At 59.8% G+C, this 43,568-nt stretch carries 34 protein-coding genes and 2 pseudogenes; 21 read left to right on the top strand and 15 right to left on the bottom strand.

Features of this window, described 5'->3' with window-relative positions; genetic code table 11:
- From CWO91_RS04705 to CWO91_RS04695, 3 genes are all read left to right on the top strand, one after another.
- A partial coding sequence (locus CWO91_RS04705) for a DEAD/DEAH box helicase (protein ID WP_130212436.1) occupies positions 1 to 2,585 on the top strand: 2,585 nt, incomplete at its 5' end.
- Positions 2,586 to 2,596: 11 nt separating this feature from the next.
- Positions 2,597 to 4,171, top strand: coding sequence for an LA2681 family HEPN domain-containing protein (locus tag CWO91_RS04700; protein WP_130212435.1), 1,575 nt, complete (start codon positions 2,597 to 2,599; stop codon positions 4,169 to 4,171).
- Positions 4,159 to 4,569 (top strand): GNAT family N-acetyltransferase, encoded by a 411-nt coding sequence (locus CWO91_RS04695; protein WP_130212434.1) that lies wholly within the window; start codon positions 4,159 to 4,161, stop codon positions 4,567 to 4,569. The genes CWO91_RS04700 and CWO91_RS04695 overlap by 13 nt, the downstream gene beginning before the upstream one ends.
- Positions 4,570 to 4,600: 31 nt before the next feature.
- On the opposite strand, the gene CWO91_RS04690 is transcribed toward CWO91_RS04695, so the two are convergent.
- From CWO91_RS04690 to CWO91_RS04675, 4 genes are all read right to left on the bottom strand, one after another.
- Entirely contained in the window at positions 4,601 to 5,539 is a 939-nt protein-coding gene (locus tag CWO91_RS04690) for a hypothetical protein (RefSeq protein WP_130212433.1), read from the bottom strand.
- A 302-nt stretch (positions 5,540 to 5,841) separates the two neighbouring features.
- On the bottom strand, positions 5,842 to 6,747 hold the full coding sequence (locus CWO91_RS04685; protein WP_130212432.1) for a DUF4238 domain-containing protein: 906 nt from the start codon (positions 6,745 to 6,747) through the stop codon (positions 5,842 to 5,844).
- Entirely contained in the window at positions 6,744 to 7,565 is an 822-nt protein-coding gene (locus tag CWO91_RS04680; protein WP_130212431.1) for an HNH endonuclease, read from the bottom strand. The genes CWO91_RS04685 and CWO91_RS04680 overlap by 4 nt, the downstream gene beginning before the upstream one ends.
- Before the next feature lie 218 nt (positions 7,566 to 7,783).
- Positions 7,784 to 12,610 (bottom strand): hypothetical protein, encoded by a 4,827-nt coding sequence (locus CWO91_RS04675; protein WP_130212430.1) that lies wholly within the window; start codon positions 12,608 to 12,610, stop codon positions 7,784 to 7,786.
- A 131-nt stretch (positions 12,611 to 12,741) separates the two neighbouring features.
- Here CWO91_RS04675 and CWO91_RS04670 point away from each other — a divergent pair, with 131 nt between their 5' ends.
- Complete coding sequence (locus CWO91_RS04670) at positions 12,742 to 13,893, top strand: DUF2971 domain-containing protein (protein WP_245471121.1); 1,152 nt, start codon at positions 12,742 to 12,744, stop codon at positions 13,891 to 13,893.
- Positions 13,894 to 14,024: 131 nt separating this feature from the next.
- On the opposite strand, the gene CWO91_RS04665 is transcribed toward CWO91_RS04670, so the two are convergent.
- Positions 14,025 to 15,479: a UvrD-helicase domain-containing protein gene (locus CWO91_RS04665; RefSeq protein ID WP_130212429.1), complete on the bottom strand. Its 1,455-nt coding sequence runs from the start codon at positions 15,477 to 15,479 to the stop codon at positions 14,025 to 14,027.
- Positions 15,469 to 17,199, bottom strand: coding sequence for an ATP-dependent nuclease (locus tag CWO91_RS04660; RefSeq protein WP_130212428.1), 1,731 nt, complete (start codon positions 17,197 to 17,199; stop codon positions 15,469 to 15,471). The genes CWO91_RS04665 and CWO91_RS04660 overlap by 11 nt, the downstream gene beginning before the upstream one ends.
- Positions 17,200 to 17,495: 296 nt before the next feature.
- Between CWO91_RS04660 and CWO91_RS04655 the strand changes: the two genes are divergently transcribed.
- On the top strand, positions 17,496 to 18,818 hold the full coding sequence (locus CWO91_RS04655) for a DUF5623 domain-containing protein (RefSeq protein WP_245471120.1): 1,323 nt from the start codon (positions 17,496 to 17,498) through the stop codon (positions 18,816 to 18,818).
- Positions 18,819 to 18,993: 175 nt separating this feature from the next.
- On the opposite strand, the gene CWO91_RS04650 is transcribed toward CWO91_RS04655, so the two are convergent.
- Entirely contained in the window at positions 18,994 to 19,887 is an 894-nt protein-coding gene (locus CWO91_RS04650) for a 3'-5' exonuclease (RefSeq protein ID WP_165405223.1), read from the bottom strand.
- 291 nt (positions 19,888 to 20,178) lie between these two features.
- On the opposite strand from CWO91_RS04650, the gene CWO91_RS04645 reads away from it, so the two are divergent.
- Complete coding sequence (locus tag CWO91_RS04645) at positions 20,179 to 20,361, top strand: hypothetical protein (RefSeq protein ID WP_130212426.1); 183 nt, start codon at positions 20,179 to 20,181, stop codon at positions 20,359 to 20,361.
- A gap of 529 nt (positions 20,362 to 20,890) precedes the next feature.
- Here the strand turns inward: CWO91_RS04645 and CWO91_RS04640 are convergent.
- The 5 genes and pseudogenes from CWO91_RS04640 to CWO91_RS04620 all read right to left on the bottom strand — a co-directional run bounded on the left by CWO91_RS04640 (position 20,891) and on the right by CWO91_RS04620 (position 25,414).
- A complete protein-coding gene (locus tag CWO91_RS04640; protein WP_130212425.1) occupies positions 20,891 to 21,979 on the bottom strand; it encodes a hypothetical protein in 1,089 nt (362 codons plus the stop codon).
- Positions 21,980 to 22,079: 100 nt separating this feature from the next.
- Positions 22,080 to 23,567, bottom strand: coding sequence for an amidohydrolase family protein (locus CWO91_RS04635; protein ID WP_130212424.1), 1,488 nt, complete (start codon positions 23,565 to 23,567; stop codon positions 22,080 to 22,082).
- A 227-nt stretch (positions 23,568 to 23,794) separates the two neighbouring features.
- Complete coding sequence (locus CWO91_RS04630; RefSeq protein WP_130212423.1) at positions 23,795 to 24,520, bottom strand: SOS response-associated peptidase; 726 nt, start codon at positions 24,518 to 24,520, stop codon at positions 23,795 to 23,797.
- Positions 24,521 to 24,523: 3 nt separating this feature from the next.
- Positions 24,524 to 24,973 (bottom strand): hypothetical protein, encoded by a 450-nt coding sequence (locus CWO91_RS04625; protein ID WP_130212422.1) that lies wholly within the window; start codon positions 24,971 to 24,973, stop codon positions 24,524 to 24,526.
- Positions 24,974 to 25,019: 46 nt separating this feature from the next.
- A pseudogene (locus CWO91_RS04620) lies at positions 25,020 to 25,414 on the bottom strand (hypothetical protein).
- A 145-nt stretch (positions 25,415 to 25,559) separates the two neighbouring features.
- Here CWO91_RS04620 and CWO91_RS04615 point away from each other — a divergent pair.
- From CWO91_RS04615 to CWO91_RS04605, 3 genes are all read left to right on the top strand, one after another.
- Positions 25,560 to 26,477 (top strand): Ku protein, encoded by a 918-nt coding sequence (locus CWO91_RS04615; RefSeq protein ID WP_130212421.1) that lies wholly within the window; start codon positions 25,560 to 25,562, stop codon positions 26,475 to 26,477.
- Between the two features lie 283 nt (positions 26,478 to 26,760).
- Positions 26,761 to 27,264 (top strand): NUDIX domain-containing protein, encoded by a 504-nt coding sequence (locus CWO91_RS04610; protein ID WP_130212420.1) that lies wholly within the window; start codon positions 26,761 to 26,763, stop codon positions 27,262 to 27,264.
- Positions 27,261 to 27,725 (top strand): metallophosphoesterase family protein, encoded by a 465-nt coding sequence (locus CWO91_RS04605; protein ID WP_130212419.1) that lies wholly within the window; start codon positions 27,261 to 27,263, stop codon positions 27,723 to 27,725. Before CWO91_RS04610 ends, CWO91_RS04605 begins: the two co-directional genes overlap by 4 nt.
- Positions 27,726 to 27,802: 77 nt before the next feature.
- On the opposite strand, the gene ligD is transcribed toward CWO91_RS04605, so the two are convergent.
- Complete coding sequence (gene ligD / locus CWO91_RS04600) at positions 27,803 to 28,750, bottom strand: non-homologous end-joining DNA ligase (RefSeq protein ID WP_130212418.1); 948 nt, start codon at positions 28,748 to 28,750, stop codon at positions 27,803 to 27,805.
- Positions 28,751 to 28,994: 244 nt separating this feature from the next.
- On the opposite strand from ligD, the gene CWO91_RS04590 reads away from it, so the two are divergent.
- Complete coding sequence (locus CWO91_RS04590; protein ID WP_130212416.1) at positions 28,995 to 29,183, top strand: DUF3606 domain-containing protein; 189 nt, start codon at positions 28,995 to 28,997, stop codon at positions 29,181 to 29,183.
- 23 nt (positions 29,184 to 29,206) lie between these two features.
- Here the strand turns inward: CWO91_RS04590 and CWO91_RS04585 are convergent, their stop codons facing one another.
- Positions 29,207 to 29,485, bottom strand: a complete 279-nt coding sequence (locus CWO91_RS04585) for a hypothetical protein (RefSeq protein WP_130212415.1) — start codon at positions 29,483 to 29,485, stop codon at positions 29,207 to 29,209.
- Positions 29,486 to 29,621: 136 nt separating this feature from the next.
- On the opposite strand from CWO91_RS04585, the gene CWO91_RS04580 reads away from it, so the two are divergent.
- The 8 genes and pseudogenes from CWO91_RS04580 (at position 29,622) to CWO91_RS04530 (ending at position 41,322) form a co-directional block, all read left to right on the top strand.
- Positions 29,622 to 29,951, top strand: coding sequence for a hypothetical protein (locus CWO91_RS04580; protein WP_130212414.1), 330 nt, complete (start codon positions 29,622 to 29,624; stop codon positions 29,949 to 29,951).
- A 918-nt stretch (positions 29,952 to 30,869) separates the two neighbouring features.
- On the top strand, positions 30,870 to 31,832 hold the full coding sequence (locus tag CWO91_RS04575) for an ArdC family protein (protein WP_130212413.1): 963 nt from the start codon (positions 30,870 to 30,872) through the stop codon (positions 31,830 to 31,832).
- A gap of 124 nt (positions 31,833 to 31,956) precedes the next feature.
- Positions 31,957 to 33,003, top strand: a pseudogene (locus CWO91_RS04570) (ParB/RepB/Spo0J family partition protein); the annotation flags it as partial.
- A 170-nt stretch (positions 33,004 to 33,173) separates the two neighbouring features.
- A complete protein-coding gene (locus CWO91_RS04565; RefSeq protein WP_130212412.1) occupies positions 33,174 to 37,496 on the top strand; it encodes a strawberry notch-like NTP hydrolase domain-containing protein in 4,323 nt (1,440 codons plus the stop codon).
- The gene (locus CWO91_RS04560) at positions 37,496 to 38,545 is read left to right on the top strand and encodes a DUF7146 domain-containing protein (protein WP_018317675.1); all 1,050 of its coding nucleotides are present in this window, start codon (positions 37,496 to 37,498) and stop codon (positions 38,543 to 38,545) included. The genes CWO91_RS04565 and CWO91_RS04560 overlap by 1 nt, the downstream gene beginning before the upstream one ends.
- A 350-nt stretch (positions 38,546 to 38,895) precedes the next feature.
- The gene (locus tag CWO91_RS04555; RefSeq protein WP_130212411.1) at positions 38,896 to 39,819 is read left to right on the top strand and encodes a DUF2493 domain-containing protein; all 924 of its coding nucleotides are present in this window, start codon (positions 38,896 to 38,898) and stop codon (positions 39,817 to 39,819) included.
- A 141-nt stretch (positions 39,820 to 39,960) separates the two neighbouring features.
- Positions 39,961 to 40,395: a hypothetical protein gene (locus CWO91_RS04550; protein ID WP_245471119.1), complete on the top strand. Its 435-nt coding sequence runs from the start codon at positions 39,961 to 39,963 to the stop codon at positions 40,393 to 40,395.
- Positions 40,396 to 41,001: 606 nt separating this feature from the next.
- The gene (locus CWO91_RS04530; protein WP_018317677.1) at positions 41,002 to 41,322 is read left to right on the top strand and encodes a DUF736 domain-containing protein; all 321 of its coding nucleotides are present in this window, start codon (positions 41,002 to 41,004) and stop codon (positions 41,320 to 41,322) included.
- Positions 41,323 to 41,521: 199 nt separating this feature from the next.
- Here CWO91_RS04530 and CWO91_RS04525 read toward each other — a convergent pair whose 3' ends face one another.
- Positions 41,522 to 41,767: a helix-turn-helix domain-containing protein gene (locus CWO91_RS04525; protein WP_245283191.1), complete on the bottom strand. Its 246-nt coding sequence runs from the start codon at positions 41,765 to 41,767 to the stop codon at positions 41,522 to 41,524.
- Between the two features lie 175 nt (positions 41,768 to 41,942).
- Here CWO91_RS04525 and CWO91_RS04520 point away from each other — a divergent pair, with 175 nt between their 5' ends.
- Genes CWO91_RS04520 through CWO91_RS04510 form a run of 3 tightly spaced genes read left to right on the top strand, consistent with a single transcriptional unit; the run spans position 41,943 to position 43,546 of the window.
- Positions 41,943 to 42,302 carry a DUF2285 domain-containing protein gene (locus CWO91_RS04520; protein ID WP_283810927.1) on the top strand — a complete coding sequence of 120 codons (360 nt, stop codon included), beginning with the start codon at positions 41,943 to 41,945 and terminating at the stop codon, positions 42,300 to 42,302.
- A gap of 58 nt (positions 42,303 to 42,360) precedes the next feature.
- Positions 42,361 to 42,642, top strand: a complete 282-nt coding sequence (locus CWO91_RS04515) for a helix-turn-helix transcriptional regulator (RefSeq protein WP_007594540.1) — start codon at positions 42,361 to 42,363, stop codon at positions 42,640 to 42,642.
- Positions 42,643 to 42,664: 22 nt separating this feature from the next.
- Positions 42,665 to 43,546 (top strand): replication initiator protein A, encoded by an 882-nt coding sequence (locus CWO91_RS04510; protein ID WP_026201893.1) that lies wholly within the window; start codon positions 42,665 to 42,667, stop codon positions 43,544 to 43,546.
- Positions 43,547 to 43,568 lie beyond the last annotated feature (22 nt).

Genomic DNA, 43,568 nt, shown 5'->3' with positions numbered 1-43,568 from the left:
TTGATGCCGCGGTAAAAGCCGTAAACGAGGGCAACGATCTGGTCGTCTCCCTTCCGACGAGCGCGGGAAAAACGCGCATCGCCGAGCTCTGTATTCTCCGCTGTCTGGCTGCCGAGAAGCGCGTTGTGTTTGTGACACCGCTTCGCGCCCTATCGGCTCAGACCGAAAATACTCTCCATCGCACCTTCGGACCATTGGGCAAGACCATCTCAACGCTCTATGGAAGCATTGGCACGAGCGATTTTGAGACGGATGCGCTCGGCTCGCGAAACATCGTGGTGGCCACACCGGAGAAGCTTGACTTTGCCTTGCGAAATCAGCCGTCGCTCCTCGACGACGTCGGCCTCGTCATTCTCGACGAAGGTCATATGATAGGACTGGGCGAGCGCGAGGTGCGTTACGAGGTTCAAATCCAGCGACTCTTGAAGCGTCCCGACGCTGGCAATCGACGTATCGTTTGCCTATCCGCCATCTTGCCTGAAGGCGACCAGCTTGGCGATTTTGTCGCTTGGCTCAGCAACGATGACGATCAAAGCCTCATCAAGAGCGCGTGGCGGCCGACACGGCTGCGATTTGGCGAAATTATATGGTCGGCAAATCGCGCCCGTATGAATATCCATGTCGGCAATGAGAATCCTTTTGTTCCCGGCTTTTTCTCATCGAAAGCTCCGACACAAGGACAGCGGCGAAAACTGTTTCCGTCCGATCACCGGGAACTGGTTCTAGCCACCACGTGGCGGCTTACGGATGATGGACAAACCGTCCTGATTTACTGCCCCGAACGCAGGTCGGTTGAGCCCTACGCATCGGCGATAGTAAAGCTGAACGGGTACGGTCTGTTACCCTCGCTGCTGGGTCCGAATGAGGCAAGCATTGCTGTTGCTCTCGCTATTGGTGCCGAATGGTTAGGCGAGGACCACGATATCCTGACATGCCTCAAACTTGGTGTCGCAATCCATCACGGCGCACTTCCGACGCCGTTCCGGAAAGAAGTTGAAAAGCTTCTGCGTGACGGCATTCTCAGGGTTACGGTATCATCGCCGACGCTTGCGCAAGGCCTTAATCTCTCTGCCACAACGATTGTGATGCACGGCATCATCCGGAACAGGCAGCCTATCGAAGCCTCCGAGTTCCGCAACGTCATCGGGCGAGCCGGAAGGGCTTTCGTCGATGTGGACGGGCTGGTCCTCTTTCCATTTTTCGAGCCGAACGCACAACGATCCGCACAATGGGAAACGCTAAAGGCGGGCGACCAGGGCCGCGAGATGGAAAGCGGCCTGCTCCGCCTAATCATATCTCTCGTACAACGCATGTACTCAAGTCTAGGTGGCGACCTTGCCCAGTTGCTCGAATACATCCTCAACAACGCTCAGGTCTGGGATTTTCCCGCCGTTGCTGGCGAGTCCGCTGAGCGCAGGGACGCAGCGCTACGCGACTGGCAACAGTATCTAACAACGCTTGATACAGCCATCTTGAGTCTCATCGGCCAAAACGAAGTGCCCGATGACGAGGTCCCCGCCGAGCTCGACGCTATCTTAAGCTCATCATTGTGGGAACGGCGGCTCACTCGACGACCCCAAGAGAGTCAGCATATTTTTAAGAGCGCTCTATTAAGCCGCTCCAAGTTCCTTTGGCAAAACTCCACATCGACCCAGCGCCGCGCCTATTTCTTGGCGGGCGTGGGATATGAGACCGGCAAAAAGCTGGACGAAATTGCTCCAAACGCCAATGAGCTATCATTGCAAGCGAACGGGGCGGTTCTCACGGGTGACAATGAGCAGGCCATAACGGCGATTACGGCACTTGCAGAACTGCTTTTCGAGATTTTGCCGTTCAACCCCAATGTGCAGCCGGCTAATTGGCGCGACATTCTCCGCGCATGGCTCCTGGGCGAGCCTATCGCGGCGTTGGCGGAAAATGACGAGGATGTCCTACGCTTTGTCGAGGATGCCTTGATCTACCGATTGCCGTGGGGGATGGAGGCCATTCGTGTTCGTGCCCTTGCTTGCGGCGACCAGTTCGAGGACGGAACGGATCTTGATGACTATGAACTCAGCCTTGCAGTGCCAGCGATTGAGACGGGCACGCTGAATAGGTCGGCAGCCATTCTGATGCAGGCCGGATTTACCTCTCGCCTTGCAGCGATAAAGGCCATCTCCGATACTGACGCTGATTTCGATACATCTGAGGGTCTTAGAGAGTGGCTTCGGTCAGACGAAGTGGCTGCTCTTTCAGCGGATGTCGAATGGCCAACCGAGACCAGCCATGCTATTTGGATGAGCTTTCTATCGAGTTACGTTCCGCCAGACCGCACCGAATGGAGATCGTGGACCTATTCGGATAGCGCAAACTGGGTGGATATCAACAATCGCCCTCCAGCCGGAAGCGCTGTTCGCATCGTGAATGCCCAGGACGGCGGTACATTTCAAATACTGTCCCCAGACCATGAACTATTGGGGTCGCTGGCCAGCCCTCTTCATGCCGAAAGGAAGGGTCTGCTGCGCGCCTCTGTAAATGGAGATCGCACGAGGATTGAGATGTCGTATGTCGGTCCAGCCGACCTCGTACCCAGCCAGTTGGGATAGGACTTTCAGATATGTCCTCGGCGACGGACTTCGAGAAAATCTTCGAACGGCTCATGAAGCTGGACAATCTTGCCCGTTACGCAGATGCCAGGGCCATGGAGGCGCTCGGTTCTCTCATTGATCTGTCTTCGGATTTGGGCCGGGGTGATGGGCTTGATAAGGCGCTGGCGTGGTGCGACGAGCTGGAACAGCGGCCGCTGAAAGGCACGGATATTCCAACCCTCGATTACTTCCGCGCCAATGCATGGCACGCACGGCAACGCACGAAACATCGGGACCCCAATATCTCCTGGAGTTGGGGTCAGCCCGAAGCGCTTGAGCAGATACGGTTCCTGCGGAGGGCCACTCGCCATCCGGACTTCGAGAATCTCGACGCGGTGCGCCGGGCCCAGATCTTCACGAACCTCGCCAATCTCCTGAACTCGCTGGGGCGCTTTGTCGAAGCTGTCCCCATGTGGAGCCGCGCTCTTTCGGTCAATCCCCGATTTGGAATGGCGCTTGGAAATCGCGGTCTTGGCCTATCTGAATATGGAAGACGCCTCTATGACGACGGCCATACGGATGTCTTCCTGCTCTTTGCACATAAAGACCTCATTGCTGCACTTTCTCCAGACGCAGATTATGCCGGCTATCCTGACGACGACGCCAAGGCGGCCTGTGCGCATAGACAAAAACACATCGAACGCCTTATCGATTGCGCAGCCGTCGAGAAGTCCTTGCACATGGATGGCTATTCTTTGGGCGACAGCCCTGAGGAGCAGAACTATCGCCGATGGGTGCTGGACAACGGACTATTCCTAAACCCGCTCAACGATCTTGGACGGCATTCAATCAGCGCCAACGACATATTCGGCCTTCCAAGCTTCACAACAAAGATAGACGAGCCGCCAACGCTCATCGGCCTCTTCAATCAAATGAAGCAGGAATACATATCCGCCCGGTGGATGCTCTATGAAGGCGTGGAGGTTGACACGCCGCATTTCGCGGATCGAGGCGTGACGCTTCCCAACACGCTTGACTATCCGAGCTACTCCATTGCCGTTGAGAAAGTGAAGGCGGCCTTCCGCATCGCTTATTCGCTGTTCGACAAAATCGCGTTCTTCCTCAACGACTATGCAAAACTCCGCGTCAGTCCAAGGCAGATCTATTTCAAGACAATCTGGTACGACAATCAGGATTGGAAGCGCGGCATCCGCAAAGAGTTTCTGAACTCCCGGAATTGGCCGCTGCGTGGGCTCTACTGGCTTTCCAGGGACCTCTTCGATGCGGAGCTGCAAGCGACTGCCGAACCCGACGCGCAAGAGCTTTACATTATTCGGAATTGCCTCGAACACAGCTACCTCAAGGTCCATGAAATCTTGCTGCCGCGCACAGGTCCATCGGAATTGTTTTTCGATAGACTCGCATTCTCCGTGCAACGGGAGGACTTTTTCAGGAGAACTCTTCGGGTGCTAAAATTGGCGCGCGCCGCGCTCATTTATCTTTCATTGGGCATGCATCATGAGGAATTGCAGCGCCCGCCATCCAAGAACGGGCTTGTTGCCCCCATGGTGCTAGGCCTTTGGGAGGATGAGTGGAAATTCTAGCAATTACGCTCGTCGCAATCGGTGATGACGTTTCTTGCAATGACGCAGAAATTCGCAAGCGCATTGCCACCAGCAAACGAGGAAAGCGCACCACTCAGTATATCGCCTATCGGGACGGTTCCGAGATCGGCTTCGTCGCGCTCGACGATATTGCGGAGCTTGGCTGTCTTGTCCTTTACGAACTATTCGTTCCCGCCAGTCTCCGCGGCTCTGGCCTCGGCGCGCAGCTACTCGATAAGGTCGAGGCTATTGCCCGCACGGAAGGTTACGAGCGCGTGACACTTTATCCACGTCCGCTCGAGCCCGGATTCCCCGAGGAGCGCCTCATCGCGTGGTACCGACGTCACGGGTACACTACCCGGTCTGACTCCCAAACCGATTTGGAGAAGACGATATAGACTGGCTGACGAGCGGAAGCGTGCTCCCCGCTCAGCCTCCTGTGATTTTCCCTGCGCTGAAATCGAAATTTATCGGACACCAGCTTTTGTGGTGCTCATCACTGACAGCCAGGTAGATCTCCGACAGTGCCCATTCCGGCACAGCCACAATCTGAAAAAACGCTCCTGTTTCAATACCCCCATCGATGCCCGCCGCAGAACCGAACTGCGCCGTTATCATGACAAAGCAGGCGCTCACTGCGGCAAAGCAATGCGCCAACGTTGCTCTCTCAAAGCTGTTTTCTCGATCATGCTTTACCGCGTTGTACGCGTAGTACCACTCCAGATCCTGACTAGGCCTGCCGGTGTAGCCCCAGCCGCCAAATGGACGAACAGGTGAAAGCCAGGGGAAATTGGAGAATGATACCTCGTATTGGTCGAGCTTCATGGCGGATCGCAGATTCACGTAGTCGCGGGTATCATATCGGTCTCTTAGAGATCCGTTAGCGGAGAGAACGCCGCGCCAATGCATCTCTACCTCGGTGCACGCGAGAATCAGAAGATTTCTGATATCGTGCCCGTATGTTTTCAGCGTTCCCTCGCTTGGATGAACGGTTTGGCAAATCCGATCAAGCTGCCGGGTAAGTGCTTTCATTTGCCCGCGCGCGGTTGCGATGAAGGCGAAATCGCGCTCAACACCGGGATTGAAGCCGATAGGAGCGCTTGACCATTCATTCGTTGGCCGCGCCATCCGAGGGAAAAACTCTCCCGGCTTCAAGGGGCTCTTGTGAAATGGGCTTTGGCCATCTGTCGCAAACCAACTCGTGGCCTGACGCTTGATAGCATCCAATATCGGTTCGCCCGGCTGGGCCTTGAAGTATGTTCCAGCGCCGTTTTCGGGATTAGTTACGCCCAGGCACGTCGCCGACACATCATCAATTCTCCAAACCTGCAACGGCATCGCGTCGCTTGCACGTACATAGTAGCTCATAATGCACTTATCTCGTCAGAAAACATGGAGAACGGACCGGCACAACTCTTGTTCGCTCGCAGGTCTGGCGCTTGCCGGTGGGCGTGCAATCGTATGAAGGATACGACGTTTTATTTTTTCCAAGCAAGCGATTGGTTGCTGATGCGCCTGAAACTCCGCTCTTGTGCGGCTCGAGCCGCACGGGCTCGGCTTTGCAAGGGACAAACCTCTCCCTCGCGGCGCTTGCGCATAAGCGCCCGGTCGGACGGTTTAGGCACGAAAGATCGGGGGCGATGGACGGGACGGCCCCATTCTGGCATCATTCAGGCGGTACTATTTCTGCGGAATACTATTTTTCGTGGACTGTCCTTAAGGGTTTGGAAGTGAGCCCAAGCCATCTCCTCGGACAGGCCGTCCCGATCGGTAATCAAATGGCGGGTGGAGCTGCTGTGGCCGAACTGACCGACGAAATACCGACTTATCCCCCGTGATACGTTCGGCTCGGCCTCGAAGTTGGCGAAAGCATCATCAAAATCACCGAGGACAAGGCTAACCATCGTCGTCGGCGTCAAAGTCAAGATGTACTGAAAGGGCGTCATTCCGGGGAACGGCAGCCAAAGCCTCGGGTCTGATGGCGCGGGGATCACTAATACCGGCGTGCTCGATGAGCGAAGCCGAATCTTCGACCGCATAATCATGATCCCTGATCCACGAAAGTTCTGTTCCGTCCACTCCAGTGACGACGCCATATAGGTGAAGAACTCTTTCGCCAATTCGGGGGCGGATCGCATCTCCGAATACTGGATGCGCTCTTGGTCCGAGAAGGGAATAGGGCTGGCTGGCGACGCCGCAAATTTCGCGAGCTCCATATTGGTTGCATGATAGTGGGGAGTCCGCGCTTCCAAGTGCCGGATGAGCGCGTAGAGAATCGCTTTGTCGGATCTATCCAGCGCCTCGGTTCGCCCGCTTGCAATCTTTGCCCAGGTATCGCTTCGAGATATCGGCGTTTCGATGCGGCTGTTGATCCTGCTCTCAACCGATACCGGTATCTTTCCCTGCATGAAGACGTAGAGGTCACGCTCAAATCCGAGACTCTCGATTGAGCGCTCCGCCCAGACCGCAAACTCTCCGTTCTTCGCGACGGTCGTTATTTTCCGCTTCTCGGGGTCCGTTGCGAAATTGCGGAGGAAGAATTGCGGAACGTAATGGTGATCGCGAGGCTCGTTCATCTGGCTCGTCGTCCTATTGCGACAAAATAGGTTGGCGTCTCCAAAAGAGCGAGCAAACGAATGCGAACTGCGATGACGTCCTGGGACGGACCTTGGTCAGGGATTAGCGCCAACTCGTGAAGTCCTGCGCCCACCGGCTCAGTACCCGGGATCCCTCCGATATATTGCACACTATTTGATGTTTCTTCTCTCAGAATAAGCGGCAGAAGAAATGGTTGAAACGCTCCGACACCCATCTCTGCAACAGCAAACGCGTGCGCGATTTTCGCTAGCATTCGGAAAAATGGTGGCGCGATAAAATGGGCCTGCGGCTCGATGTAGGCGACGCCCAAGTGGCGAGTGAGCCTCTCCAGATGAGGCATGATCCCATCCTGAAAGGACGCAGCCCTAATCCAAAGCGTCTTCACTTTGGCGCCACGCTCCCCTTCTGTGACATCGCCCGTCAACTCATCCGGCATGGCTAGATTGGGAAACAGGATGAGAAACGGATAGATCTCCTGATCCACATCAATGAATGAAAAGTCGGAATCTGGAGTGAGCTTAACCTTCAGGGGAAGCTTCTCGGGCCTTTGCTTCTTACGACGTGTGGGCAGCGAGTAATACATTCGCAGCGGTCCAAGCATGGTGCGAAGCACAACCCCCTCGAATGTGGCCGTGATGGCTGCACAAGGTCGGCAACTCGCTTTTGGCAATAACCAGCGGCCGCCGAGTCCTAATGGAATAATATGCTCGTCCGTAAGAGCATCTTCGCAACCGCAGTAGATACAACGGTTCGCCGGTGGATACTTCCGGTCAGAATGGAGCGGCAATTGAAACATCAGCCATCTTAGCTGACGCCACCTGATTCGCACTCATGTAGCACTGGGCCGCTTACCTACAGCGGCTCGAAGGGGCTGCGCAAAAACCTACTCCGGCTGTGTGCGCGCCCTGCACCACGGTGCTGATCCACGCCCTTGTCCGGCGCGTGGACGAGGCGGGCTGACCTTTCTAAGACAAGCGCGACCACTTGCCAGCTTCGAAGCATGCTGCACCCCGCCTAACGGTGGGGCTTCCGCTTCGCTTTTTTTGCCTTCTTTGGCACTAGCCGCGCCGCTCTCTTTGCGCGCTTCGGCTTCACCTTGGCCTTGGCCTTTGACTTGGCCTTAGGCTTCTTGGCTGTTGCCGTGCGCGCTGGTCGTGAAGCGCCGCTCTTCCTGGTTGAGCCCTTCTTCTTCCCCCCCGATGCGGATGACGGCTTTTTCGCGCGAGCTGGTGGCACGGGCATGCCGGGCTCATCATAGAACCTTTCGAGCTGCTCATGTCTTGGCTGTTCGCGTTCCACAAAATCGTTGCGATGGAATTTGCCATCGGCCAGCCAATAGATGGACGTAAAGCTCTTTGAGCCGCCCCAGCCCTCGCGGTGCTTTCTTCCGCCGTGCGCTTCCTTCTCCCCGGCGATAATCCAGATGGCTTCAAGCCCTTCACGTGCGAGGAACGACAGAAACGCGTCACGGTCCACCAGAGCGGCGCCAGGTCCCGCTTCGTGCGTTGACGGATCGAAAAAGAGTATCGTACCCCCATCATCCGAATAGGAAAGGTCCCGCCCGTTTGAAAGGTGCAGCTCAAGCCCGGCAATCAGCCCCGGTGCAGGCACGCTGAAGCTGAAGGATTCCTCGATTGAATAGTCGTGACCACTGCGCTCCGCGAGATAGTCTGTAACCATAAGCTGAATATCAACGACCAATCCGTTCCAATCTTCAGGGCTCATCCACGCGGACAAATCGTGATACAGCGGATGCCAGGGGTATTCGCCAATATAGCCGTCAGACGACTTGTCCAGTTCAGGCAGATCGGAATGCCTTCTAAATAGCTTGCCGGATAATTCCTGTACAACCTTGTTGCGGTCTGCGGCTCGCACCAGAAAGCAGCGAATCTCAAATGCCGTTTGCCGGTCGAGCATCCGCTCACCTTCTCGCATGACCCAGCAGTTCCAGCGCTCGAACTCATCGACGACGAGCCATGTCCGGCCCGTCTTCGGATCCGTCACGCTTAGCAACGATGCGTCATTGACCATATCGTCCGGCGTATCGAGCCACGCGAGACGCGCCTCAGGCGACATTGCGCGGAGGTTCACCTGAGCCGGCATCCACCATGTCCGGTCGCTCTGCCGGGCTTCCTTCGGGCTCTTTGTGACAAAAAGGGAGGGATCGATATCACGCCGGCTCACCTGCCATGGCCCCTGAAAGATACGCAGCTCGTCGTCGCGACTCGATCCAACGAAGCAAAAGTTATCGCCTAAACGAGCTAGCAACTCGTGAAAGGCTATCCATTGATACTTTTTCCCAATGCGCTCGATCCGATGATTCGTCCTGTCTCTGTTCCCGTAATTTCGGTCAAATTCTCCGAACAGTTCCGGTGTCCAGCCGAAATCGTGGGCACGCTTGCAAACCCAACGCCGCGCCCGCATCCGTTCAAAGGATGGTGGCCAGACGTAGTAACGCTTTGCGCCGCGCAAATCGTTGCGAACAACATGGCGAGCCCGGCTATTGTACTCCAGCCATTCGGCCTCACCCAAAGTGGCCCGCAACCGCGCTTCCGCTTCATCGACGGCTTGCTCGAACCGGCTCACATCCTCTTCTTCAAAATCTCCGTTGTCTTCGACTTCATCTTTTTCCTGCCCTGAGTCATCGACGGTCAGGAACTTGAACCTGAAAGGAGCTATGGGTCCCTGATTGGCCCGCCACGCATCGCAGGCTACGATGAGTTCGCTGAGACGCGCTTCCGCATTCGGGATCCGGCCAACCACATCGCTGACCCAATTGCGATAGATTTGCTCCTGGCTCTGCTCAATGAGGGTGATTGGAAACGCGCTAAATTTTCCGACCGGGCCGTCAACAACATAGCGTGCGAAATCTCCGTCGTTCACGCTGGAGTTCACGATATCATCGCGAAAGCTCTTTCCTGGGGCGTATTCCTGCACATAGGTCGCAATGACGGCATCCGGCACATCCTCAATGCCCGATGGGCTGCGATACGGAGGCCGGGCCCGTGTTAGATCGACGCCTGCCGGCAATACGCCCCTCATATAGGCAAGCTCGATAATTCCGCGTGCGTGGTCACGAATAAGGACGTGGACAAGCGCTTCATCGCGATCGAACACGCAACGGTACGCCGCTTCCGCCAGCTCACCCAACCCATCCTTCACCATTCCCTGCAAGGCGGCCCCATAGGCGGCAGCCATGACACGGTCGAGGATGTAGGGATCATCGATATTCTGAAAACGACGAATGAGGCTCACCGCCATTGTCAGCCGCGTGGCCAGCAACGCCGCCAGCGCCTTCGTAGCCCGGTCCCGGATAAGACGGTGGCTTGTCGTAAACAGCCAGCTCAACGCGATGGCGGCAAGTTCGGCGCGTGTCTCTTCGATTACTTCAAAGCCGTTCTGGAGAGTCCAGCTAATCAAGGTCTCGATGGGGCTGTCCTCTTCGTCGCCCTCCTGAGCAACATATATCGACCAAATCTTGTCCCGCTGCGGCATAGCTCGCTTGACAAGCCTTCCGTGCAAATATTCAGCATTAAACGCATTGTCCGGCTCGCTCGCGACGGCAAGCAGCGTGCGCATGGCCTCGTTACGGCCCGAGGAGCGCGAAGCATCCTTCAACAAATCAAGGGTTCGCTGCGTGAATGCACGCTGCTCGCGCCAAAGCACACTGCCAACAAACACGCGCAGCAGGAGCGGCTTGTTCCGCGGCCTTGGCATGGCGTCCGGGAGTTCGAGCCCGCAGCGCTCCGGCAACTGGACCGCCATCGCTTCCAGAACGCCCGCATGCTGATAAGCGTTCTCGTTTTCGAGGTAGGCCGCCAACGGCGTCCCCGGCAAAAACGAATCCTTCGGCACCGATACATCAAGATGCTTGTCAAGAAGCTGGCGCGCAATGCGATGGTCGCTATACCGCTCGAACGAAAAGCGCACGATGGGGACGATAGCCCCACCATCTCCCGTCACGGGTTCATCCGCCAAGACTCCTTCGCTGACCAGCCTGGCGAGCAGACTTCGTTCAAACACGCCATGCGCCGGAGCGATGGCCTCCATGAGCGCATCGGCCTTATCGTATTCGAGGTAGCCGCGTTCCCCCTCATCGAAAGCGGCCGCAAGCGTCTCCAGCGCTTTGGCGACCCTGCCAAGCTTATGGTCGAGCCCGAGCTGCCGCTCGACGGATTTTGCAACGGCTTCCGAGTAGAAGCCGAAGATCTCCGTTACCCCGCGCATGCCGCGTGGAAATTCCTGAATCTGTTCCTTTTCTAGATAGTCACAACAGGTCTTGAGAAAGAGCGGGTTCTCAAATTCCGGGATAAGGTTCGGTGCCGCCATGCGCACAATGCCGCGCTTATCAAGATAGTAGCGGGCGGCCTCTGCCGCACGGCCGGCAAATCCCACATGCTCGACTTGAGTCAAATCGGGCCCAGGGCCCGCCGGCAGGATGTACGGCAAATAAGTCGAGCGGCACGACAAGGCGAGGGCGACGCGCGGGAAATCCTCGATGGTCTTGAGAAACGCGGCCAGCCGGTGTGACCAGATGGCGATTCCATGCCGCTCGTTGATGGCGTCGACAAAAATGACGGCCCGGGCACCTGCCGCCTGCGCTGCGGCGTCGAGGGCGCCGAGGAATTTCTCTACAGAGATTTGCAGATCAAGCTGCTTGATGATTTGCGCCCACGGGTCGTCATCAATCAGCGTGCCGCCGAGAATAAGAAGCGACGGGCGGCCATTCGCGACCTGATGATCGACGGCATCCCCGAACAGATGTGATTTGCCGATGCCGGCCGGCCCTGTCACCAACGCCCGTCGGCCGTTCACCAGGCGCCAGCTATCACCGGCCACCCCGTCGATGATGACGTCCAACGCTTCCTCGAGCCCGCGCATCTCGTGGTACAGGTACCGTACATCATCGTCGCTTTTCGGAGGCGGCGGATTGAGATTACGAACAGTCCGCATGGCTTGCCCGGCCGCAACCAGCGCATCGCTCCCTAGCGACTGAAGGCGCTCAACGGGAAACACATAGGCGGGATCATCCGGCGTCGCCGACAACAGCGAGCTGAGCGCGCTCGTCGTTGCCTCAACCGCCGCGATTTCGGCTGCCAGTACCGCGCCCGCGTTTAACCGGTTCAGACGATCGATTACGTCGTAACGGGCCTCTTCCAGTTTCTCACCCCACGCCTGCACCTCGTTGACGAGGGCCGGGTCACGGCACAGGCCGAGGATGGTACGGCGGATAGGCAGCTCGACGTTCGTTTCAGGAATATAGCGCTGGCCGAGGCTATCGCGTGCCCGCTCAAACCGGCTCTTAAACCACGCAGAAGTGAGAAAGGTCTCATCGAACCAGAAAGCCGCCCTGCCCGAATAGAGCGGATTGTCGCGGCCCAACCGTTCAACCAGTTCGGAATGCCCCCAGAGCTCGATGGTGAGTTTCCGTTTGGCCTTTGTTGCCGCGGCTCGCCATTTTTTGACCCAATCCCGCCAGCGCTCAAGTTGGGTCTTGCCTTTACCGGAACGCTGGTCGAACAGATCAAAGGGTATGCAGACAATATACCGGTTGAGCCGCGGATGCTTGGCCAGCCCCTGCTCGATGGACTTGTCGAGCTGCGCAACCTGACCTGCGTCAAATTTGAAGAAATACTTTGTCTGCCAGCCCGTCTCCGAGCCGTCGCCGTGCCGCATAAAGCACTCGACGCCTGCGTCCGCTCCGACGCCCTTCCGGTAGAAAACATCACCCGATGACCGGGGCTCCAGCGCTGCAAGCTGCGAGCACAGCTCCTCGAAGGCGTAGTTTTGAGACCCTCCGAAGGAACGAATGCGTTGGAAGTCGAGATGGACTGCTGCCACTTGGGCGCCTCGATTGCTGGATTGATGGGGACGTAAAATTGAGGGTACGCATAGTGTTCTGGGCGCATGTCCCAAGATCGCGTAACAATACTAGATTCGCCTGTATTCAGCCCACGATTGGATACCTGCCGATGTTAGGAAAGAGTGGCAAAGGCTCCATCTCAACCGACATCTTGCTGCGGATAGATGCCTCCTGCGACTGGGCGCTGGCCCATACGAACCGCCTTGCGCAGTGCTACGTCGAAACCCACCGTGTTGCTACTTATCCGATTCGTACCCAAAACCCGCGAACCCGAATCGTGGCTCAAGAGGAAGCAATGGCAGAAAAGCGAAGCATTCCGAGGCGGCTGTTCAAGTACCGCGCGTTCAACAATCTCACACTCGATATGATCATTGCGGACAATCTATTTTATGCCGATCCGAGCACGTTCAATGATCCGCTCGACACGCGGCCCTCGCTCAACACCGATCTTCCTGCCTCGGATCTCGAGCGCGCACTACGCCAGCTCGTCGAGCGGCGTTTGAGCGCGGAGATGACAGCCGCGGCCCAGACAATCAGGTACAAAGGTCCGAAAACCCTGGATCATATCGATCGACTTAGCCGCTTACAGGCCGATCAGGTCATCTCGGAAATAAGCTACAACGCGACCGACCCAAGCTATGAAATAGACGACCCTCTTCAGTTTCTGCTCGGCAACTATCTGGAGAAGGAGCTGCTGCTGCAATATGACAAGGGCATTGTATCTTTGGGTCAGCGCGCTACCTGCCCGTTGATGTGGAGCCACTATGGCGATCAGCATCACGGCGTCTGCATCGGCTACTCGGTGCCGCCTGATGCGCTCGATGATCTCCATAAGGTTCAGTACGGCGGCACGCGACTCGTCGATGCCAGCAAAGTCCTGGCTATGCTCGACGGCGACAAGGACGCCCGTCGTCAGGTCGACGAGGCCGTTCTGTTGCGAAAGGCGACGAGCTGGCGATACGAGCAGGAATGGCGTTTGATTGGACCGCGCGGGGTGCAGCGTTCCCTACTGGAGCTCGAAGAGGTGATTTTCGGAATGCGCTGCAAGGAGGCTGTGAAGTACGCTATCGTCACGGCGCTGGATGGCAGACGACGGCCTGTTCGTTTCTATGAAATGCGCGAACTCCACGGGACTTTCAATTTGAAAAAGTATCCGCTGGAAGACGGAGAAATGAGGGCCTTTTTTCCGAGGCGATCTCGTGACATCCACGAAGCATTCCAATCCATCGCCGCTGCCCAGAGGGAGGGGCAACCGTCCTGATGGCTCTGCCTTCACTAAGGTCCGTATGCCGAAACTCCTGAGCACGTACGGAGACGAGACTCAACCTATGTGCAAAACATACATCGATAGATCTTCTCCGGTCGCCGACCTGCTTATAGAGCGCGGCTTTGTTATGCTTGATCTCGAGACGGCAGGAATCGCTCCGCCGGGGAGATGATCCGAATGCTCGTCGTCGCCCGGGTCAGCGCGACGTACCAATCCTTCCTCGTCATCGAATCCTCTGCGATAATGATCGCTCGTTCAAACTCCAGACCCTTCACCAGGAGCGTGCTGCCGATGCTTCGGTCGCCGAGGCGGCGCCCCGCATGCCTCATTCGATTTTGAACTTCCCAAATCGCGATACTCAGCGTGGCAAGTTGGCGCGTCGCCTTCAATTGCAAGGCTGACCGCATCGCGTAGAACATCTCACGACGATACAGATAAACGCCGGGTCTGTCGTGGAGAGTTTGCAGAAGGGCAAGAATGCTCGATTCCGAACCGCTGGAGATCACGGCGTCGCTGAGCGGGAATAGCGAACCGAACTTGGCCTGTCCGAGGCGCCGACCCTGCTGGCGGGCTCCGAGCGCTTTGAGGAACTCCGCCCTTTCGAGGCCCGTCAGGCATTTTGACGCGAAGTCCACGATTGCTTTTGCTCGGGCCAACCCGGTCGTCCGATCGATCGTGTTGGCGGCGGCGTAGAGGGTCTTGCAACTGATTGCTTCGAGGCTGCTAAAGCCCTGCTTGGCGAGTTTTTGTGCCAGTGCGGAACGCCGGTTCTCGCTTGTGCTGTCGCCGATGACGATCAGGCTGCCTTGCACGGGGTCGCGCATGGAAGCGAGACATTCGCCGACGATGGCTCTCTGACGGCGTTGAGATGCCGCGGGCAGAGAAGTCCAAGTTACACATTGTGGTCTTGATCGCAGGTCGAGATCGTTGCCGTTCTCAAGGGCGGTACGGACGCCCTGCAGCCACTCGGCCAATTCTAGATTTTCCGCGTTCTTCCAGCGCCATGGTGTCAGAAGTTCGGCCGAATGCTCAAACAGGGGGAATATGTCGCTATCCCAGTCGACCGGTTGCTGATCTCCGAAATCGAAGATCGCTTGCAATGGATCGCCGAACACGCAAGTCGGCAGAAGGTTGGCGAGCCGTGAAATAACTTGATGCTGCTGTTTGGTGCAGTCTTGATATTCGTCGACGAAGCATCCTCTATAGGATGCGAGCAGGACGCCATCGACTGCGCCGCTATCGAGCAGGCGCGCGCCGGCATGGTAGACATCGTCCCAGTGGGCGCTTGTAGTCGGCACAAACCCAGCGAACCCCGAACGTTGTGGAAAGGATGCCGCAAATCGCAAGCACCAGCCGGCAATGGTGTCGATGCGGTACTTTGCGGTCGGAACTTGGTGCTTGCGCAGGCGTCTGGTCAAGGCATCGACGCCGGCATGTGTGTGCGTGAGGATCAGCCGGCGCCCATCGGAGCTTCCGACTGCGAGTGCGATCTGTTCCGTTTTTCCGCATCCAGCGGCAGCGACAATGCTGCCACGGCGGATGCTATTGGCGAGCCGGGCAATATCGTCATCAACTGCCATCGACCCACTCCCTCATTGCGGCAATACCTGCGCTGAGAGGTTTGTCGGAAATAGCGCCCAGATGAGGCCCGATCAGCGCGGCCAGCCGTTCGCCGCGCTCGATGGTTTTGAACCATTTCTTGTTGTTCGCGACCTTGCCGAGGATGCGCCGGACCTGCGCGGTATCGCGGTCACGGCCGAGTCTGACTGCTGTGGCAGTAGGAAGCCCAGCTGCGGATAGGGCGTTGTCGATGACGGCTCTCACGCTCTCCATGCTGCTGAATTCAATGGCGAGTGCGATCATCGAGCGTATACACGCCCAGGGAAGGTCGAGAAACAGGCGTTCTTCCGTCGAGCACGTGTCAGGCCATTGGTGAACAACCACGCCTTTCGCCTTGGCGCGTTCCAGATCTGTCGCATTCGGTTCTTCGTCGGAATCCAAGAGAAGCCAGACCTTATAGCCAAGATCGCGCAAATGTTCGGCGACAAGGGGCGCATTGTCCTTGCCTCCCCCATCGATTGCGACCGTCGCTTGCAAGGCAAAAGGGTCCTTGCCGGATGCTTGCCACCATTCATCCAAGCCACGGGCGAGTCCTTGTTCTGTACGACCTTCGCCAACCAAGATCTTACGGGCGAGGAATGCCTCGGGATTTCCTCGGAGATGGCGTTGTGCTGTGTCGGAATCCCTTGCAAAGGCAAAAACGGATTTAACGGTCGTGATGCCGGCAACGGACCGGACTGAAAAGATATCGGCCGCAGTCAGCTCGCGGATCACGACCGGAGAATGTGTCGTTGCAAATATCTGAGGCTGTGCCGCGTCGGGGGCGGCTTTGGGCGCCTTGAGGTATCTCAGTAGGCGAGCGATACGATGCGGCTCGAGGCCGTGCTCGATCTCATCGATGATCGCAACATGCGGAGGACCGGCGTCGTGCTGCAGAGCGGATACAAGGAGACGTGCGGAGCCTGTGCCGAGCCTGCGCAATGGCAAATCGCCATCATGAAGTGAGATGCCACCTGAAGTGATGCTGACACCCTGTACGTCGAGCTCCGCCGTAAACTTGCCCCGCACCGGGACTGCGAAGAGCTTGCTCAGCTCCTTCGCTCGATCGACTGCGCTCTTGAAGACATTCCGGTCGCCGGCTTTGAAGGAGGAACGGGCGGCACGTGCCGCTTCCGCGAGTTGCAGGCTGAAGCCATCGCCTGCCTCGCCGATGCGAGTAAGCACCGAGGTCCGACCCCAACCTAGGTGTCGTTCTGCGTAGGGACCGAGGCGGTTCGTCGCGAGCTGCTTGGCGTCCTTGAACCGGACCGTCGGTGGATCGCTGTCGAGCGCGTCGATTCTGTCATTATGTATCGACCACCGGGCCTCCAGGGTCTGATCGATAACGACGTTGATCGAGAGCACTTCCTCCAAGCCTGTTCCCGGCTCATCGATGATTTTTTGGGCCGAGGCATCCCAGCCGCGGAGGTGGAGCCCATATCGATCTTCGGCCTTGAAGTGCGGTGGCAGGTCAGAAAGCGTTACGGTGATCCGGATCGGCGCCTTTATGTCGAGATCGAAGAAATCGCAGTCGTCAGCAAAAATGTAGGACCTGGGATTGAGGCACAGCTCGATCGCGTCCAGCACGGTGGTCTTGGTCGAATCCCCGGGGCCAATGAGACAATTCATGCCGGGGGACGGTGCCCATTTCAACGTTTTGATGCCGCGGAAATTTTCTACTTCCAAGTAGACGATACGCATTCATTCCCCCCAGGCCGAGCCGCACAACCTATCCCTCAGTTTGACGCTGCCACGATCTCAGGTCCCTCCAGGAGAGGTAATACAGTAGCGCAACCTGTGGTCCTCCCAGATCCTGGGTGCATCCTTTCCCGAAGGTCTCGGTCGTGGTATCTTTCGAGTCGGCTCCCGGCAGGAGCCTGCCGCCCGTCGTAGCGAAGCCGTTGAGGCGCTGTCCAGATCAATCGTTCCCGCCATGTCATGTCGGGCTCGAGAGGTGGTTGACGGGCGACGCTTCGCTAAGGGCCGGGAGACCTGACGTGTCGAACGATCACATTCGTCCGTCCTCTATTGAGGGCATCAAGCAGCTCGCCAAGCGATTCAAGAAGTCTGACGGCATTCAGCATGCTGTCGCCTTGGACAAGGCATCAAAGGCGGCCGGCTTCGAAAATTACAAGCACGCACGGCGCAAACTTGGAGACGGCCTCGCAGCCCCCGGGCCGTCGGCCGAACTGTACATCTCCGTTCTTTGGCGGGATCGTACGACCAAGGTTACGGGCTGTGAGATCCTGAAAATGCCGCTCGGCAGACCTCTGGACGCGCTTGTTAAGCCGGCGCAATACAAAGCATCGCGGGGGCTGGGTACGATGCGCCGAGAAGGTCCTGATCATCTCGCAGACACATATACCGCGTCGTCGCAGGAGGCGGCGCGGGAGGCTGCGTGCGAGGCCGCCAGGACTATTCAGTTTATTGAGGCGGCCCGATTGGTCCCGTCAAAGGCGAAACGATCTTTCCCCAGAGGACAAGTCCAGCATCGGATGCCGGGCTCCGATCACGATGCAGCGTGGTTCGACCCCGCAGCGAAGACCTTCATCCGCACCAATGAGCCTTACGCCCAGCGCATCACTCGCGAGCAGAAGGAATGGGCTGACCGACACGGTTGGGTGGTCGCGATTTCGCCGTGGAAGGGAATGTATCGCCCTGACGGCGGGACATCGCTCTCTCTCTTGGCCGATATGTCCAAGGGGTATCTGCTGGAGCCGATTATCTCGCGATTGGCGGACGCACCGGCTCCCATCGTGGCGTCGGCCTGGGATGGCGAGTCGAAGCCGATCGTGCCGGCCTTCGTCAGCCCGGGGCAGGCGGCGGAGATCGAGGCCAAGGCGCGCGAGGTCAAAACAGCTGGCGAGCGGCGCGGCTCCAACAACTCGGTCCCATATAGCATGTTTCTTTCGGGAGCGCAGCGCCGGCCGAAGACGCGCATGCCGATTGAGGGGCACAAACTGGTCGGGCGACTGCTGAAGTCGATCCTGATTGGGACGAGAGCACGCGCAGGAGTTCACCGACGCGTCGACGCGATCCGCTGCGAGCTCGATAACTGGGTCCAGTGTGAATATAAGCGCGACGAGCTTTCGGATGACGTGTTTTTCGATCTCTACTATCACGAACTTCCCGAGGGAGACGCACTCGCCGTGGTACCCATAAGCTGGGATCGGCACATTGTGAATCTTGACGAGGTTAAGGCTACACTCGTCCGGTACTATCCTGATTGCCTGCCGCTGCGCCAATTGCTGAAGAAGGCCGATCTGCGATCGCATCTCTTCGCACTTGGAATGTCGCCCCAATGCCTACATGAACTGTAGAAGGGACATCAATCGAAATCGGGATCCCGACGATCGGTGGGCGTCTCTGACCGAACAATCGCCTTCGGATGAATAGGCACAACGCAGGCGTTTGATCCGGCGTTGTGCCTACAATCCCCTCAATACCTGTTGCCGATCTCGTAGAGATTTCGGCATCGAGCAGCACCGCGCCCCACTAGACCCTGACGGAAAAGCGATTGAATGCAGTCAGGCTCTGAATGCGCGGTTCAAGCTCCCGCTGATAGATCGTCTTTTGCAAGAACTCGATTTCCGCGTTTTGATCGCCGTCATCGACATCGATGTACCATGACTTTGGCCGTCCATCGGCGCCGTCACTCCAGCGATATCCGCGTCGCTTGAGTTCATCCTTCAGCTCGAACGGCGAATGCTCGGCCCAGATCCTAATGGTCTTGCGCCGCGCGCGTTCCAGTAGCACGGAAAGAACAGTCCGATTGTGATGGGGGAGCTGCAGGGCTAGAATCTCGAGGAGCGCGAGGCAGTCATCGACGGCGCGATGAGCCTCATGAAACAGGCCCGCCTTCATCAGCAGATAGGGCAGTCGTGAGCCTTCGAAACCATGGTTGCGCCATTCAATCTCGCTAACCGAGCACGCCCACGCTCGATATTCAAACGACGGACAGTAGCGCTCGATGAACTTGCGATCGAAAGCGGCATTGTGGGCAATGACGACAACAGCATCCGCCGCGAAGGCGGCAACGCGATCCGGGTCAAGGCTGTGGCCATCGACCATCTCGTCGGTAATCCCCGTGAGAGCCGTAACCTCCGCGGGGATGGGCACCGACGGCTGGTTGAAGCAGCTGAAGGTATCGAGAACTCGGGTAGTCCGGCCGTCCGGCAGGTAGGCGAACTTGACCATTCCGAGCTCGATGATCTGATCGCGGGCCGGATTCAGGCCGGTTGTTTCGACATCCAGCAGGAGAGCGGTCTTGACTGCTTCACCGTTGCTCGTAGCGAATTCTGATCGCGGAATGAGCCGGCGCAAGACGCGATAGTCCGGCGATTGCTCGAGCACAGCCGCCATTTCGGACAGGGTCAGGGGATCGGTCATGTTCATGGCCACTAGATGAAACCGCGCTCCGTTCGCGCCTGAGTGCACTCTATCGGATGCGATCGTGCGAGGCATCGGAGCCTGTGGATAGCTCTTCGCCCGGTGCACGTCTCGCAGCTAACGATCCGACGGAAATAAGCCGATGCAAATGCCCATCCTTGATGGGCTCCGCGGCGAGCATCGATCCACAACGTGCGATGACCGATCGTCACTGCTGCGTAGGTGGCTCTAGCGTGGTCTGGGCGACTCACGCTACCAATCATTCCCAATTACCTCACCAATGGGAATGAAATGGTTGCAGCCACGCGTGAACTGCCGGCTTCTGGTTATGGGCTTGAAGTGGACGGCCGACTCAAAGCCGAATTTGCGACCAGAGACGGCGCCAGAGCAGGTGGAGAAGAACTCAAGAGGCGCTTTCCCATGCTTCAGATCAGAATCTATGATGCGCAGACGCATGCGCGCGAGGAAATCTAGATCCGCTGGGTTTAATCTAGGCGGAGTTGCTCCGTTTGCGCGCGTGCGGCTGCTGCGCAGCGGGCTCTCGTGAACCGAGCCGCTTCGCGTCTCGGCCATCCGGCTTCGATCCCTCGCGCAAGGACTGAGGAACTCGTCGCCCGGGGCGCCCGGGAATGGTGCCCGCCTGCGGCGACCGCTATCGCTGCCCGTTCTTGGGTGCCGCTATTGAACCGGTCTCGTCGCTGCAATCGGACCGCTGCTCCTTCGGGTCGCGATGCTTCATGCTCTCCGAGTGCCTCTTTCATTCTCCCACTCTGCCGCTTTGTCTACATCTTGGCCGAATTCCCCAGCATTCCCACGAGAGTTCTGAGGGCACTGCCGCGCGCGCCGGGGCAAAGCGCCGGCCGACGCCTGTGCGACGGAGGCGGCTCCTTTCCCTCAAGTGCGGGTGGGGCGGCGCTTCCGGATGGACCCGAGGCAGCAAATCTCTAGTCTACCATGGAAGGTGACACGCGATGCACGCAACACGTTCAGTGGGAGCGAAGTCTTACTGGTTGCCCATGACGGTGAACTGGACGTCGTTCAGATAATCGCCATTTCCGCGTTGCGACCCACCCAGAACATAGAGAAAATTGTTGTATTGCACTGTGGCCTGACCCCAGCGGGGCACAGCGAATTGATGTGTGTCGAACACAAACCGCCCGGTTTCACTGTCTGGCGCGAGGGGGGCAAATTGCACGTTGTTAAAGTAGTTGCCCTGTCCGGCATTACCGCCGAGCACAACGAGCGACGGCCTCCCAGCCGCTAACGTGACAGTCATTGTATGACCGTACAGCGGCATGTTCAGTCTGGCTGCATTGGTGTGCCAAGCGTCAGGACAGCCGTCATCCCTGATTGGAGCATATTGGACATCGCTAAAAACGTCTTCAATTAGCAGGTCACCCCATCCTCCAACGACATAAAGTACGCCTTTGTTCACGGCTACGCCTGGAGCTGAACGGCCACCTTTGAGATGAAATGGACATAGTTTCCACTGGCCGAGCGAGCCATCGGAATTGATCTCTGCGGTCTCGATTGTATCGAAATGAACGGTATCCTTGCCAACCTCGCCGACGCCGGCGATCGCCGCGAGATAGCTCGTGCCCGACGTCGTGGCGTATATCTGCAACGCGAGATTAGAACGAGGTATAGCGAGCTGGTTGGGACTGGTAGTCCACGACCCAAGCATACCGTCGGGCATCACGCGGGCGTACTGAGCGTCGGCACGCGTCCCCTTATTCGAAAAGCCGCCTACGACGTAGATGAAGCCCTTGTGGACAGTTACGCCCATTCCCGAGCGCGCCTCGACGAAGGGCGTTGTCTTCGCCCATGCGCCTTCGGCGATCGCACCATCGTTCCCGAGAAGCGCAGTCTGAACATCGTTGTACAGGGTGAAGCTGTTTCCCGAAGCATACAGGCCTCCTAGGATGTAGATCCTGTTATTGACGAGAGCCGCGGCATGTGAGGTCCTAGGACCATCGAACGGCGTTGTCGTCTTCCAGGCGGAAAACGTGAGTTGGTCGCCGCGCGCGGCGGCCAGTGTCGCAAGCAGCGAGATCACAGCGATGGCGCAATATATACGCACGGCATTTCGCATGAGACTAACTCCGACAGATCAGTTGAGCGCTTTGCTTGTAAGCACCGTTGAAAGAACCAACCGATGCTGCAATGACTTCGAATGAAGACCCATGACGCGATCAGTCGCACTCAATGTCAGGCAGGCTCGAGCTTCCTTTCGCAAGAGCCGCATTTAGTGCCTTCTTGATGTCTGCGATGCCCCAACCACGCAGGCCTGCTTCGCTTTGGCCGAGATAGATAGCCTTCGTTGCGCCGCAGACGGTCATTTGATCAACCGCCGTTCCAGTCGGTAGCAGCTGGGTCAACAGTGCAGGATCGCCGTAGATGGGCTGGCCGCCAACCACGACCAATGCAATGTCGGCAGGAGTGGCCTTAACAACAGGGTCGAGAGCGGTTGGCTTTGTCGGATCGACTGTGACGTTGACGACGACGAAATCCGCGAACTTGTTCGGAGCAAGGCTACCGACATAGTCTGAGATGCGCGCCATCTTCGCCGGTGTTGACGTGGCCATCTTGATAAGGTCGTCGGACTTCACGCCATAGTGCCGCGCGGCGTAGCCCATCTCTTGGAGCATCCCAGCGCTGCCAGACGGACTCCAATCCGGAGCAATTGCCATGTCGATGTCCGCTAGATGGGCGGCGGCAAGATTAACCGTCGAGCCGTATAGTTCATCGTTGCTGCGTGGAGACCACACTAACCCAACCTTACTTTCCTTCATGCCCTTGAAATCTAGGTCGCGCAGCGCCGTGCCATGGATGAGGATCAGGCCTTCTCGCTCGATGGCTGACTCAACGCCGGTCTTCAAGTCCTTCTGTCGCAGGATTTCCTTGCTCAGCATGGTGTATTCGCGATGAGCCGCGGAATCAGTCGGTGCGCCTTCCGAAAGATGGACGACCATGCCGCGCAGTGTCCCTGCCTTGAGCTCGCACAGAAGGAAGTCCATCCGACCATGCATCAATTCCAGCGGGAAAACGTCATTCTCCACTACATCAAGCACCGTACGGTCGATCGTCGCATCGGTTGGGCAAACGGAGTCTTTCGGGTCAGGGTTCGGCTTGTTGAACGGTATGCCCGAAGCCGTATCCAGGTTACGGGCTAGGCTGGCCACGCATTTCGCGTTGTCTGGATGTTTGACGTCCGCAAGCAATCCACCAAGGACGGACGTCGCGCCGCCCGCGAGCGCCTTGATTTCGGCATAGATCTCGGTTTCACAGGCTGCGTCAGCAAGCACAATGTTGTGTGGGGCCACCAAGGCCCTGTCGTATTCTGCGGTATCCTGCCATTCATACCTGTTGTTGAACTTCCTCGCTGGAATCCACCGTGGCAACACGTTCCATGTCAGATGGTCGTGCAGATCGATGAAGCCCGGGAGGATAATGCCGGGGACTTCGATCGCCGAGGACGACGACGGGATCGACGCACTCGGACCCACATCGGCGATCATTTGCTTTGAGACGGCAATTGCGCCATCGGAGATGATGCCGTTGGGGCTAAGCACCATTCCGCTGATCGTCCAATCGTCGGCGGCGTTGGCTGTCGTGAGTGTTAAAAAGGCCAATGCGCCTAGGGTAATGCTCCACCCAGCGATTCTAAAAAGAGTTCTCATGCGCGGACGTGCCCTGAATTGATGTGATCGAAAATACGGCTCTGAAAAGGTTTCTCAACTTAACGCGGGGTTGCGAGAAGATACAAGGGCAACGGTGGCTTGCGCCGGGAGGTAACGCCCCTACACACCTGCACCGACCGGTTGGCACCATCCGTAAGCGCGACTTGCGGGGCGGGGGCGCTCGTGAACCGAGCCGCGCGGCCACCCTGCATCTATGTCGGCCGCCGTCACGTCGCGGATCCCGCCGGATCTTCCTTGACACCTCGAGCGACGATCCGAAGCGACCCATCCGGAAGCGGTCGCTGCAGCTTCAGGGCCTCATCACTAACCGCGGTCATCCAGGTCTCGACCTCGTCCGGCGTCGTCAGGATAACGGGCATCGCCTTCGGATGGATGGCGCCGACTTCGGCATTCGCCTCCGTCGTGAGGAACGCGAAGAGGTCGTTGGTTGTCTCACCTTCTTTGACTTTCCGGACGGACGTCCAGTTGGTCCAGATACCGGCGAAGCAGGCGAGGGGACGGCTTTCATCGAGCGCGAACCAGGTGTCGCCTCCCTCGGCTTTGTTGAATTCGCTAAAGGAGTTGAAGGGCACCACGCAGCGGTTTTCGATTCCCAGCCATCGCGTCCAATGCTTGCTGTTCACATTGCGGATATTGGTTGTGCCGCTGTCCGGCTCCATTCTGAGCAATTCCTTGAAATCCACCACCTTGCCTTTGGCCTGCATCTTCTCGGCTCGTTTCTTCGTGGCGTCCATCAGCGCCTTTGACGACGATGGCATTCCCCACCGCGCCGTAGCGAGCTCGCGGCCCTCGGCTCCATTTCGCACGATCGGAGCTTGGTAGTCAGGAAAAACCCCCGGCATCGGCGCCAGATTTCCAACGTATCGGTTCACGACGCGGAAAAGCGCGCTGATCGCGGCTTGGTTGGTCGTGATCGAATAAAGATTGCACATCGGTCAGGATTCGGTTCGAGGATGGCGCGGCTGCCACGTCAACTGTAGCAGAGTCGCGGATGGACGCCGGCCCGCCTTGGCGCATTTGCGGCAGCGTAGCCGGCTGGCGAGATCGTGCACGAAGGTGGTCGGCGGGTGCTTCATCGCCGCGAGGTCGACATCGCTCGGCGTCTTGCAGCGCGCGCACCTGATCTCCAGCCAGGGGAAGCCTCCGTTCACGGCCTGATCGATCGTCGGCGACGGATCGATTGGTTCGCCGTCACTCCACATCCGCTCGTTCCAGCTTTCGCAAAGCAGCCTGTCGGCTTGCTGGATCATCGCCTCGCCCTTGGCCCGCATCTCCGCCGATTGGGTCGCCAGGATGTTCGCCATCGCGCGTGCCTTGCCGAGCTCTTTCGCCAGAGCCCTGCGATCGCCGCCCGACAGGGGCGTAGGGTGATACTTCGGGGCCATCCGGGCATCCAGGCGCAACGAGATCGGATCGGCAAATCCAGAGCGACTACGGCGTGTCGAACGCCGGCCAGCACCCATCTTCTTCATGTCGGCCGGTGCGCTGCTGGCAGGTGTTGTCGAGCAACCGCTGCGCCACGTCCTTCCAGACTGCGTTGGCGCCATACAAGCGGACGGCATCGGCGGTCTGGATTTCCACGATCCGGTCGCAGCGACGGCAGGAAACGCGCAGCACGTGGCCCTTGATTTCCGAAAGGCGTCGCTGTCGGGCATGGGTCACGGTCGCGCCGGCGCGAGGGTCTTTGAGGACCGCTTCCCAATATTCGGCCGGAGGGGAGCATCTGGACCCGCAGCGGACGGCGCTCGTCTACGGCCAGCTTCAGCGGCCCATTTTTCCATCTGTTTCGGGGTCGGCATGCGCCAGCTCGCGGGTCGGTCGGTCATGCCCGAATTAGAACATAACAGGAACGAATGTCGAGTCCGACCAGGCCGGCGCTGAGAAAAATCCTCCGGGGGCGACGGGCCGCATGTCGGAACCAAGCCGGGTCGTTCGTCTTGAATCCGTATCAGTATGGGAGTTCCCCCCGGCATGGCCCCCCGCGCTAACTGGAAAGGCTTCCTGCGTCTTTCCCTCGTCACCTGTCCGGTCGCGCTCTATCCGGCCACCTCGGAATCCGAAAAGGTCTCGTTCAACCAGCTGAACCGAAAGACCGGCCATCGGATCAAGTACGCCAAGGTCGACGCCGACACCGGCGAGGAGGTCGACAACGAAGACATCGTCAAGGGCTACAAGGTTGATACCGATACGTTCATCGAGGTGACCAAGGAGGAACTTGAGAACGTCGCGCTGGAATCGACGCGAACCATCGAGATCGACGAGTTCGTCGACCGCAGCGAGATCGACCCGCGATATCTCATTCGCCCCTACTACCTGCGTCCTGACGGTAAAGTCGGACACGATGCTTTCGCCGTCATTCGAGAAACCATCCGCGAGATGAACAAGGTCGCGATCGGCCGCGTGGTGCTGACCAATCGCGAGCACATCATCGCGCTGGAGCCGCTGGACAAAGGTCTGATGGGAACGCTGTTGCGCTATCCCTACGAAGTCCGTGCCGCGGATGAGTATTTCGATGACATTCAGGATGTCAAAGTCACCAAGGACATGCTCGATCTCGCCAAACACATCGTCAATCAGAAGGCGGGCCATTTCGAGCCGGACAAGTTCGAAGACCAGTACGAAACCGCCCTCATCGAGCTCATCAATCAGAAGCGCGCCGGCAAACCCATCACCGCGAAAGCGCGTCCCCGCGGCGAGAACGTGGTGGACCTGATGGACGCGCTGCGAAAGAGCATCGGAAGAGATGGCGCGTCCGCGACAGAGGCACCCAAGAAATCAGGCAAAAAGCCGCGCAAGGCGGCCGCCGGGCAGAAAGAAATGCTGATGCCGATCGCAGGCAAGAAGCCGGCGAAGAAGCCGGCCGCCAAGCCGCAGCGGAAGTCGGCTTAGGTGTCGTGAAGCACCCGGTGAACGCCAGACGGCCACTACTTCGTTGTCCGCGGTAGGCTCTGACGGATGGCAAATTCCGATCTCGACGAGGTCACGCGAGACCATCTCGTCGGCCGTCTAATGGCGGCGCGGGGGGGCGGTGCGCGCCAGGAAGGCGGCCGACCGCGAGGTCGAAGTAGGTGCATTGGACCGTGGACGAGGCTAAGCAGGCGCTCGGCGAGCGCGGTCCGGTATGCCGGGACGGCGGCTCGCCAGCTCTCGTGCTCTGCAAAGTAGAAGCGATATGGCTGCGGTGAATAAGATTTCCAGGAGATCGATCTTGAGTGCGGGTATTCTCGCATACCGCAAGAGCGTTCGTGGGCTCGAGGTATTGCTCGTTCATCCCGGCGGTCCGTTCTGGCGCAAGAAGGATGATGGTGCCTGGTCCATTCCTAAGGGCGAAATCGATGGCAATGATGCTCCGGAGCACGTCGCTCGACGCGAATTTGCCGAAGAACTCGGCCCGAGCGCTTCGATTGGTCCACTCAAGGCACTGGGGGAAGTCCGGCAGCGAGGAGGCAAGCGCGTCATCGCATTCGCTGGCGAGGGCCATTTTGACCCGGCGGCGCTGACCAGCAATACGTTCGATATCGAATGGCCGCCCAGAAGCGGTCGACGGCAGAGCTTTCCCGAAGTCGACCGCGCAGAATGGTTTGATATTGGGCTCGCGCGGACCAAGATGCTGTCCGCTCAGGTAGACTTTGTCGATCGTCTTTTGGCGATCGCGGTTGAGAGCGCTGGGAAATGATGTTCAGGATTGGAATCATTTCGGACACGCACGGTCTGTTGAGGCCCGAGGCGGAACGAGGCCTGACGGGCGTCGATCATATCATCCATGCCGGCGACATCGGGCGCCCCGAGATCGTGGACGCGCTTCGCCGCATCGCGCCCGTCACGGCCATTCGCGGAAACGTGGACAGTGGCGAGTGGGCCCGCGAATATCCGGTGACGAACCTTGTGCGCCTGGCGGGAAAATCGGTCTACGTTCTGCACGACCTGAAGACACTGAAGGCCAACCCCGGCGCCGACATCGACGTCATCGTCTCCGGGCATTCCCACGTGCCGAAGATCGACAGGGTCGGTGGCGTTCTCTATCTGAATCCCGGCAGCGCGGGACCCCGGCGTTTCAAGCTGCCGATCACGTTTGCGACGCTCGAACTCACGCCTGACGGCATGCGACCAGAAATCCACGACCTTGGAGGCGACTGAGTGCCCACCGCGGCGAGCCGGAGGAGGGGAGAGCGTCAATCCTTCCGTTTGCCGGGGTTACGCCCGGAGGGAAGGAGCTATTTGCGCGGACGTTCTTGCTCGCGCACGACCTCCTTCGCCCGCTTGTCGGACCTGAGCCCGAGGTAGACGGGCTGGCGCAGTTCGCCCTTGCTCGTCCACTCCGCAAATTTGACCTCGGCAACCAATGAGGGCTTGACCCAGGTCGTGGCGCCCTCGTCCTTCACTTTGGCAGGGAAGGGTGATTTAGGGGTCGCCAGCTTCACGAGCCTGGCATGGAGGTCTGCCAGAACCTTGTGGCTGAAGCCAGTGCCGACATGTCCGATATAGCGCCATGTGTCGTCTTCCCGCACGGCGAGGACCAGGGCGCCGAAGAACGGCCTGGTGCGCTTGGGCGCTGTGAAGCCCGCGATCACCACTTCCTGCCGCTTTGCTGTCTTGATCTTCAGCCAATCCGCCGTCCGGCTTCCGGATGCATACACGCTGTCGGCGCGCTTCGCCATGACGCCTTCCAGACCCTTCCGCTCGGCCTCGGCGAAGAATTTCGTGCCGTTCGCTTTGCGGTGTCTGCTGAAGGCGATCAGCCGGTGGCGCGGCAGGATCGCTTTCAGCCGCTCCTTGCGCTCCAGCAGAGGCTGTTTGCGCAAGTCAACTGTATTCTGAAACATGAGATCGAAGGCGCAATACAGGAGCTTGGCTTCATGACGCAGCGCGTTCTGAAGCAGCTGGAAATGCGAGACGCTGTCCTTTCCGATCGCGACGAGCTCGCCATCGATCACGGCGTCGCCCTTCACCCCCTCCAGCGCTTTGGCGATCTCGATATAGCTGCGGCTGATGATCTTGCCGTTGCGGCTATACAGCGAAACCTTGCCCCGCCGGATTTCCGCGATCATCCGGAAGCCATCGTATTTATCCTCGAAAACCCAGTCGGGGTCGTCGAACGGCGCGTCGGTGAGCGTAGCGAGCATTGGCTGTAGGCGCTTGGGCAGGGTCGACGTCCGGCTCATTCAAGGGCCATTCCTTCGGAGCGTGTTGCGTAATGCATGGACGGCACCTTATCGCTCGAGGTGGCCGGGGCCGGTCCGATGAAGCCGGGGAAAAGCGCCTTGACGCCGATAGCCGCCGGCCTTTTGCGCGCGAAAAGCCACTGAAGAACTCCACGCGACAGCGATTCAAATTTGCACAGTTCAAATCGTTCCGGAACCTGCGAATCCTTGCAACGTTGCTTCGATGTCGCAACAGGAGGCACCGATGGCGGTAGCGAAGAAGAGCAAGACAGCGCGCGGACGAAAACAGGACCGGGCGCGTGTGGCTGGCGGGCAGGACTACGAAGTGCAGTACGAGGCAAAGAAGAAAGGAAGGTCGGCACCCGCGGTCAAAAAAGCAGTCAAGACGGTCGGCAATTCGCGCAAGCGTGTAGAGAAACGGCTGGGCCGCTGAGTCGGAGAGGGTCGGCGTCGGGCCTAGCGCCGGTCCTTCTCGTCAGGGAGGCATTCTGGGCAAGTATCACCAATCGAGTCCAGCACGCCGCGAACCGCGGCCTCCGCTGCTTCACGGGATACACCTTCCGGCAGGTCTCGACGGGCGATATCGAAGGCTCGCTCTCGGGCATGCGGATCGGCCCGGTCCTGCATCCAACCGTGCTCCTCGCACTCGCGGATGGCGCCAGCTTCGTTCAGCACGTTGATCGCCCAACCGCGCAGGGTGCGGATCACTGGCCGTCTCTGCTTGGTCATCAGCATTGAAAGGTTCTCCCACGCTGAGACGAATCGTTTAGTCCCGCAGACGTTCCCCACCGCTAACACACGATTGGGATTCCGGATCGTGGGATCTCGTGGTTTTTCGAAGGCCGAATTTTCCAGCCGGCCAGGTGCCAGGGTGGGCGAGAACGAACTGAAGAAACTGCTTTCCGATATTTCAGACGTCTTATCCGTTTTGCGCGTGCGGCTGTCGCCGCACCGGGCTCTCGTGAACCGAGCCGCGCAGCGTCTCGGCCTTGCGGCTTTGATCCCTCGCGCCCGAGCAAATCACGTGCTCGCGGGGGCAGAAACGAAAAACCGGACCTTTATGCAGCAGCCACCTGCACAAAGGTCCGGCCTTATCTTAGCGTGCCGCGATACCGAACGGCTGCAAAGGACGCTTCATATCCTTTGGGAAGGTCTCGCTATTCATCCGGGTTGCGACCCGGAGGCGGCAATAGATCAGTAGCCGATACGACTACTTCTTTTTCTTTGAAGTCTTCTTTGCCACCTTCTTGGTGGCTGCCTTCGCGGTCTTCTTTGCCTTCTTCGCTTTCTTGGCCATGTCGTCCTCTGTAAGAATTGGCTCTCAGTGAACATGCCCACGCCGTGCATCGACATGCGCACGAGTGAGACGTTATCACAAAAGCAAAATTGATACCAAGCAGACGTGAAGCCGCATTGAGTCGCTCGCCGGAGGCACTCGCCCTCGGGCCCGCCGTCATTGCGTGCCGGCGTCGCTATCACTGCCCTTCGGGTCGGGTGCCTTCTTAACCGGTCTCGCGACTGCACTCGGTCCCGGGTCCCGCCGCTACGCGTCGGCGCTATGCTGACCCTCCTGCGGGTGCCTCTTTTGCTACGTCCCGCGAGTGGTCTTCGCTTTCGCTCCGCCCTCAGGCCTCTCTCCCATAATGGTGAGACTCCGGTGAAAATGCTGGTCCGTTCTCGTATCATTGCCTGCATCCCGTTCGCTCATGTTTTTGCGCGTGCGGCAAGAGCCGCACCGGGCTCTCGTGAACCGAGCCGCGCAGCGTCTCGGCCTTGCGGCTTTGATCCCTCGCACTAGAGCTTTGGTGCTCCTCGCCGGGGGCACTCGGGAAAGGGGCTCGCCTGCGGCGATCGCTATCACTGCCCCGTTCCCGGGTGCCGCTATTGAACCGGTCTCGTCGCTGCACTCGGACCCGCGTGCCCCTTCGGGTCGCTATGCTCACGCTCTCCGGGTGCCAGTTTCCGTTGAGGCGATGCGCCCTTGGCGCACGCCTGGTCGGGGCCCTGCGGCCTCGGGAAGATTGCGCTAGAGGCAGAGAGTAAGAGTGCGGGCTGGGTTTTTCCGTGACGGGTTACAAGCTGTGAGAGAGGCTCGTGGCGCCCGTCGCGGAGACCCGCGATGTCAAACCCTACTGCTTACGCGCGCGCCGGCCAGGACGGGGCGAACCTCTATAACGAAATCACCGACAGGATCATTGCCGAGCTTGAGGCCGGACGTGTCCCCTGGGTTCAGCCTTGGGGTACGGCCGCGGCGAAAGCTCCGCTGGCCATGCCGAAAAACGCGTCGACCAACAGGCAATACAGTGGTGTGAACATCCTCATCCTCTGGGGAGCCGTGATCGAACGCGGATTTACCGGTCAAAGTTGGCTCACCTTCCGCCAGGCGCTCTCGCTTGGTAGTCACGTTCGCAAGGGAGAGCGCGGCACCAGCGTTGTCTACGCGGATCGTTTCGTGCCGAATGACGAAAAGCAACGCGCCGCTGAGACCGGCGAGGACGCGCAGGCAATTCCATTCCTCAAACGATTTACCGTTTTCAACATCGATCAGTGTGAGGAACTGCCCGATGGCATCGCCGCCGCTGCGCCGCCCCCGCCGGCTGGCCTCATCGAACCCAGGGTCGACGCCCTGATCAAGGCCAGCGGAATTCCATTTCGGATCGGTGGAGATCGCGCATTCTACGCAACAGCCGAAGACTATGTTCAGGTCCCGCCGCCGCAGGCCTATTTCGAACCCATCAACTGGCACCGTACGGCCTTGCATGAACTCGGTCATGCGACCGGGCACCCCTCGCGTCTCAATCGCGACCAGAGCGGATCCTACGGTACCAAGAAATATGCCTTCGAAGAACTGGTTGCCGAGTTGAGTTCCGCATTCAGCTGCGCATCGCTCGGGATCGTCCCGACCGTGCGCCATGCCGACTATATCGGCTCCTGGCTTGAAGTCCTGCGCGAAGACAATCGGGCCATCGTGCGTGCCGCTTCGCAGGCGAGCAAGGCCGCGGACTATTTGCTCGGCTTCGTTCCCGGGCCCATTGAGCCCGCGTCGCTGGATTCGGTTGTGGCCGATCATGAGGCGGCGTGATGCTTGGCCTCGTGGCCGCGCGAGAGTGAGAGGAGGGGAGGCCGTTTGCGACGGGTTGGTAGCCGAGAGAGAGTCTTTCGGCCGCCCGTCGTGGAGAGCCAAGATGACGAAAGCCGTTTAAAAGATCACGCTGTCGCCTTCCCGGGACATTCCCTTCAACAAGCTCGTACTCAGCCAGTCGAACGTTCGCCGCGTCAAGGCCGGTGTCTCGATCGAGCAGCTAGCCGAGAGCATCGCGCAGCGTACGCTTCTGCAAAGTCTGAGTGTCCGGGCCGTCGTTGATACAGATGGCAACGAGACCGGCATGTTCGAGGTGCCCGCGGGCGGCAGGCACTATCGCGCTCTCGAGCTCCTGGTGAAACAGAAGCGCATGGCGAAGACGCAAGCGGTGCCATGCGTCGTTCGCGAAGGGGGCATCGCCGAGGACGATTCGGTGGCGGAGAACGATGAGCGGGTCGGCCTGCATCCGCTTGATCAGTTTCGGGCCTTTCAGATCCTCCGCGACCTCGGCATGAGCGAAGAAGACATTGCCGCCCGGCACTTCGTGAACCCTGCGATCGTCAAGCAGCGGCTGCGGCTGGCGTCGGTGTCGCCGAAGCTGCATGAGGTCTATGCCGAAGAAGGCATGACGCTCGAGCAGCTCATGGCGTTCTCGGTCACAGCCGATCACGCCCGCCAGGAGCAAGTCTGGGAGAACGTCAGCCGTTCTGGTTATGACGAACCTTACCAGATCCGCCGGCTGCTCACCGAGAACACCGTGCGCGGGTCCGATCGCCGGGCGCAGTTTGTGGGCCTCGATACCTATCAGCACGCGGGTGGCGGTGTTCTGCGGGATTTATTCGAGCACGACGACGGCGGCTGGCTGCAGGACGTCGTGTTGCTCGACCGCCTCGTAACCAAAAAGCTCAAAGCCGAAGCTGAGGCGATTGCGGCCGAAGGCTGGAAGTGGATCTCCGTCGCCGTAGAATTCTCCTACGGTCACACTCAGGGCCTAAGAGAAATCGAAGGCAAACCCGTCGATCTCTCGCCTGAGGAGCAGGCCACCATCGATGCTCTCACCGCCGAGCAGGCTAAACTTGAGTCCGATTGCCAGGATTGCCATGAATTGCCCGACGAGGTCGATCAGCGTCTCGGCGAAATCGAGTCGGCACTGAGTGACATCATGGAGCGGGATGGCACAGCCGTCCCGCGGTAGCGCGGGGACCGGTGCACAGCGCCGGTCCCCATTCTTCTGAGCGAGGCTTGAGAGGGAGAGCCGGGCCGGGACGGGTTTGAGCCGTCGGGGTCAAAGGAGAGCGCCTGGCGGTTCGACCCCTTCCTGCTCTCCGAAAGAACCCTGCCATGACCGAATCTCTCGCCGGCGGCGCTGCCGCCGCGCCGCTTTCGTTGCGCGCCGCTGCAACTTTCACCTCCGCCGCTGTCAGGGCCGCGCGACAGCTCCTGACCGAGCTCGAACTCGGCCGGCGCATCGATGCCGCTGTTCTGCGTAGCGCCATGGAGGCTGCCTTCGGCGCCTCCGACGCGGCCGGCGCCTGGAACTGGAAGACCGCCTATGACGTCTGCGAGGCGGCAACCGTTCTGTTTCTTCGCAAGTTCGGACCGGCCATACGGGCCAGGGCTGGCTCGACGGCTGCCATGCTGCCGATGCTAGCGAAAGTCGCGAACTGCCTGCCGACCCACACGCGGCGTTCCGAGGACAGCCAGGCGCTTCAGCAATTCTCGACGCCCATTCCGCTGGGACTGGTCGCATGCTCTGCAGCCGGCATTACATCGGTCGATCGCGTTCTGGAGCCTTCCGCGGGGACCGGCTTGCTCGCCTTCTTTGCAGAGCTCGCCGGGGGCGCCTTGATCTTGAACGAGTTGGCCGAGACCCGGGCGGGGTTGCTCGAGCATCTATTCGCGGGCGTTAACGTCACGCGGTTCGATGCTGCTCAGATCGATGACCACCTCGACGTGAGTGTCGCGCCGAGCGTCGTTCTGATGAACCCGCCGTTCTCCGCGGTGGCGAATGTCGATCGACGGATGGCGGATGCGGCTCTTCGTCACATCACTTCAGCGCTCGCGCGTCTTTGCGACGGTGGACGCCTCGTCGCCATCACTGGCGCCAGCTTCGCGCCGGATAACCCAGCATGGCGAGACGCCTTTGTGCGGCTGCAGGAACGCGGGCGGGTGGTGTTTTCTGCGGCGATCGACGGCGCCGTTTACGCCAAGCACGGGACTCAGACGGACACAAGGCTGCTTGTGATCGACAAGCTGCCTGCTGCCGATCCGACGGCTTTTCTTGCCTCGCCAGGAATGGCGGCCGATGTCGCTACCTTGCTTGGTTGGGTGACCAAGCATGTGCGTCCGAGGTTGCCCGTCGCCACGCCATCGGAGGTCGCTGCTATCGAACGGCCAGCGATGTCGCGACCGACCAGCGCCGTCGCACCGCGCTCATCGTCTTCTTCAATAGCCGCTGCACCAGAAGGCGTCGAACTTGCGTACGAGGCGGTCGAATGGTCGCCGCCGGAAGGTGCTCGGCTTACCGACGCGCTTTATGAGGAATACGGACTGCAATCGATCCGTATTCCCGGATCGTGCGCACACCCGACCAAACTCGTGCAGTCGGCGGCGATGGCCTCCGTTGCGCCGCCGAAGCCGTCCTACCGGCCGCACCTGCCTTCGAGCTTGGTGGCAGATGGAATTCTGTCGGACGCGCAGCTCGAGAGCATCACCTATGCCGGCGAAGCGCATTCTGAGTTTCTCGCTGGCTTCTGGACGAGCGACGCGACCTTTGACGTCGTGGCTGCAGCTCACGACGATGCAGAGAATGCCGTCCGCTTTCGCCGAGGCTGGTTCTTGGGCGATGGCACCGGCGCTGGCAAGGGGCGGCAGGTCGCAGGGATCCTGCTCGACAACTGGCTCAAGGGCCGCCACCGCGCGGTCTGGATCAGCAAGTCCGACAAACTCATCGAGGACGCGCAGCGCGACTGGTCCGCACTCGGCATGGAGCGATTGCTCGTTACGCCGCTGTCGCGGTTTCGCCAGGGCACCCCGATCCGGCTTTCGGATGGCATCCTATTTACCACCTACGCCACGCTACGGAACGATGAGTGGGGCGAAAAGCTTTCGCGTGTCAGGCAGATCGTCGAATGGTTGGGCTCCGACTTCGACGGAGTGATCGTCTTCGACGAGAGCCACGCCATGCAGAATGCGGTCGGGGGCAAGGGCGAGCGCGGCGACCAGGCGGCCTCTCAGCAGGGGCGCGCGGGCCTGAGGCTTCAGCACGCCTTGCCGAATGCACGCGTGGTTTATGTGTCGGCGACGGGCGCCACCACGGTTCATAACCTCGCTTATGCCCAACGCCTCGGCCTTTGGGGCGGCGCCGACTTCCCGTTTGCCACGCGTGCCGAGTTCGTCGAAGCGATCGAGGAGGGCGGCGTCGCGGCCATGGAGGTGCTGGCACGCGACCTCAAGGCGCTCGGTCTCTATGCGGCTCGCTCGCTCTCTTATGAGGGCGTCGAGTACGATCTCGTCGAGCACAAGCTGACGCCGGAGCAGGTCCGTATCTACGATGCCTATGCCAAGGCGTTCGGTATCATCCATAACAATCTCGACGCCGCGATGCGAGCGGCCAACATTACCGGCGAAACTGGGACGCTGAACGGGCAGGCCAAATCCGCCGCCCGCTCCGCCTTCGAGAGCGCCAAGCAGCGCTTCTTTGGGCATCTCCTGACATCGATGAAGACGCCGTCGCTGATCCGATCGATCGAGAAAGATCTTGAGGCTGGACACGCCGCGGTCATCCAGATCGTGTCGACGGGAGAAGCACTGATGGCGCGCCGGCTCGCCGAGATCCCGACTGAAGAATGGGGCGACGTCCAGGTCGACATCACCCCGCGCGAGTATGTCCTCGACTATCTCGCCCATTCCTTCCCGGTGCAGCTCTACGAGCCCTTTAGCGACTCGGAAGGCAACCTCTGCTCCCGACCTGTCTATCGCGACGGCCAGCCGGTCGAGAGCCGCGAAGCCGTCGCGCGCCGCGACCGTTTGATTGAGAAGCTCGCCTCATTGCCGCCGGTACCTGGCGCGCTGGATCAGGTCGTGCAGCGCTTTGGCACCGACATGGTCGCCGAGGTGACCGGCCGCTCGCGCCGCATCGTTCGCAAGGGCGACCGGCTGGTGGTCGAAAACCGAGCCGGCTCGGCGAACCTCGCGGAGACCTCGGCCTTCATGGATGACGTCAAGCGCATCCTCGTGTTCTCCGACGCGGGCGGTACGGGAAGGAGCTACCACGCGGAACTGTCGGCCCGGAATCGCCGGTTGCGGGTCCATTACCTACTCGAGCCCGGCTGGAAGGCCGACGCCGCGATCCAGGGCCTCGGCCGCACCAACCGAATCAACCAGGCGCAGCCACCGCTATTTCGCCCGATTGCGACCGACGTGAAGGCCGAAAAGCGCTTTCTCAGCACCATTGCCCGCCGGCTCGACACCTTGGGGGCCATTACGCGCGGCCAGCGCCAGACCGGAGGGCAGGGCCTGTTCCGGCCCGAGGACAACCTCGAGAGCCAGTACGGACGTGATGCGTTGCGTCAGCTCTACACGCTGCTCGCGCGAGGCAAGGTCGAGGGATGCACGCTTGAGAGGTTTGAGGATGCGACCGGCCTGAAGCTGATGGATACCAATGGGCTCAGGGATGACCTGCCGCCGATCACGACCTTCCTGAACAGGTTGCTGGCCCTTACCATCGACCTTCAGAATGTCCTGTTCACTGCCTTCGAGCAGCTGTTGAGTGCTCGGATCGAGGGCGCGGTCGCGTCCGGCATCTACGACGTCGGGCTGGAAACGCTACGCGCCGAAAGCTTTGTCGTCACCGACCGGCGGACGATCTATGTCCATTCGGGCACGGGCGCCGAGACCCGGCTGCTCACGATCACCCAACGTCAGCGCAATCATCCGGTGAGTCTGGATGACGCTTTTGCTCATCTTTCCGATCGTCAGGCTGTCCCGTTGATCAATGAACGCTCGGGGCGAGCTGCGGTGCAGGTCGCGGCGGCGAGCGTCATGCTCGATGACGGCGAAATTGAGCGGCGCGTCAGCCTGATCCGGCCGATGGAGCAGCACAGGGTCCCCCTAAGCATGATGACGGAAAGCCATTGGCTCGAAGCGGACCGTGAGCGCTTCGCTGCGGCCTGGCTGGCGGAGCTTGCTGAGATCCCAGCGTTCACCGAAAGCACGATCCACGTTGTGGCAGGCTTGCTGTTACCCATCTGGAAGCAGCTGCCGAACGAATCGACCCGCGTCTATCGGCTTCAGACCGATGCGGGCGAACGCATCATCGGCCGCAAGGTCTCTGCGATCTGGGTCGCAAGCGTCCTTGCGGCGGGCGCACCCGCACTGACCCCGGACGCTGCCTTTGCCGCGCTGATGGAGGGACGAACTGTCCTCGATCTCGCGGAGGAGCTCCAGCTTCGCCGCGTCCGGGTCATGGGCGCATACCGCATCGAATTGTCCGGCTTCAACGATACGATGCGCGATCGCCTCCGGGCTTACGGCCTCTTTGGGGAGATCATCTCCTGGAAGCTGCGCATGTTCGTGCCGACGGACACAAGCGGCATCGAGATCCTGTCGAAGGTGCTCGACAGCTATCCGATTGTGCGCATTGGTGATCGGGAGGCCGCGTGATGTCCCGCGATGCCTCCGAACTGGCAGACCGGCTCGCCCGCGAGGCCGAGGCGGTGTGCCGACACTATCTCTCCAATGGCAAGCGGGCGGGGCGGTACTGGCTGGTCGGCGACGTCCACAACACGCCGGGCCGCTCGCTCTTCGTGCGCCTCCAGGAATCGGCGAAGGGCCCCGCCGGCAAGTGGACCGATGCCGCAACCGGGGAACATGGCGATCTCCTCGACATCATCCGCGAAAGCCGGGGCTTGCATGATTTCCGCGAGGTGGCCGAAGAGGCGAGGCGCTTTCTGAAACTACCTCGTCCCGAGCAGCAATCGGCTCCGAAAGCTGTTCGTTCGTCAGCGCCGGCCGGATCACAAGAGGCGGCACGTCGGCTCTTTGCGATGTCCAGCCCGATTGAAGGGACGGTAGCCGAGACGTACTTGCAGCGTCGCGGAATAGCCAACGTCCACCATGGTGGCAGCCTCCGCTTCCATCCTCGTTGCTACTATCGGCCGGACGAGCATCTACCGACCGAAACCTGGCCGGCGATGATTGCCTCCGTCACGGACCTCGAGGGAAGGATGACTGGTGTGCACCGCACCTGGCTCGATCCAGACGGTTTTGATCGCATACGGCTTGGAAAGGCTCCGATCGACACGCCACGGCGGGCCATGGGCGACCTGCTCGGCAACGCCGTTCGCTTCGGTGTGGTGGACGACGTGCTTGCGGCCGGCGAGGGGATCGAGACCATGCTGTCGCTGCGCTACGTGCTGCCGACCTTGCCCATGACCGCTGCGCTCTCGGCCAATCACCTCTCTGCAATGTTGCTGCCATCGAGCCTGCGTCGTCTCTATATCGCCCGCGATGCCGACGCCGCTGGCGATGCCGTACAGGCCATTCTCACCCAGCGCGCGGCAGACGCCGGCGTTGAAGCGATTGCATTGTCGCCTCGGTCCGGTGACTTCAACGAAGATCTGCACATCTTCGGGCTTGAGCCCCTCCGAGCAGCGTTGCGACTTCAACTCGTACCAGAAGACGTCGTTCGCTTCCTGCATTCGTGGACGTAGCTGCGGAATAGCTCCGGTGTTCGATCGACGTTCATCGGTCGGCTATCGCGAGACCAATGCCGGAAGAGGACGCGACCACGGCCTTCTAGAGGGCGATCGGACGGCAAGCGGCTCGGGCCGGCAATGGCTGCGACCGGCTATTTTCCGCCGCGCGCCGGCAATCGGAAGACACGTTATCTATCTGGGCGGCGCGCTTTGCATCGCGAAGCAAAATAGCCGGCCTCCGCCATCCTCCGCTGCCGCTTCGGCCCTCCGCGCCGCTCCGGGTTCTGGCCCGCTCCGCCCGCCGTCTGAGTGATCGCCACGAAGGCCGCGATGGGCGCGGCCGATCCGGCAAAGGACTCTCCGCCATGACCGATCACGACGACATCGAACCACCGCACACCTCTTCTCCAACTGACAACGTCCTCACCGAACTGCAGCTCTTCGGCTACCGCCCATTCGACGACCAGCCCGATCCACGACCGCTCCCTGAAGGCAAAATCGTCGCCGGGGCCGTTGCCGATATCTTCGACGCCCTGGTCGCGACGTTGAGCGACACACGCCTCGAGCCGGACCTTGACGATCTGCTTTGGTCGACCGTCAACCTGTTTCATCGAGCCGTCGATCGCATTCAACGCCAACTGGACGATAACGAACGGACGCAGCAGAAAAGCCAACGCGAACAGAATGGCTCCGAAGTGCAATCGGTCGAACTCGAGCGTGTCACGGCCGAAGGCATCACGTTGATCGAGCGCCGCAATTGCCTGGAACTCTTCCGTGACCAGGCCATCGAGCGGTTTGAGACACACACCGGCTCATTCTGGCGCCCCCGATCGGGATCGCTGGTGAACCACCGCACGCTGACCGCAGCGATGATCGACTCCCGCGACTTCGTCGCGGCCAAGCGCCGAGCCGAGACGGAGGTCATGCTGCCGTCAGGGCCGAAGATCGCGCTCACCGGAGGGCTCGACTTCAACGACCACCACCTCATCTGGGATCGTCTTGACAAGATTCACGCCAAGCATCTCGACATGGTGCTGCTCCATGGCGGCTCACCGAAAGGTGCCGAACTGATCGCCTCCAAATGGGCGGTCACCCGCAAGGTGCCGCAGATCGCTTTCAAGCCCGACTGGACGAAACATGCCAAGGCAGCACCGTTCAAGCGCAACGATGCCATGCTCGAACTCCTGCCGATCGGCGTCATGCACTTCCCGGGCACCGGCATCCAGGACAACCTCGCCGACAAGGCGAAGCGGCTCGGCATCCCCGTCTGGAGGTTCCGCGGCGCGTGAGCACCGTCTTCTCGATCCCACGCCTTCGAGGCGGAATTGCCTACGCCGCAACTCCGCCTCCTTCCAGTCTCATATCCAGGCCTGCGCCGCGGTGGTGGTGGAAGGCGCGACTGGTACATCTATGCACATGGAGCCACCACCATGCTCCCCCTTGGGCTTGTTCTCAACACACTTGGCATTGGCCTGTTCTGCTGGGCGATCTTCTCGCTCGCTGTGTATGCCCTGCCATTTTTCGTCGCACTGAGTATCGGGATGACGGCGTTTCAGAGCGGCGCCGGCCTCATTGGCGCGCTGCTTATCGCAACGGCCGGCGGTGCGCTGACGCTCGTCCTCGGCCAGGTTGCCGTTGCTGTTACACGGTCCCCGGCCTTGCGCATCGCGATCGCGACATCATTCGCTGTTCCCGCCGCCGTCGCCGGCTATCATGTGGTGTTCGCGCTATCGCAGATCGGGGTGCCGTCGCTGGTTTGGCGTGAGGCCTTCGCTTGCCTGGGCGCGGTTTGCATTGGCGGCACGGCGTTGACGCGCTTGACCGTTTTTGCCGAGACGCGCCTGTTCAGCCGGCCGGGCTGGTGAAGCAATCGTCTCAATCCGTTCTCACGGTCGCCACGCACGAGGGATGATCCTTCCTCGCCTTCCTCACCTTCAAACAGGTTCACGTAGATCGGCGCGTTGAACGCGGGGTCAGCGTGATTAGAGCGAGAGGTAGTCGCGCCCCTCTTCGGTGCGCTTCGACCAAGTCGGTCCAATTGAGTCCGGCCCACGTAGATGCGGTGGTGCGGCGCGCAGCCCCTCGATCGTTCTATCGGGGACGATACCGCCTTTTGCGGCAGATTGTTTCTATTTCTCCTCCGAAACGTTTCAACCTCTTGTGCAGTTCAACCGAGATTCGGCAAGTCTTCTCCCGAGATCGCGGTTCAGCACGCGGACGCACGTGGCCTCTTTGATGGCTTGATCTGGCCGAAGACCGGCTTCGCCTCGATCGTCTGAGCCGCAACGCCGTTGATGCGACTTTCTTCCCCTGGGCTTACGCCCATTCCTCGCGAGGCAAGAAAGTCGCAACAACGGCGTCCTCCGCTGCGCTTCGGCCCGCGAGCGGGTGCGTCGCCGATCGTCCTCGGCCTGTCCATCGCCATCGAGGCCGCGGTGGTCGCGGGCTCGAAACACAACAGGAGAAGTGACATGGCTAACATCGGTTCTTTCAAGAAGGTCGGCAACGATTTCCAGGGCGAGATCGTCACCCTGAGCCTGCAAGCTAAGGGCGTCCGCATCGTCGCCGAAACCAACCGCTCGAACGAGAACGCGCCCAGCCACCGCATCTACGTGGGCCGGGCCGAGATCGGCGCAGCGTGGTCGAAGCGTTCCGAAGAGGGGCGCGACTACCTCTCGCTCAAGCTCGATGACCCCTCGTTCAACGCGCCGATCTACGCGAACCTCTTCGACGACGAAGGCGGCGAAGGCTACACGCTCTTGTGGTCGCGGCCGCGCAAGAACGGCGAGTAAGCTCGCTCAATCAAGCCCCGCCCGAACAGATCGGGCGGGGCTTCCTAAAGCCCGCCCTCAGTCCGTGCATCGCGCATCGAGCCGTGCAGCTCTTACCTAGCTCGCTTGCCGCGTTTTCAGCCGCAACACTGCATTCGTCCGCGTCGCAAACGCCCCAGGGGCCGGCCCGGAGGGGCATAGCGTGCGATTTGCAGCTCAATCACCGCCGCTTGCCAGGTTTTGGCCGTTCGTCTCGTGCCTCTTCATCTGGGAGGACTAGATCGACATGACTAACGCCCAACGTGCTGGCGAGCTCAAATAGAGTGACGACAGTTGGATTGCGACGGCCACGCTCTAAGTCACTGATATACTGTTGGGTAAATCCGGACACTTCGGCGAATTTCTCCTGCGTGAAGCGCTTCTGCTTCCGTAGTCTTGCGAAATTCCGACCAAGCAACTTGCGCATGTCCATCGGCGCAAATTGCGTCTTTACATACTATGAGGTTTATCTCCTATAGTATGTATTTCGACCTGAGGACCACCGCATTTGGTCCAAAGACGCGCCGGTACTCGACGCGTCATATGCGGCCGAACTGCCGTTTGACGGCGATTTAGAAGTGCGGGCCTAGGCAGCCCGGCACCTGTGGCGCTCGATCAATGGACGCTCGCCACGTCCTGCCTTTCATCAACTATCAAAACAGCGGCGCGAGCGCTTGAGTGCTGCGATCCGTGCGCTCGACGCGCACAGCGCGGGCGCTAGCTATCGCGTTATCGCTGAAGCGCTGTTCGGCAAGAAGCGCGTCCCCGATCGCGCCTGGAAGACCCATGATCTGCGTAATCGAACGATCCGCCTGGTGCAAAGCGGCCTCGCGTTGATGCGCGGTGGTTACCGCAAATTTCTGCGGCCTGGACTCAGGGACGAATGGTCCTTCCGCTCAGGGGTATCGAAAACCACCCCCTCCAAATTCGGCATCCCCCTCCGAGAACTTGCTTCTCCATGATGACCGCACACACGCCGGCGCCGCCATGCGTGGTGCGCTGTCCTCCTGGAGTTCTCAAATGCCCGATCCGATGGCCGGTCTACCCCCGCGCTTCCTGCGTACCCCGGAGGCTGCGCGCTATCTTGGCCTCTCCGGTCGCACGCTAGAGAAGCACCGCACATACGGCACCGGACCGACGTATCGAAAGATTGGCGGACGTGTCGTCTACGCCGTAGATGACCTGAAAGCGTGGGCCGACCTCGGCGCCAAGACGTCGACGTCGGACCCGGGGAAGGGGACCGTGCTGCCGGCCAAGAAGCACCCGGTGCTGCGCCCGTATGCGGGCCAGGAACGCCGCTGATCGCCGCGTGAAGGCAGTGACCATGCGGCGCAAACACCATTCCGAGCTGGATCAGCTTGAGCTCTTTCGGGCGCTGCCCGGCGATCTCGCGCCCCGCGACGCGCAGGATCTGATGGCTTATCCGTTCTTCTCGCTGGCAAAGACCAAACGGATCGTGCCGATCGATTTCCGTGCCGGTGCGATCGCAATTCGGGTCGAGGCTGTGCCCAAACACGGCATGGCGACCATCTGGGATGCAGACGTTCTGATCTGGGCCGCTTCCCAGATCGTCGAAGCCCGTGACGCCGGCCTGAAGACGTCGCGCCTGATGGCTGCTACGCCTTACGAGATTTTGACGTTCGTCGGCCGTGGCACCAGCGCGCGTGACTATGACCGGCTGAAGGCGGGTCTCGACAGACTGCAGTCAACGACCGTGCTGACGTCGATCCGCCAGCCAACAGAACGGCGGCGGCATCGGTTCTCCTGGATCAACGAGTGGAAGGAAACGGCCGATGAAAATGGCCGCCCATTCGGGCTCGAATTGATCCTCCCTGATTGGTTCTATGCGGGCGTCATCGATGACGCGCTCGTGCTGACGATCGACCGCGCCTATTTCGAGCTGACGGGCGGGCTTGAGCGCTGGCTTTATCGCCTTGTGCGCAAGCACGGCGGTCGGCAGGACGGCGGCTGGAGTTTTGATCTTGTGCATCTCCATGCCAAGTCCGGCATCCTCTCGCCGCTTAAGCACTTTGCTTACGACGTACGTCAAATCGTCCAACGTCAGACATTGCCCGGCTATCAGCTCGTGCTCACACGCGACCGGAACGGTGCCGAGCGGCTCAACTTCGCGCCTAGGCCTGTCGATCCCTTAACGGCACGCCTGCGCCGGCGCGGTTTCATCCCAAATTCGGAGGACAACCTGTGAATCAACTCGTGCTATCGGGGAC

The sequence above is a fragment of the Bradyrhizobium genosp. SA-3 genome (assembly GCF_004212635.1).
In the GTDB taxonomy this organism is placed as follows: Bacteria; Pseudomonadota; Alphaproteobacteria; order Rhizobiales; family Xanthobacteraceae; genus Bradyrhizobium.
The sequence above is the reverse complement of the archived record's forward strand: the minus strand, read 5'-3'. Positions and strand labels throughout refer to the sequence as shown.

What these genes read in the sequence shown, in the direction of transcription:
- CWO91_RS04555 (WP_130212411.1), top strand. Translation starts at nt 38,896, where the DNA reads ATGACCGATCACGACGACATCGAACCACCGCACACCTCTTCTCCAACT.
- CWO91_RS04530 (WP_018317677.1), top strand. Translation starts at nt 41,002, where the DNA reads ATGGCTAACATCGGTTCTTTCAAGAAGGTCGGCAACGATTTCCAGGGC.
- CWO91_RS04635 (WP_130212424.1), bottom strand. Translation starts at nt 23,567, where the DNA reads ATGAGAACTCTTTTTAGAATCGCTGGGTGGAGCATTACCCTAGGCGCA.
- CWO91_RS04690 (WP_130212433.1), bottom strand. Translation starts at nt 5,539, where the DNA reads ATGAGCTACTATGTACGTGCAAGCGACGCGATGCCGTTGCAGGTTTGG.
- CWO91_RS04680 (WP_130212431.1), bottom strand. Translation starts at nt 7,565, where the DNA reads ATGTTTCAATTGCCGCTCCATTCTGACCGGAAGTATCCACCGGCGAAC.
- CWO91_RS04700 (WP_130212435.1), top strand. Translation starts at nt 2,597, where the DNA reads ATGTCCTCGGCGACGGACTTCGAGAAAATCTTCGAACGGCTCATGAAG.
- ligD (WP_130212418.1), bottom strand. Translation starts at nt 28,750, where the DNA reads ATGAGCCGGACGTCGACCCTGCCCAAGCGCCTACAGCCAATGCTCGCT.
- CWO91_RS04615 (WP_130212421.1), top strand. Translation starts at nt 25,560, where the DNA reads ATGGCCCCCCGCGCTAACTGGAAAGGCTTCCTGCGTCTTTCCCTCGTC.
- CWO91_RS04645 (WP_130212426.1), top strand. Translation starts at nt 20,179, where the DNA reads ATGGTTGCAGCCACGCGTGAACTGCCGGCTTCTGGTTATGGGCTTGAA.
- CWO91_RS04515 (WP_007594540.1), top strand. Translation starts at nt 42,361, where the DNA reads ATGCCCGATCCGATGGCCGGTCTACCCCCGCGCTTCCTGCGTACCCCG.
- CWO91_RS04565 (WP_130212412.1), top strand. Translation starts at nt 33,174, where the DNA reads ATGACCGAATCTCTCGCCGGCGGCGCTGCCGCCGCGCCGCTTTCGTTG.
- CWO91_RS04640 (WP_130212425.1), bottom strand. Translation starts at nt 21,979, where the DNA reads ATGCGAAATGCCGTGCGTATATATTGCGCCATCGCTGTGATCTCGCTG.
- CWO91_RS04550 (WP_245471119.1), top strand. Translation starts at nt 39,961, where the DNA reads ATGCTCCCCCTTGGGCTTGTTCTCAACACACTTGGCATTGGCCTGTTC.
- CWO91_RS04685 (WP_130212432.1), bottom strand. Translation starts at nt 6,747, where the DNA reads ATGAACGAGCCTCGCGATCACCATTACGTTCCGCAATTCTTCCTCCGC.
- CWO91_RS04630 (WP_130212423.1), bottom strand. Translation starts at nt 24,520, where the DNA reads ATGTGCAATCTTTATTCGATCACGACCAACCAAGCCGCGATCAGCGCG.
- CWO91_RS04665 (WP_130212429.1), bottom strand. Translation starts at nt 15,479, where the DNA reads ATGGCAGTTGATGACGATATTGCCCGGCTCGCCAATAGCATCCGCCGT.
- CWO91_RS04670 (WP_245471121.1), top strand. Translation starts at nt 12,742, where the DNA reads ATGTTAGGAAAGAGTGGCAAAGGCTCCATCTCAACCGACATCTTGCTG.
- CWO91_RS04625 (WP_130212422.1), bottom strand. Translation starts at nt 24,973, where the DNA reads ATGGCCCCGAAGTATCACCCTACGCCCCTGTCGGGCGGCGATCGCAGG.
- CWO91_RS04610 (WP_130212420.1), top strand. Translation starts at nt 26,761, where the DNA reads ATGGCTGCGGTGAATAAGATTTCCAGGAGATCGATCTTGAGTGCGGGT.
- CWO91_RS04525 (WP_245283191.1), bottom strand. Translation starts at nt 41,767, where the DNA reads ATGCGCAAGTTGCTTGGTCGGAATTTCGCAAGACTACGGAAGCAGAAG.
- CWO91_RS04590 (WP_130212416.1), top strand. Translation starts at nt 28,995, where the DNA reads ATGGCGGTAGCGAAGAAGAGCAAGACAGCGCGCGGACGAAAACAGGAC.
- CWO91_RS04560 (WP_018317675.1), top strand. Translation starts at nt 37,496, where the DNA reads ATGTCCCGCGATGCCTCCGAACTGGCAGACCGGCTCGCCCGCGAGGCC.
- CWO91_RS04650 (WP_165405223.1), bottom strand. Translation starts at nt 19,887, where the DNA reads ATGACCGATCCCCTGACCCTGTCCGAAATGGCGGCTGTGCTCGAGCAA.
- CWO91_RS04605 (WP_130212419.1), top strand. Translation starts at nt 27,261, where the DNA reads ATGATGTTCAGGATTGGAATCATTTCGGACACGCACGGTCTGTTGAGG.
- CWO91_RS04510 (WP_026201893.1), top strand. Translation starts at nt 42,665, where the DNA reads ATGCGGCGCAAACACCATTCCGAGCTGGATCAGCTTGAGCTCTTTCGG.
- CWO91_RS04585 (WP_130212415.1), bottom strand. Translation starts at nt 29,485, where the DNA reads ATGCTGATGACCAAGCAGAGACGGCCAGTGATCCGCACCCTGCGCGGT.
- CWO91_RS04660 (WP_130212428.1), bottom strand. Translation starts at nt 17,199, where the DNA reads ATGCGTATCGTCTACTTGGAAGTAGAAAATTTCCGCGGCATCAAAACG.
- CWO91_RS04575 (WP_130212413.1), top strand. Translation starts at nt 30,870, where the DNA reads ATGTCAAACCCTACTGCTTACGCGCGCGCCGGCCAGGACGGGGCGAAC.